Here is a 56,134-nt window from a genome sequence, read left to right as displayed (position 1 = left end):
CTGCAGGCGCACCTCGCACAGGTGACGGTCGCCCAGAACGAGGACATGCGGAAGATCACGGCGTGGGCGGCGGTCATCGCCGTTCCGACCATGGTCTGCGGGGTGTACGGCATGAACTTCGAGCACATGCCGGAGCTCCACTGGCGGTTCGGTTACGGCCTGGTCATGGGCGTGATGTCCCTCGCCTGCCTGGCGCTGTACCGCGGCTTCCGGCGCAACGGCTGGCTCTGACGGGACCCCGCCCGGGCGGAAGGACGGGGACCGGGACAGGACGAGGGACAGGGGCAGCGAGCAGGGAGCAAGGGGCACGGCCGTGGGGCGGGGAAGTCAGGAGCGATCAGGGCTCATGGCGTAGACGTTCTCGGCCCAGGACGCGATCTGATCCTCCGTCAGGTGTCGGGCGAGGTCGGCCTCGCTGATCATGCCGACCAGACGCTTGTTCTCGATGACGGGGAGCCGTCGGATCTGGTGCTCCTGCATCTCGCGGAGCACGTCGCCGACGTCGGCGGTCGCTTCGATCCAGCGCGGGGTGCCTTTGGCCATCTCGCCCGCGGTGACGCGGGCCGGGTCGTGGCCCATGGCCACGCAGCCGACGACGATGTCACGGTCGGTGAGGATGCCGCAGAGCCGTTCGTCCTGATCGCTGATGGGCAGGGCTCCGACGTTCAGTTCGCGCATGAGCTGGGCGGCGCGGTCCAGGGTCTCGTGGGCGGGGATCCACTGGGCACCACGGTGCATGATGTCTCCGGCGGTGGTCATGGTGTACCTCCCGGTGCCGGGCGGCCGACGCGACGCGGGGCGCGCCGCTGGTACCGGCGCCCTACATTCTCGCCGTGCGTCCCGGACCGCGCACCCGGACGACCGCGAGGCCGCCACCCGATCCGCGGCGCGACGGCAGGCTTGGGATCGATCAGCCGTTCCACGCCGGATGGCGCGGATCGTCGGCACGTACGAGGACGTCGGCGGCACCGGCCGGGTCCGTCTCGTTCTCGTAGGCCTCGAACGCGGGAAGTGTCCAGTGCTCGTCCTCGGGAGTACGACGGCGCAGGGCACCGGCTGAGAGGAGGACGTGGACGCTCAGGTCGAAGGGGAACCAGTGACGCAGCAGGAGGGGGCCGTGGAGCAGGAGGAAGCCACTGGGCGGGAGTTCGACATAGGGGCTGCGAGTGGCGCGGTCGGTGACCGGGTCCCACAGGTCGGGCAGGACGCGGCCGTCGCCGCCGGGTTCGAGAGGGCCGAAGACCTCCCGCCACAGCGCCCCGGTGTCGAACCAGCCGTTGTAGTAGGCCTCCATGTCATGGTGGCCGTACTCCAGGCGGAGCGAGGCCGGGCGCAGAAAGCCCTGGGTTCCGACGACGAGCGAGGGGCGGCCGCGTAGGCGCAGGGCCTCCGCGACGCGTTCGGCGAGGTCTCCCGGGCGGGCGGCCGGGGCGCCGTCGAACGCGATGCGGGGCCAGGGGCTGCCGTCGGCCGGCTTCAGGCCGAGCAGTCGCTCGGCCAGGAGGTCGGCGAGCCGGTCCCAGGTGATCGCTTCGAGTCGCACACGGCCCATGATGCGTCAGGACACGGCTCGGCCGCGTTCCGCCCTCGTCAGCTCTCGTTCCGCTCCCGGAAGTCAGTGGCTTCCGGGGCCCACGGGACTCGACCGACGGGCTGCCATCAGCCCGGCGATCCTGACACGGGGCACATGGGCACATGGGCACACCCGCACACCCGCACACCCGCACACCCGCACACCCGCACACCCGCACACCCGCACACCCGCACACCCGCACACGGCGGCAGAATCAAACGGCACCAGCAACGGCAACGGCAGAACCCCGTGGAACAAGCCGCGTCACGGGGAAGGGAGCAGGTATGGCTCCGCTCTCAACTCCCCCACCGCACAGCGGGCTTCTCGTGGTGCAGCCTCTCAGGAGACGGCACTGCGCGGAGTGCGGCGGCGGACCGTTGACGATGCTCGTGCTCGAAAACGGGGCGCCGCGATGTCTGGACTGTGCCGACCTCGGGCACCTCGTGTTCGTGCCGCGAGGCGACACGGCGCTGACGCGGAGGTCGCGGGAGGAAAGCGCGCTGTCGGCAGTGGTGGTGCGGTTCAACCGGCGCCGGAGCAGGTACGAGCGGCAGGGCGTCCTGGTCGAGGAGGCGGGGCTCGCCCGGGCCGAGCAGCGGTGCCTCGAGGACACGGAGGCGCGACGGCGGCGCCGGGTCCGCGACGCTCGGCGGCGGGCAGCCGAGGACGTGCGGTTCACGGACGCGTTCGCGGCGGAGATACGACGCCTCTTCCCCCTCTGCCCGGAGGGCCGGGCGCGGGAGATCGCCGCACACGCCTCGGTGCGGGGCAGCGGGCGGGTGGGCCGGAGTGCGGCGGGGCGGGCGCTGTCCGAGGGGGCGGTGACCTCGGCGGTCGTGGCGTCCGTACGGCATGTGGACACGCCGTACGACGGCCTGCTGATGAGCGGGGTGCCGCGGCACGAGGCACGGCGGCGGATCGCGGCGTCCGTGGAACGGGTGCTGCGGGTATGGCGGCCCACGCCGGCCGGGACGGACAGGGCGACGGGGGCGGAGTGGGACGGGAAGGCCGGGGCGGAGGTCGATGGAAGGGCGGGGGCAGGAACGGTCGGTCGTCGGGCGGCGAGCCGGTGAGGGCGACCGCGCCCTGGACTTTCGCGCATGTCCCCGCGCGGATGGCCCATGGTCGTCGTCCGCGTGCGGGACTTCACTGGTCGTGACGGGTGGTGGTGGCCGGGCGGGGACCTGGCCCGACAAGGGAGTTGGTGCCGGCGTGATCGATGGACCGTACTTCGTACTGACAGTGCTGGGTGTGCTCGGGACCGGACTCGTGGCCGGGGTGTTCTGCGGGTTCTCGACCTTCGTGATGAGGGGGCTGGCCGCGCTGCCGCCGGCGCAGGGGGTCGCCGCGATGAACGCGATCAACGCAGCCGCGGTGCGACCGCCGTTCATGGTCGTGTTCGTCGGGGCGGCGGCGGTGTGCGCGGTGATCGCCGTGGTGACGTTCGTGCTGTGGCCGGACGAGGGAGCGGTGGAGCTGATAGTGGGCAGCGTGTCGTATCTCTTCGGCTCCTTCGCGTTGACCAGGGCAGCGAACGTGCCGCGCAACGACGAGTTGCTCGGGCTGGCTCCCGGTGGCGCGGAGGCGGCCGCGTACTGGCCGACATATGTGCGCGAGTGGACCATGTGGAACCACGTCCGCACCGTGGCCTCGGCGGTCGCGGCGGTGGCGTACGTGCTGGCCCTCACCTGAGCAACCGCTTTCCCTCCCCTGCGAGCCCTCTGGGCCGCAACCCGGGCCAAGCCCGGGACTCGCCTGAGAACGCGTCCGGAGAAACGGCTGTCCCTCACTCTGCGTGGCTGGCCGACGGGACGTATCGTGGCCGAAAGAGTGCCGCCCGATGACGCACGGCCCCGTCGCACGCGGACGCAAGGAACACGGCCATGGCCGATCCCAAGGGATTCATGACCACGCCCCGGCAGGACCGGCCGCGCAGGCCGGTGGAGGAGCGGGTCCGGGACTGGGACGAGGTGTACGTCCCCGGGGCGCTGCTGCCCATCGTCACCGAGCAGGCCGACCGCTGCATGGACTGCGGCATTCCCTTCTGCCACGACGCCTGCCCGCTCGGCAATCTGATCCCCGACTGGAACGACCTCGTCTCGCGGGACGACTGGCGGGCGGCTGCCGACCGGCTGCACGCGACGAACAACTTCCCGGAGTTCACGGGTCGCCTGTGCCCGGCACCGTGCGAGGCGGGGTGTGTTCTGGCCATCAACCAGCCGGCGGTCACCATCAAGAACGTCGAAGTCGCGATCTCGGATCGCGCCTGGGAGCTGGGCTTCGCGGCGCCGCAGCCACCGGACCGGCTGTCCGGGCGGACGGTAGCGGTGATCGGGTCGGGGCCCACCGGTCTGGCCGCGGCACAGCAGCTGACCCGGGCCGGGCACACGGTCGCCGTGTACGAGAAGGACGACCGGCTGGGCGGCCTGATGAGGTACGGCATCCCCGCGTTCAAGATGGAGAAACGGCACCTGGATCGGCGGCTGGAGCAGATGCGGGCCGAGGGGACCAAGTTCCGTACGTCGACGGTCGTCGGGCGGGACGTCGGTGCGGCGGAACTGCGGGCCCGCTACGACTCCGTGGTGATCGCCACCGGGGCGACCGCCTGGCGCGAACTTCCCGTGCCGGGGCGGGAGTTGACCGGAATCCACCAGGCGATGGAGTACCTGCCGCTGGCCAACCGGGTGTGCGAGGGCGACCTGGCGTCGTCTCCGATGTCCGCCGCCGGGAAGCACGTCGTCATCGTCGGCGGCGGCGACACCGGGGCCGACTGCCTGGGCACCGCGGTGCGCGAGGGCCCCGCGTCCGTGACCCAGCTGGACATCTACGCCCAGCCGGACGCCGAGCGTGACGAGGACACCGAGCCCTGGCCGACGTACCCGAAGATCTACCGGCTCTCGCCGGCGCACGAGGAGGCGCGCGACCTGCGCAGCGCGCCGGCGGCCAACGCCGACGCGCGGCTGTTCGCGGCGTCCACGCTCCGCTTCACCGGCGACACCGACGGGCGGGTGCGCTCGCTGCACCTCGTCGAGGTGGACGCGGCGCGCCGCCCCGTGCCGGGCAGCGGGCGGACGCTCCCCGCCGATCTCGTACTGCTCGCCCTCGGCTTCTCCGGGCCCGACCGTGGGGACGGCCTGATCGACCAGTTGGGGCTGGAACTCGACCCGCGCGGCACGATCGCACGCAACGCCGACTTCGCGACCAACGTGCCCGGGGTGTTCGCCGCGGGCGATGCCGCCCGAGGGCAGTCGCTGATCGTGTGGGCGATCGCGGAGGGACGGGCGGTGGCGGCGGCCGTCGACCGCGGGCTGACGGGCAGTTCGCGGTTGCCGGCGCCGATCGGGCCGTACGACCGCCCGATGGCCGTGTAATCCGGCCGCGCGTCGGAGTCGGCCTGGGCCGGGTCGCGACAGTTGGCGTCGGATAAGCGGACGGCGTCCGGTGCATCGCAAGGCGGAGGACGGCCCGCGTTCCGGGCGTACGCGGGTCGTGCGACAACGCGGCGAGGTGCCGTGCCGGGCGTCGCCCGCCCGACGGGAATTCGACGACCCTAGCTAGCGCCGGGAGTCCGTCCCCGCGCGCTTTCCCGTGGACAGCGCCACCCGGTTCCAGGTGTTGATCGTGAAGATCAGGGCCAGGACGTGGGCCAGTTCCTGTTCGTCGAAGTGGGCCGCGGCCTGTGCGTAGACGGCGTCCGGGACGCCGCCGTCGGCGACCAACGTGACCGCTTCGGTGAGGGCCAGGGCCGCCTGTTCCCGCTCGGAGAAGAAGTGCCGGGCCTCACGCCACACGGCGACCATGTGCAGCCGGTCCTCGCTCTCGCCCGCCTTCCGGGCGTCGTTGGTGTGCATGTGGAGGCAGTACGCGCAGTGGTTGAGGTGCGAGGCGCGGATCTGGATCAGTTCGACGAGGGCCGGGTCCAGGCCCTCGCGGGCGGCGGCGTCGAAACCGACGAGGGCGCGGAAGACCTTCGGGGCCGACTTCGCGAAGTCGATGCGACTCGTCCCGGCGTGGCCCTCGTCGACGCGGCCGTTCCGGGCCTCGAACTCGGTCTCGTTCGCGGTCTCATTCGCGGCGGAGGAAACGCTTGTCGTGTTCGTCGTCATGCCCCTAACCTACGTGCCACAAAGACCGCCTGTAGGGTGCATTTTCATGGCGGAATCGTGGGTCAATTCAGCGGAGCGCATCGGCGCTGACCTGCACCTGGAACTGTCCGGACCGGGCGGACGGCGCGCCGCGCTGATCCGGGCGCTGCGCGAGGCCGTACGCGGCGGGCGGCTCGCACCCGGCACCCGGCTGCCGCCGTACCGCTCGCTCGCCGCCGACCTCGGCATCGCCCGCAACACGGTGGCCGACGCGTACGCGGAGCTCGTCGCGGAGGGCTGGCTCACCGCCCGGCAGGGCGCGGGCACCCGGGTCGCCGAGCGCGCCGAGCCCCTGCGGACGACCGCCCGCGGGCCCAGAAAAGCACCCTCACGCGCGCGTGGACCACGGCACGATCTGCGGCAGGGCACCCCGGACGCGTCGTCGTTCCCGCGGGCGGCCTGGCTGGCCTCCTATCGGCGGGCCCTCCAGCGGGCGCCCGACGAGGTGTTCGGGCCCGGTGATCCCGCAGGCCGCGTCGAGCTCAGGGAGGCACTGACGGAGTATCTGGCACGCGCGCGTGGCGTACGGACCGACCCCGCCCGGATCGTGATCTGCACCGGCTTCGGCCACGCCCTGCGGCTGCTCTTCGGCCCCCACAGGAGGTCCGGAGGCGGCGCCCCAGGAGGTGTCGGAGGCGGGTCAGAAGGTGGCGCCCGAGGCAGTGCCGGGGGTAGTGCCCGAGGTAGCGCCCAAGGCGGTGTTCGAGGCGCGAGTGCGGCCGGGTCCGGGACCGGGAACGCCGTGCTGCGTGGTCCGCTCGCCGTGGAGGCGTACGGGCTCGGCTTCCACCGGGACCTGCTCGCGGCGTCCGGCGTGCGGACCGTGCCCCTCCCCCTCGACGAACAGGGGGCGCGAGTAGACCGGTTGGGGCGGGAACGGGCCGTACTGCTCACTCCCGCGCACCAGTTCCCCACCGGCGGTCCGCTGCACGCCGAGCGCCGGGCAGCGGTGATCGACTGGGCACGCGCGCGTGGCGGGGTGGTTCTGGAGGACGACTACGACGGGGAGTTCCGCTACGACCGCAAGCCGGTCGGCGCCGTCCAGGGCCTCGACCCCGAGCGGGTGATCCACATCGGCTCGGTCAGCAAGAGCCTGTCGCCCGCGCTGCGGCTGGGCTGGATGGTGCTGCCCGAGCGGTACGTCGACGACGTGCTCGCGGCCAAGGGCGAGCGGGAGGCGTGGTCGAGCGTTCTCGACCAGCTGAGCCTGGCCGACTTCATCGCCGGCGGGTCGTACGACCGTCATGTGCGGCGGATGCGACAGCGTTACCGCAGCCGCCGGGACCGCCTGGTCGCGGCGCTTGCCGCGCGTGCGCCGCGGGTGGAGGTCACCGGCGTCGCGGCCGGGCTGCACGCGGTGCTGCGGCTGCCGCCGGGCACCGAGCGGGCCACGGTCGAGGCCGCCGTCCGGCAGGGCGTCGCCCTGGACGGACTCGCCGGGTTCCGCCACCCGGAGACGGACATGGCCGCGCCGGACGGCCTGGTGGTGGGCTACGCGACGCCCTCGGAAGCCGCGTACGGGGCGGCGCTCGACGCGCTGTGCGGGGTGCTGCCGACACGCTGAGGCAGCACCCCTGTGCGGCGGCGCCGGCTCGCGGACCCTACGGCTTCCGCCCCACCGCCCCGTACCCGGGAATGATCCCGTCGTCCTGCCCCGGGACCGGCTCCCCCAGCTCGGGGTGCCACAGCTGCGGTACCTCGACGCCGGGCTCGACGAGGTCGAGGGCGTCGAAGAAGCGGGCGAACTCGCGCCGGGAGCGCAGTGCCAGCGTGACGCCGGCGGCCTTGAGTTTCGCGGTGGCCGCCGCCGACTCCTCGGGGGTGAAGTCCGCGGTCGCGTGGCTCATCACCAGGTAGCTGCCGGAGGGCAGTTCGGACAGCAGCCGGCCGACGAGTTCGTGCGCGCCGTCCTCGTCGGAGACGAAGTGCAGCAGCGCGATCAGCGAGAGGGCCACCGGCCGGCTGAAGTCCAGGACCTTCTTCGCACCGGCGAGGACGGCCTCCGGGGCGCGCACGTCGGCCTGCAGGTACTCGGTCGCCCCCTGGTCCGTGCCCCGCAGCAGGGCGGCCGCGTGGGCGAGCACGATCGGGTCGTTGTCGCAGTAGACGACGCGTGCGTCGGCCGCGACCTCCTGGGCGATCTGGTGGAGGTTCGGCTCGGTCGGGATACCGGTGCCGACGTCCAGGAACTGACGTACCCCGTTCCGGGCCAGCCAGCGTGTGGCCCGGTGCATGAACGCGCGGTTGACGCGCGCCATCACCGGCACCCTGGGATCGAGGGTGAGCATCTGCCGGCCCATCGCCTCGTCGACGGGGTAGTTGTCCTTGCCGCCGAGGTACCAGTCGTACATCCGCGCGGGATGGGGTTTGGTCGTGTCGATCCCGGCGGGGGGCTGCGCGGTCATGAGGAACTCCATAAGGTCATGCCATAGAAAGTAATCAACTCAGCGCCACAAGAAACAAAGTGATGGAACGTCAGGTGAGTGGGGGGAGGGTGAGGGGGGTTGGGGTTGAGGGCGAGGTCGGAGACGGAACGGCAAGCAAGTGTCAGGACAACAGGAAGTCGGCCGCACCCGCCTTCGCGCCCTCGATGAAGGCCGTCATCTCGTCGGTGGTGTAGATCAGCGCCGGACCGTCCGGGTCCGTCGACTGACGGACGGCGATCCGGCCGTCGGCCAGCTTCATCGCCTCCACGCAGTTCCCGCCGTTACCGCCGCTCCACGGTTTGTGCCAGCCTTCGCTGCCGAGTTCCCGCGCGGGCATCCCGTTGTAGACGGGCAGACGCGGCTTGATGCGATCCATTCACAACTCCTTGCGGAGATCCCGGAGGATCTCCTTCGTGCGATGTGCAGTAGCGGCCTGCGCCGCCATGCGGTCCATGACCTCGAGATGGGTCGCCACCTCCGGGCGCGCGTCGAGATAGACCGCGCCGGTCAGGTACTCGCTGTAGACCATGTCCGGAAGTTCGGGCACGGCGAATCGGAAGAGCACGAAGGGCCCGTACGTGCCGGGATGCGGCCCGTTCTCGAACGGGGCGACCTGCAGGGTCACGTTGGGCAGCTTCGTTGCCTCGAGCAGTTTGTCGATCTGGGCACGCATCACCTCCGGGCCGCCGACCGGGCGGCGCAGCACGGTCTCGTCCATCACGACCCACAGCCTGGGTGCGTCGCGACGGGTGAGCAGTTCCTGGCGTTGCATGCGCAGCGCCACATGGCGCTCGATGTCCTCGGGGCTGGTCTGGCCGATGGCGCCGGACTCCAGGACGCCACGCGCGTAGTCCTCGGTCTGCATCAGCCCGGGGACGAAGTGCGGCTCGTACTCACGGATCAGGGACGCGGCGCCCTCGAGGCTGACGTACATGGAGAACCAGCCGGGCAGCACGTCGTGGAACCGCTGCCACCACCCGGGACGGTTGGCGTCTTCGGCGAGCTGGACGAAGGCCTCCGCCTCGTCGTCGGAGACGCCGTAGGCCTTCAGGAGGAGCTGAAGGTAGGGGATCTTGAGCGCGACCTCGGCCATCTCCATACGACGGACCGTGGCGGGGGCGACCCGGAGGATACGGGCGGCCTCCTCGCGCTTGAGTCCGGCGCTCTCCCGCAGGTCCAGCAGGCGCCGGCCGAGAACGACTTGGCCGACCGTCGGCGCGGACCGCGGTTCGCTCACGCTGCACCTCCACAAAGTCCCTGACGGAAACGACCAAGGGCGAGCCGGCCGACCGCGAAAAGAATCCTGACAGCCCTACGGCGCCATTCGAAGACCTATTCGAAGATCTGTACGAATCTCCGCTGATCCCAACTGGCGCCGCTCGAGGTGCTGTTGCGAGCAGTGTGCCACGGCCCCTCACCGCGTCACACAGCACTCTGCATTTTTCAGAGTGACACTTGCCAAGTGTTCACGACGGGGCGATAGTGGCAAGCGTGATTCCGTCCGCGCCCTTAGGAACAGACGCCGCCGCAGGCCGCCCCCTCGGTCTCGGTGCCGCCGCGGGAGCAGGCCCCGACAGGGCCGCTGCCGAGCGCCGGTTCCGTTTCGAGCTGGCCGCACACCCGGGTTCTCCCGCGCAGGCCAGACGCCTGACAAGGGCACGGCTGACCGGCTGGTCAGTCTGCGAGGACACCTGCGACACGGCGGCCCTCGTGGTCTCCGAGCTGGTCACCAACGCGATAGTGCACACCGCGAGCAACGTCGTCGTCTGCGAGCTGCACGACGGTGACGACCTGGTGCGCATAGCCGTACGGGATCAGGGCTGTGCGCCGGGTGAGCCTCACCCGTCCCCACAACGCCCCGAGGAGGAACAGGGGAGGGGACTGTTTCTCGTCGACGCCCTGTGCCATGCCTGGGGCGCCCAGGAACACGGCCCGGGCCTGCTGGTCTGGGCGGAGCTGCCGCGCAAGGCGGACGCGCCCCGCGAGGACACCGGGCCGCGCAACGACCTGGGCTGGGGTGCCCGCCCGAAGCCCGGTCCGGCCGACGGCTCGGGCGGCGAGGACGAGGCGCGGGAGCACGGCCCGGCGGCCGTCGAGGTCCACCCGCGCGAGCGGGGCCGAGGCTGGGGCGGCGCGTGAGCCGCGCTTCCGGCGCCCAGGTGCTGGCACTGGACACGCTGGTGCGCCTCCGCCGCGGTCTGCACACCCCGGCGGCGCACACCCTCGGCACTCCCCGGCGACTGCCCGTCCCCGACGGTATGACGGCTCCACTGGGCTGCGACGCGGTGGCGACACCCGCGCGCCTCGGCCCGCTGCTGATGCCCAGGCTGCCGCGGGTCGGATGCGTCTACGCCGACGAGGCGCACTGGTGGTGGATCGTTCCGTCCGACTCCGACTACGCCCTGGAGTGGCCGACGCCCGCCCGGTACCTCACCGGAGCGGTCGTCCCCGATGCCCCCGCGGTCCCGCCTCTGATCCACAAACCGGACGGCACGCTTCCCTATACGCCGCCGATACCGCTCTATCTGGCCCTCTGCCGCCTGACGGGCACGACGCCGACCTGGTCGCGGCCGGTCAGCGCGTAGGCCTTGTGCCGACCTGACCGCGGCCGGTCGGCGCGCAGGTCGTATCCCACCGTGTCGCGGCCGGTCAGCGCCTGGTCGTATCGCGCGCGGAACGCACCACGGAGCCCACACCGCGCACCGCGGAGCCCACACCGCGCCGCACCCCGCACCCTCCGCACAGGCGCCCGGCGCGCCCCGGCCCACAGCCGCACCCCGTCGGCCCCATCCGGTCGCCCCACCCCCTTCACCAGGGCGCACGCCCGCGTGCTGTCGTCTCTCCCGCATGCGCTCTGCCCCGGGTCGGCCCGCTCCCGCGATAGTGGCCGTTCGTCCACGATCGGGGGAGGTCGGCGGTGGGGAAGAGTCGCGCCGGGGGAAAGGACGGGGTCACGGCCGGGGTCTCCGAGTCGGAGCGGCTGCTCTTCGGCGGCCCGTTGCGTTACGAGACGGGCTGGAACTCGCACGCGGACGCGTTCCTCGAGCTCAGTTTCCGGGCCATGGTGACCCGGCTGCCCGCCCTGCTGGCGTCCAGCTTCCGGCTGGCCTGGCAGGCCGACCGGGGTGCCGCGCGGACCGTGCTGGCGGCCGAGGCGGGCCGGGGCGCGACCCAGGCGGTGAGTCTGCTCGCGGTCAACAACGTGCTCGGCCGGCTGATCGGCGACGGCGCGATCGAGGATCGGCTGCGCGGTGCGGTTCCCGCGCTGGTCACGATGGCCGCCGTGATGCTGGTCGGCGCGCTGCTGCGGGCCGCGTCGACCTACGCGACCGGGCGCCTGGAACCCAAGGTGGAGCGGGTGGCCACCGAGCTGTATCTGGAGCGGGCCGCGGAGGTCGAACTGGCCGCGATCGAGGACCACGCCTTCCACAAACTGCTGGACACCGCGCAATACGGCGCCTCCTCCGCCCGCCGGATGATCTCGTGCGCCACCCGCGTGGTGAACGCGGCGATCTCCCTGATCGCGGCCGCGGGCGTGCTGACCGTCCTGCACCCGGCGCTGCTCCCGCTGCTGGCGACGATGACCCTGCCCAGCGGCTGGAGCGCGCTGACCATCGCCCGCCGCCGCTACGAGTCCTTCCACGCCTGGGTGCAGCACGCGCGCGCGGGGCGGTTGCTCGGGGCGCTGCTCATCGAGCCGGCGGCGGCACCGGAGATCCGGGTCCACGGCGTGGGCCCGTTCCTGCTGCGGCACTTCCGCTCGATGTCCGAGACGGCGGAGGCCGAGCAGACGCGGCTGGCCCGGCTCGCCGCCCGCACCGGGCTCATCGCGGCGACCTGGACGGGCCTGGCGACGGCGGCGACCTACGCGACGCTGGGCGGACTGCTGCTGACGGGCGCGATGGCACTGTCGGTGGCGGGTACGGCCGTGATCGCCATCCGTACGGGATCCCAGAGCCTCGACACGCTGGTCGTGGAGGTCAACGCGCTGCACGAGGAGGCGCTGTTCGTCGGCGATCTGCAACGGCTGTACGTCGAGGCGGCCGAACGGGCCATTCCGGTGGGCGGCGCCACGCTGCCCGAGGAGCCGAGCGCGATCCGGTTCGAGCACGTCACCTTCAGCTATCCGGGTGACGTGACCCGCCCCGCGCTCGACGACGTGACGCTCGACGTGCCGCTCGGCAAGATCGTCGCGCTGGTCGGCGAGAACGGCTCCGGGAAGACCACGCTGGTGAAACTGCTGGCGGGGCTGTACGCGCCCGACAGCGGCCGCATCCTGTGGGACGGCGTGGACGCGGCGACCGCCGACCGGCGGCGGCTCGCCGAACGGGTCGCGATGGTGGCCCAGGACTTCAAGCGCTGGCCGTTCACGGCACGCGTCAACGTCGCGGTCGGCCGCTCCTCGGCGCCACTGACCGACGAGCGGGTGGGCGACGCGGTCGCGGAGGCGGGGGCCGAGGAGGTGCTCGCCGATCTGCCGCGCGGCCTGGACACCCTGCTGGCCCGCGACTTCAGCGGCGGGCACGAGCTGTCGGGCGGTCAGTGGCAGCGGCTCGGCATCGCCCGGGCCGCGTACCGGCGCGGCCGCGTCCTGATCGTGGACGAGCCGACGGCGGCTCTGGACGCGCGGGCCGAGCTGGAGGTCTTCGAGAAGATCCGGGCCCTGTCGGGTACCGGGCAGACGGTCATCCTCATCACCCACCGGCTGGCGTCGGTGCGCCACGCGGACCTGGTGCACGTGCTCGAACAGGGCCGGCTGGTGGAGTCCGGGACGCCCGACGAGCTGCTCGCCACCGGCGGCGTCTACGCGGAGCTGTACTCACTGCAGGCGGATCAGTTCACGACGAAGGTGCCGGCCCCGAAGGCGGGCTGACACCGGCGTTCCCGCGTCCCGCGCTCATGCGGAGGCGTCGGCCGCCTCCCCGCCGCGGACGATCACCAGGAACATATCCGTCGCCAGGTCCATGACGACCTCGGCGGACAGGCCCTCCAGACGCCGAGACTGCGCGAACTCCTCCGCCGGCCACGAACCACGCGGCCCGCCGGCGGGAAAGCGCTCAAGCACCGTTCGCCCGTTCACCCTGTCACCTCCATGTAGCGCTGCACTCAAGCAGTTAAACGCCAACCATGGCGTGAACGGCTCGGGAAGTGACGGTACTGAGACGTAGTTGACACTCGTTCACCGCAGAGTGTGAGGAGTCTCTCCACTTTCGAGCGTTGACTGTCACCTTCCGTATCAGTCCTCGTACTCGTCGTGATAGCGAATCCGCTCGCTTCCCGCAGGCGCCCCGAGAGCCGACGCGCGCCCCACGGGTCGCTCCCACTCCTCCTGCCGTCCCAGCGCGGTCAGGTCCAGGAGGGTCGTGGTCGAGCCCAGTCCGTCGAGGCCGCGCTCGTACGTGGAGTAGGTGTGGAAGACCTGGTCACGGTCGCGCAGGAAGCAGCTGACGCCCGGCCGCTCGACGAGTTCCCCGTCCCGCTCCAGGGTCGCCTCGAAGTCACGGTTGAAGTCACTGCCGTACGACGAGTACCAGGGCAGCGTCCAACCCATCCGCGCCTTGAACGGCAGAAGCCTCGTATACGGCGCCCGGGAGACCGCGGCGAACGACGTGCCGCGCGCCGCCAAATGCGCCAAATGCCCGATCTGGTCAAGGAACGCGGAGCAGCTGCGGCACCCGGCGGCCCATTCCGGCGCGAACATGAAGTGGTATACGACCAGTTGTCCGCGTCCCTCGAACAGGTCGAGCAGCACGGCCTTCCCGTCGCCGCCCTCGAACACGTACTCCTCGTCGACCTCGACCATGGGCAGCCCGCGCCGCTCGGCGTTGAGGGCGTCCCGCGCGCGCGTGGCCGCCTTCTCCCTGAGCAGCAGTTCCTCGCGTGCCGTACGCCACTGTGCGCGCGAGACGATCTCCGGAAGCGACATGAGGGCCCTCCTGTGCAACGGTCCGTTCGTGGTGGTGACCGGCCGGAGGAACGGAACTCATCGCTGTGCCGGCACATTTCTCCGGCCCGGGTCGCCGGCGGCTCAGGCGTCGTACTAGTGGTCCGCGAAGCAGGTGACCCCGCCGCGGATCATCTCGGCGCAGGCCAGCCGCGCCCCCAACTCGACGTCCTTCTCGGTGAGGTTGGACTCGACGGGCCAGACGACGTCGTTGAACCACTCCTCGGTGGGCAGGTCCTCGGCGAGGCCGCGCAGCGCGACCATCGGCGCGTGCGTGTGACAGTTGATCAGACCGGGCAGGGCGACCTGACCGCGGGCGTCGACGCGTTCGACGGCGGCCCGGTGCCGGACCGCGGCGGCGGTCGTCACCGACTCGACGACTCCCTCCCGTACGACGATCGCGGCATCCTCCTCGAACCCGATCCGCTCTTGATCGTCGTGCACGAGGACGGTGCACCCGGTGATGACGAGATCGGCGGGAGACACGGCGGAGGCGTCGGCCGGGGAGGTGGCGGGAGAGTCCGTCATCACGCCAACGTACGGCGGGGTCGTCGGGTCGGGTGACCCGAACCGCGCATCCCGCCGCGGCCCTGTCGCGGCGGTCGGCCGACGGGCACGCTGAGCCCACCACCGCCCGCACCGCCCGCTGCCCGACGGCTTCCGGAAGGAGCCCGGCATGCTTCTCGGCACCTGGAACCTGGAGAACCTCTACCTTCCCGGCGGCCCGTCCGGCCCCGCGGACAAGGCCGCCTACGAGACGAAACTCGCCGCCCTGGCCGCCGTGATCACGGAACTCGACCCGGCGCTGCTCGGCGTGCAGGAGGTCGGGGACCCCGAGGCGCTGCGGGACCTGGCCCAGGCGGTGGGCGGCACCTGGCACATCGCCCTGTCCGAGCAAGCGGACAGCCGGGGCATCCGGGTCGGCTTCCTCGGCCGCGCCCCGATGGAGGTACTGCACGACACCTCGGCGTTCCCGGCGAAGCTGCGCCCGGTCCAGGCGGACGACGCCGGCCTGGAGACGGCTCGGACAGGCCGCGGATTGCTGGCCGTGCTGACCGAGACGGAGGCGGGGCCACTGCGGGTGGCCGTGGCTCATCTCAAGTCGAAGCTGCTGTCGTACCCGAACGGGCGGTTCCAGCCGCGCGACGAGGGCGAGCGGGCCCGGTACGGCGCCTACGCCCTCTACCGGCGGGCGGCCGAGGCGACGGCACTGCGCGCGCTCGCCGACGAACTCCTGGCGGGGAAGGGCAAGGAGCGGGACGTGGCGGTCCTCGGCGACCTGAACGACGAGGTGCAGGCCGCGACCACACAGATCCTGCTCGGCCCGCCCGGCTCCGAGATCGGCACGTCCGGATACGAGCACCCCGACCGGGGTGACGCGATGCGCCTGTGGGACGTGGCCCCGCTCATCCCGGCCGAGCGGCGCTACTCGCGGATCAACTCCGGGCGCCGCGAGCTGATCGACCACATCCTGGCGAGCCATCACCTGGTCCACCGGGTGACGGCGGCGGGAACGGGCCTGCCGGACGACGAGACGCCGCGACTGCCGTCCGTGGGGACCGACCCGGCGGAGCGGCAGGGGGCACCCGGGTCGGACCACGCGCCGGTGTGGGTGCGGGTGGGGTGACGGGGACCGACTCCCACGGGCTCGCCGCCCGCCGCCCGCCGCCCGCCGCCCACCGCCCACCGCCCACCGCAAGGGGTGCCCCACCCGGTGACCAGGTCGCCACCCGGTCCTTGGTCGCCGTTCGGCGACCGGGCCCGTCTCAGCCCGCGAGGGGGATCTCCGGCCTCCGCAGTCCCACCCGCTCCCGGTGACCGGCGAGTTCGGCGAGGAGCGCGGCGAGGCGGCCGGCGTCCTCGGGGGTGAGCCGTCCCGTGTCGTCGAGGTGTACGGCGCAGGCGGTGGTGGTGTCGACGAGCCGTTCGAGGACGGCGGCGACCTCGTCCGCGCCCTCGGCCTGCCGGGCCAGGGCGGGGAGTTCGGCGGCGTTGAGGGAGATGGCGGTACGGGCCTCGGCGAGCGTGCGATAGGCCTCACGGCGGAGGGTCCAGCGGACCGCGCGGTCCTCGGGCCTCCGTACGACCCGGGCGTCGGACTCGCGCAGGACGTGCTCCAGGTACGCCTGCGCCGCGTCCCCGGCCGCGGCCAGCCGGGCGCGCACACCGCCGCCCCGCTGCCCGGGCATCGGCAGATGTCCCACGATCAGCACGATCGCGCAGGCCAGCAGCGTCTCGCCGATCCGGCCCGCCGACGCCTGCGGCTCCCCGCCCACCATCACCAGGGCGAGCACGAGGACGGTGACGACGGCGGTCTGCGCGGCGAAGTGCCGGGTGGCGACGGGAATGAGGGCGCCGCTGACGGCGACGAGTGCGATGAGCCCCTCGGGCCGGGGCAGCACGACGGCGAACCCGGCGAAGACAAGCGCCCCCAGTACGGTCCCCGCGGCCCGGCACAGGACGCGCGAGGCGAGTGGCCCGAGGTCGGGCTTGACGAGGAAGACGGCGGTGGCGGGCAGCCAGTACCAGTGCTCGTGCTGCCCGTACCAGCGGGCGTGGTGCAGGGCCTGGGCGACGGCCGCGCTGGCCCCGAAGCAGAGGGCGACCCGTAGGCCGTACTCCCGTCCGCCGGCCCCGAAGACGGTGCGCAGCAGTGCCCCGGCCGTACGCCTGCGGGTGTGCAGATCGCTGCCCTTGGCGTGGTCGAAGGCCTCGGCGGCGTGCAGCAGGGCGTCGTCCAGGGCGCGCAGGGCGGGTGCGGAGCGGTGGGGTGCGGGCAGTGGTCCGGTGTGCGTGCTGCCGCGCACCGCGGCGGCGAGCCGGCGTGGCCCTTCGGACGCCCGCCCGGTGACCGCCTCCCCTGCCCACGCGAGCGCGGTCGCGGCCTCGGCGAGCGGCAGCGCGGCGGCGTACTGCGCGTGCAGCCGCCGCTCGGCCGCGGAACTCGCGTACCGCCGCAACCGCGGCCCGGCCAGGGCGTCCTGCGCATGGTCGAGCGCGGCGGTGAGTCCGGCGCGGCGCGCGGTCGCCGCCTGCGACCCGGCGGCGTCGAGAAGCTCCGCGACGGCGTCGTACACGGCGGCTACGGCGTCCCGCTCCCCGTCGAACCGGTAGTCGCCGCCGGCCATGGCCCCGGGGGTGGGCAGCAGCAGCCGCAACGCGAGCAGCCACCCGGCCCCGGCGAGGAACGCCAGGGCCCGTTGCCATCCGGGCTCCGGCAACGGCATCCCGGCCCCGATCGCGGAGGCGACGAGCAGCTGGGTACCCGCCCCGGAGGCGACGGTCCCGACCGCGCTGAGACTTCCCGCGACCAGCCCCACGAGGGTGAACAGCACGGTCAGCATCACGGCGTCGGCATGCTGACCGGCATACGTCCCCAGGAGCAGTCCGCCCGCCCCCGCGAGCGCGGGGACACCCAGCCGCTGGACGGAGACCCGCCGGCTGCCGGGCCGGTCGTTGATCCCGGCGAGCATGGCGGCGATCGCGGACACGACGCCGAGTGAGGTCCGGCCGACGAGCACGGCGACGAGAAGCAGCGGCCCGGCGGCCAACGCCCCCCGCAGCACCGCACTCCACGGCACGGGCCCCCGCTGGGCACGAAGCGTGTGGGCGAGCCAGGGCGGAAGCGTCGGAACGTGGCGCGACACGGGACTCCTGTCGTCTCGACGAGGGCGGAAATGAGCCTTCGGGCGACGGCGGCCGGGCTGCGGACTGTGGTGTCCACGGTAGATCGCGTTCCTGGAGGAGATGGGACGGTTGTATTTCGGGGAGGTGACGGTTGCCGGGAGGACCGCGTTCTTTATGAACGCAATGACCGGTCGCGGGGCGGACGAGTGCCAGTTGGCAAGCCATGCACGCTGTCCGCGGCACGGGGCGGTGCCCTCACGCATCAGCTCCACCCTGTCGAACGGCTTCGGGGACCGAGGGCGAACGACCGGGCTGGCGGAGGGGGTACGACGGTGAATTCGGATGCGATCTTCGCGGAGCCCCCGCATGATCGGCGAGATGCTCGGCGCCCACCCAAGGAGACTTCGTGATCCAGCGCGCTACCGCTGCCGCCCTGTTCCCACCGCCCTCCTACTCGCACGCCTCCGTGGTCGAGGCAGGCACGAGACTGGCCTTCCTGGCAGGAGCCGTGCCCCTCGACGCGGACGGCCGGTTGGTCGGTGAAGGCGATCCGGTGCTGCAGGCACAGCAGGTGATCGCCAACCTGCGAGTACAACTACAGACGGTGGGAAGCGACTTGGCGCATGTCGCGGCGACCGACGTGTACGTCGTCAGCAGCGATCCCGCGGTGCTGTCCACCGTCTGGGAAGTCGTCGAGGCCTCGGAGCTCATCGCCGGGCCACATGCGTCGACGCTGGTCGGGGTGGCCTGTCTCGGATATACGGGGCAGTTGGTGGAGATCACCGCGATCGCTGTCGTTCCCGAGGAGGTGGCAGCGTGAGCAGGCCGGCGGCCGTTGTGCTGCGTCGGGCCGGTGCCGCCGACGCCGCCGACGCGGCCGATGTGTGGTTGCGGTCGTTCGACGCCGCGTTGCCGACGGTCGTCAGGCCGCGGTCCGACGACGAGGTGCGGGCCTACTTCCGCGATGTGGTGGTGCCGTCGCGCGAGACGTGGGTGGCCGAGGCGGTGGACGGGGGCCGGGTCGTGGGGCTGATGGTGCTCAACGGCGATCTGCTGTCCCAGCTGTACCTCGCCCCCGAGTGGCGGGGGCGAGGTATCGGTGACCGGTTCGTCGGGCTGGCCAAGGAGCGCAGTCCGCGGGGGCTGAGTCTGTGGACCTTCCAGGTCAACGAGCCCGCCCACCGCTTCTACGAGCGACACGGTTTCGTCGCCGTCGAGCGGACCGACGGCCGCACGAACGAGGAGCGGGAACCGGACGTGCGGTACGTCTGGCAGCCGTAGGACGTGCGGTACGTCTGGCAGCCGTAGGACGGGCTTACGACGGGCGTATGCCGTGGACTCGGCCTGGTGCGATGACCGGCGACGGGCGCACGCCGTGGACTCGGCCTGGTGCGACGACCGGTGAAGGGCGCACGCCGTTAACTCGGCCTGGTGCGGTGACCCGCGGGGGACGCATGTCCTGACCCGGCCCCGATGCGGCTGAGCGGCGACGGGCGGCGCATGGCCTGACTGGGCCCCGATGCGGCTGACCGGCGACGGCGGCGCGGGGTGGTGTCAGTCCGGTCGTGGGCGGCTCCACACCCGCCTCTTCGGCAACGGTTTCGCCAGGCTGCCCGCCCGGCTGGTCGTCAGGCCGAGTGCCACGAGGGACTCCGCCAGCTTCACCGCCGCCGCGACCCCGTCGACGACCGGAAGCCCCAGCTTCTCCCCCACGGTGCGCTGCAGGCCGGTCATTCCGGCGCAGCCGAGCACCAGTACCTCCGCGCCCGCCCGGCAGGCCCGTTCGGCGGCGGCGAGGAACGCCGCCTCGGTGCGGTCCCGGTTCCCCTCGCCGTCCCCGAGGTCGAGGACGCTCAGGCCCGTCCCGACGACGGCGGCGCAGTTGCGGCCCACGCCCGCCGTTTCGAGGCTGTCCTCGATCTGCCCGCACGAGCGTTCCAGCGTGGTGACGACCCCGTACCGCCGCCCCAGCAGGCAGGCGAGGTGTGCCGCGGCCTCCGTGATGTCGACGACCGGCACGTCCACCAGTTCCCGTACACCTTCGCGCCCGTGCTCTCCGAAGCCGGCCATGACGACGGCGTCGTACGACGGTCCGTCGTACGTGCGCAGGGTGTCGAGGACGGCGGCGGCCGACAGGTAGCTGTCGAGCCAGCCCTCCGCGGACTCCGGTCCCCAGCCGGGGGTCAGTCCGGTCACGGTGGTGCCCGGGCCTGCCGCGGCCCGGGCACCTCGTACGATCTCCTCGGTCATCTCCTGCGTGGTGTTGCAGTTGGTGACGACGATCCGCACGTTGCTCAGACCTCCACGGGCTGCTCGGAGACGACCGGCGCGGCGGTCCGCTCGGCGCGGCACAGTGCCGCGTAGGCACCGGCCGCCAGCGCGGTGCCGATGAACCACGAGTACGGCGCCACGTCACTGAACGTCTTCACCAGCGCGAGCACCGCCGCGACCGCCGCCGAGGGCAGGAACGCCCACAGCGCCTTGGGGTTGACGCCGTTGCGGTAGCGGTAGCGGGCACCTGGCCGCGCGTCGAAGAGCTCGTCGACGTCGACGTCACCACGCTTGACCCAGTAGTAGTCGACCATGATCACGCCGAACAGCGGGCCGAGGAAGGCACCGAGGCCGCCGAGGAAGTAGTTCACGACGGTCGGGTTGGAGAACAGGTTCCACGGGGTCACCACCAGCGCGGCCACCGTGCTGATCATGCCGCCGATCCTGAAGGTGATCTTCTGCGGCCAGACGTTGGCCAGGTCGTACGCCGGCGAGACGAAGTTGGCGACGATGTTGACGCCCATGGTGGCCACCGCGAAGGTGAACGCGCCCACCACCAGCACCCACTTGTTGCCGATCTCGGCGACGAGGTAGGCGGGGTCGGTGATCTGCTTGCCGAACACCTCGTAGGCGCCCGCGGTGACGATCACCGACACGATCACGAAGGCCGTCGAGTTGACCGGCAGACCCCAGAAGTTGCCGCGCCGGACGGTCTTGTAGTCGGGTGCGAAGCGGGAGAAGTCGCAGAAGTTGAGCATCAGCGTGCCGTAGGTGGCGAGGATCAGACCTACCGCGCCGAACCACTGCCGCCACTGTTCGCCGACGGAGACCGGGTGCGGGGTCGAGGTCAGCGCGATGGTCCAGTCGGCCTTGGCGAGGATCCAGACGGCGAGCGCGATCATCACGACCCAGATGGCGGGGCCGCAGAAGTCCTGGAACTTCCGGACCGACTCCATGCCCTGACTGATGATCAGCGCCTGGACCAGCCAGAGCGCGACGAAGGACACCCAGCCGAGCGCGTCGAGGCCCAGGAAGGAGCTGTGCGTCCAGGACTCCAGGCCCGGCCAGGCGGCCAGCAGCATCACGTTGACCGCGACGGAGGCGAGGTAGGTCTGGATGCCGTACCACATGATGGCGATGACGGCCCTGATCAGCGCGGGGATGTTGGCGCCCCAGATGCCGAAGGCGATCCGGCTGACGACCGGGAAGGGGACTCCGGTGCGCTGCCCGATGCGGCCCATCATGTTCATCCCGGCATAGATGATCACGAAGCCGACGAGCAGTGAGGTGAAGATCTGCCAGACGTTCATGCCGAGGAAGAGCAGGCCCGCGGCGAAGGTGTAGTTGCCGAGGTTGTGGACGTCGGACATCCACATGGCGAAGAGGTCGAACACCTTCCAGTTGCGCTTGCCCGCGGGCGCGAGGTCTTCGTTGGTGAGGCGGGGGTCGGGGACGAACGCTGCGGTGCCGGTGGCTTCGGCACGGTCGGCGAGGGACACGGGGCCTCCCTGGACGAGGGGACGGAGGAGACTGCTTTCGGGGGCCGTTTGGTATACCAAACTTCCGTCATGGTCCTCCCGTCAACCGTTTCGACCGATGTCACCCCTGTTAACGCTCCGTAAAAGCCGCTCCGAGTCGGCGAAGATGGCCTCATGACGAAGATCGAACCCCTCGGCGCGGTACGCGAACGCGTCCTGGCGGATCTGCGGCGGGAGATCATCGCGGGCCGCCTGCGTCCGGGCGACCGACTCGTCGAGCGGGAGCTCGCCGAGCGCTTCGGGGTCTCCCGGGTCCCGGTCCGCGAGGCGATCCGGGCACTGGTCGCCGAGGGCTTCGTCCACTTCGAGACACCGCGCCGCACGGTCGTACGCCGGCTGACACCCGCCGACGTCAAGGAACTCTTCGAGCTGCGCGAGGCGTTGGAGGTGTACGCGACCGGCCTCGCGGCATCCCGCGCGACCCCGCGGACGCTGGCCGAGCTGCGCGAGCTGCTGGACAGCGCGGCGAGCGCCACCGAGGCCGGGGACGCCGAGGCGATCACGGACGTCAACACCCGCTTCCACGACCGCATCCTGGCCATGGCCGGCAACAGCCTGCTGATCTCGGTCATGGAACCCGTCGACGGCCGCCTGCGCTGGCTCACCCGGCAGAACGAGGAGTGGCCTCAACTCCTCACGGAGCACCAGGAGTTGTACGAGGCGATCGCCTCCGGCGACCCGGACCGCGCCCGCACCCACGCCCTCCGCCACGTACAGGCCAACTACCGGTCGACGGTACGGCACCTGTTCGGGGCAGCGGACCCGGAAGGGAAAGGGGCGGGGGACGGGGACGGAGGGGAATCCGGGGCAGCCGAAGTGCCCTAGCCGCGCCGGGCGTACTTGTCGGTCGCCGCCACCAGCGCCTCGGCCACGCCCGGCGCCCCCGCGTTGTGCCCGGCCTCGTCGATCACCACCAACTCGCTGCCCGGCCAGGCGTGATGGAGCCGCCAGACGACACCGAGGAGGTTGCCGAGGTCGAGACCGCCCTGGACGAGTGTGCCGGGGATGTCCTTCAGCAACGGCGCGTCGCGCAGCACGACACCCCCACGGTCGACACCCCCGTTGTCGCCCTCGCTTCCGCCCTCACTCTCGCCCAGGAAGTGGTCGTTGCCCCAGTAGTGCGTGACGGTGCGGGCGAAGCCCATCCGGAACACCGGGTCCTCATAGCGCGCCACCGACCGCGGCGGGGCCGGCATCATGGCCGTCTCCCAGTCGGTCCAGGCCCGCGCGGCCCGTTCGCGCACCTGGCGATCGGGCGACTCGAGCAGCCGGTTGTAGGCGGCCGCGAGGTTTCCGTCCCGCTCGCCCTCCGGCAGCTCGCCGACGAACCGCTCGAACGCCTCCGGAAAGATCCTCCCCAACCCCCTCGTCAGCAGGGCGACTTCGGCATCCGAGCCGGTCGCGATCCCGGTCAGGACCAGCTCGGAGACGGCCGCGGGATGCGTCTGCGCGTACCGCAGCCCCAGCACCGATCCCCAGGACACTCCCCACACCAGCCACCGTTCGACGTCCAGGTGCCGGCGCAGCAGTTCCAGGTCGGCGATGAGGTGAGCGGTCGTGTTGACGCTCATGTCGGTGTCGTACGCGCTCGCCGGCGGCGTGGAACGACCGGCCCCGCGCTGGTCGAGCAGCACGATCCGGTACGCGGCCGGGTCGAAGAGGCGCGGGAAGTAGGCGTTGGCTCCGGAGCCCGGCCCGCCGTGCAGCACCACCGCGGGCTTGCCGCGCGGATTGCCGCACGTCTCCCAGTACACCTGGTTGCCGTCACCGACGTCGAGCATGCCGTGGTCGTACGGTTCGATCTCCGGATACAAGGTCATCAGCGCACCGTAACGTCCCTACGGCGGTCCGGTCGCCCCGGTTTTCGGCCCGGGCAGTCCCGCCGCTTCCGCCGCCGTACGCAGGACGTCGCGCAGCATCGCGGGCGTGAGCCGGCCGGTGAAGGTGTTGCGCTGGCTTACGTGGAAGCAGCCGAAGAGCTGGAGCCCGTCGAGGGGGACGCGGGCGCCGTGGGCGAAGGCCGGCCGCGGGCGTGGCACTGTCCAGCCCGCCTCGGCGAAGGCGGGCAGGGCCGCCTGCCAGCCGAAGGCGCCGAGCACGACCACCGCCCGCAGTGTGGGCCGCAGCAGCCTCAGCTCCTGCAGGAGCCAGGGCCGGCAGGTGTCCCGCTCCTCGGGGGTGGGCTTGTTGGCGGGCGGGGCGCAGTGCACGGGCGAGGTGACCCGCACGCCGTACAGTTCCAGGCCGTCGCCGGCGCGCACCGAGGTCGGCTGCGAGGCGAGCCCGATGTCGTACAGCGCCTCGTACAGCACGTCTCCGGAGCGGTCGCCGGTGAACATACGGCCCGTGCGGTTGCCGCCGTGGGCGGCGGGGGCGAGGCCGACGATCAGCAGCCTGGCGTCCGACGGGCCGAAGCCCGGCACCGGGCGCCCCCAGTACGTCTCGTCGGCGAAGGCCGCGCGCTTGGTACGGGCCACCTCCTCCCGCCACTCCACGAGCCGGGGGCAGGCGGTGCAACCGCAGAGACGGGCGTCCAGATCCTCCAGGCTGTGCATGCCTCCACCGTAAAGCCGTGCCGGACCTGCCCAGGTCGGCCAAGGCCTGTCCAGGCTGCTCCCAGGACACCTCTCCAGGGGCCGCGAGAAAACCCAGCCGACCCTCACCGCTCCGGGGACTAAAGTCGACGGCATGGCTTCTGAGCACCCGGACCACGACCACGCCGAGGCCGACGGCACGGCCACGGACGCCGAGGCCGACGGCAACGCCACCGGCAGCACCGGCACCGGCACCGGCAAAGCCACGGACGCCGACGGCGGCGACGGCGTGGACGCCAAGGCCGCCGCCGCGGTGGCCGCCGCCGAGGCGGCCGGTCCGCAGCACGGCGAGAGCGTGCGCATCGACAGCTGGGTCTGGTCGGTCCGACTGGTGAAGACCCGCTCCATGGGAGCCACCGCCTGCCGGGGCGGGCATGTGCGCGTGAACGGCGAACGGGTCAAGCCCGCCTACTCCGTGCGCGTCGGCGACGAGGTACGCGTCCGGCAGGAGGGCTGGGAGCGGGTCGTCGTCGTCAAGCGCCTGATCCGCAAGCGGGTCGGCGCTCCGGTGGCCGTGCAGTGCTACGTCGACAACAGTCCCCCGCCCCCGCCGCGCGACGCCGTGGCCCCGGCCGGTATCCGCGACCGCGGCACCGGCCGCCCGACCAAGCGGGACCGCCGCGACATGGAACGCCTCCGAGGGTCAGCGGTACCACCGGGAATGACGGCAGGCCCGGGAACGTCGGGAGGCCCGGGAGCGGCAGGTGGTCCGGGCACACCGGGTAAACCGGGTACGTCCGGCTCGCCAGGTGTCCGGGGAGGCCGCCCCCGGCGCGGAGGCCGATGACCTCCAGGGCACGCGACGAGATACACACGGCGCCGGCGTCCGGCCCGGGCCCTCGGCCCACCGGACGCCACCGTCCTGCGCATCTCGTCACCCCCGCCCTCTCCCCCCTCCCCCCACCCCTCCACCCATCGGCATCGGCACCGGCACCGGCACCAGCACCCGAACAACATCGCTGTCGACGCCACCCTCACCGCGGCCCCCGCCGTGCGGTTTCGCCGGCCGTCCCCACAGGGCACGTGTCACGCCCGGCGCCGTACCAGCCGCAGCAGGTCCTCGTTGTGTCCACGCCGTGCCCAGGCGATGAGGGCGAGCGGCACGATCAGGATGAGCGGGGTCGCCGCGTTCTCCCCGTGGAAGACGGTGAGCTGGACGACGAACGCGCCGACCATCAGCGCGCTCAGCGCCACCGCCGCCACGGACTGCAGCACCGGGACCAACAGGGCGATGGCTCCGGCCAGTTCGAGTGCGCCGATGGTGTACATTCCCGCGCTGCCCCAGCCCATCTCGTCGAAGGCGTCGGCGGCCGAGGGATGCGCGATCAGCTTGGGCAGGGCGCTCGCGATGGCGTAGAAGAGGGCGAGCACCACCTGCAGGCCACGCAGGGCGATGCGGGCCCGTCGACCGCGAGGGGTCGCGGACTCGGCGACGACTGTGCCGGAGCCGCCGCCGGGCAGTGCGGATGCGACGGACGGGACGGGAACGGTGGTCTCGGACATGAGGGTCTCCTGTGTGAAGCGGTCCGTTGTGCTGTCACAGAGATAGACCGGCCCTCGTCACGAAACTCATCGCCGTCCGACGCACCCAGGCACGTCATCCTTCCTCCCTCAGTCCTCCTCCTGGGTTGCGGGAGCCTCGGCCACCGTGGCTGCCGCCCGTACCCATATCCCGTCCTCGGTCAGGTACTTGTCGACTCTCAGGCCCGCCTCCGCCAGCGCGTCCTCGAACTGCTGCCGCGTCAGCGGCCGTACCCGGAACGTCTGCGTCCAGGTCGCGTCCGGGAACACGTACTCCGCGAAAACCGAGTTGACCCCGTCTGCCACCAGCTCGGACGACGCGATGCGCACGATGTAGCCGGAAGGATCGACGCGCTCGCGCGGCAGGTTGGTGTGGTAGTCCGCGCCCTCTCGCTGGATCAGCACCCGGCCGCCGTCCGCGAGGTGTCGCGTGCAGGTGCGCAGCATGCCTCGCCGGACCTCGATGTCGGCGGTGTGCACGAGGAAGGACGCGAGCAGCACGACGTCGAACGTCTCGCCCAGGTCGAGGTCCTCGATCGACGCGTGTACCGTGCGCGCGCCGCGGACGCGCTCCAGCATCTCGGCGGACTCGTCCACCGCGGTGACCGTGAACCCGCGCTCCAGTAACGGGTGGGTCATGCGGCCCACGCCGCAGCCCAGTTCCAGAATGCTCGCTCCCGGCGGGACGGCCGCCGCGATGATGTCGGGCTCCGCCCCGAGGGACAGCCGTGAGTACAGCTCGACCGCGCAGCCGTCCGGTGTGATGGGGCCCGGACCGGTCCCCTGATGTCCCGCTCGCATTTTCAGTTCCATGTCCGTCGAACGGACGGCGTCCGCACGGCCGTTCCCCTTCCGGGCCTGTTCACCCGTTCGATGGACACCGACCCCGGACCGACCGGGCAGCGAGTCGGGCAGGTCCGCGACCCACGCGGTCCGGCAGCTCACCGGTCCCGCAGCTCACCGGTCCCGCGACTCGTGCCGGCCCGCGACGCGTGCGGGCCGGCGGGCCTCACAGCGGAAACCAGCCGTGCCCGATGTACCAGTGGCCCCCGGCCCGCAGGTGGTCCCCCACGGCCCGTTCCACGGTGGTGCGCCGGGGCAGGTCCGGCACGGGCAGCTCCGGGTCGCCGAAGACGTACTGCACCGGTTCGGTGTCGGAAGGCTCCGAGTCCTCGCGGATCACCCGGAACCGTTCCTGGAAGCGGACGATGTTGGTGTGCGCCGGCAGGTACTGCTTGAGCTGCGGGTCGAGCAGCCAGGAGTGGCACACCACGGCCTGGTAGCGCTCCTCCGGATAGTGCAGGGCGAAGAACTCCCGGGCCAGCGCCAGGGAGCGGTCGCAGGCGGCCGGGGACAGCGGGCCGAGGAAGTCGGGGATGTGCACGTTCAGACACGGGTCGCCCGGCTCCACGTCCAGCCCGGCCGCCGTGAGCACGTGGGCCGTCGGCCGGCCGACACGCGAGCGCTCGAACTGCAGCCGCCCCAGCTGGTACAGCTCGCCGCGGAAGTGGTGGGTCAGCCACCACGGGGCCTGCACACCGCCCCGTCCGTGTCGTCTGCGGTGCACGGCGATGTTCCGGCCCAGGTCGGCGAGGGTGCGCCGGGAGACGTCGGCGGGGATGCCGCGCTCCTGGTGGTGGGCGCGGGTGTGCGGCAGCGCCGCGACGAACACGTACACCATGAAGAAGCGCTGCAGCGCGCCTGTCGGCCAGTCGAGCTCGGGCAGGTCGTCCCTGTCCGAGATCTTCCCCATCCCGGCGACGAGCTCGGCGACGGAGTGTTCGAGGAAGCGCCGCAGCTCGGGGTCGTCCCGGACCCGTCGGCTCATACGGACGAGTTCGTCGATGTCCTCGTGCGGTACTCCGAGGTCGAGCAGGACCTCGGCCAGTTCGTCGGCTTCCGGCAGCACGCGGTGATCCCCTCTTCGGACGGCCTGGGCAACGCTTGGAGAACGTCCGCAGCGAAGAGTACGTTGCAGAGAGGAGTGATGACCGCTATGCGTACGGGCAGTGAGCCGAGGACAGCGCGCAGTGCGCTGCGCGCGCGGTTCTGGCTGAGCCTGTGGGGCCTGGTCTGGGCGCTCGCGGGAACCGTGGCCTTCGCCCTCGCAGGACGCCCCGGGTGGGCCGCCGTCTGCGGGCTGCTGTGGCTGGTCGTCACCGTCGACACGGCCGTGATCCTCCGGCACATCCGCCAGGGTCCGCACTACCAGCCGGGCCGCGACATCCCACCGTACGAGCCGGCGGACCGGCGTCCTCCGGTGCGCCGTCCCCCGGAGCACCCGGGTTCCTGACCGGCGCGTGCGCACGGACGACGGCTCACGAGTCGAAGCGTGCGGCCTTCAGGTACTCCGGGTTCGGGTCCAGCGCGGCCGCCAGGCGGAAGTGGCGCACGGCCTGCTCCGGCCGCCCCTGGCGCTCGTAGGTCCGGGCGAGGGCGAAGTGCGCGAACGCGTTGTCCGGCTCCCGCTCCAGGACGATGGTGAACTCCAGCTCGGCCGGACGCAGTTGCGCGCCGGCGAAGAAGGCACGCGCGCGCAGCAGGCGGGCCGCGGTGTTCTCGGGGTGCGCGGCGATGACCGTGTCGAGCAGCTTCACCGCGCCCCGCGGGTCCCGTGCGGCCAGGAGTTGTTCGGCGGCACGGAAGTCGATGACATGCGTCTCCGGAGTACGTCCGGTCGATCCGCTGGTCTCGGGCACGGCACAGTCCTTCCCTCTCTGGGCGGGTTCAACGCCCGGAAGGGCGGCGGCTATTCCTGGGACGGATGAGGCGCGTCCCGGCCGGCGTGGGCTCTGCGGACGAGTTGGGCCCATACGTCCGTCACCCGGCGCTGCAGCTCCGCCAGGGGTACGTCGTTGTCGATGACGACGTCCGCGATCTCCAGGCGCTTCTCGCGCGTCGCCTGGGCGGCCATCCGCGCGCGTGCGTCCTCCTCGGTCATGCCGCGCAGCCGCACCAGCCGGTCGAGCTGGGTCTCGGGGCTCGCGTCGACGACGACCACGAGGTCGTACAGCGGGCCGAGGCTGTTCTCCGCGAGGAGCGGGACGTCGTGGACGACGACCGCGTCCCGGTCGGCGGCCGATTCGAGCTCGCGCGAGCGGGCGCCGACGAGGGGGTGCACGATCGCGTTGAGGGCGGCGAGTTTCTCCGGGTCGGCGAAGACGATCGACCCCAGTCTGGGGCGGTCCAGGCTCCCGTCGACGGCGAGCACCTCCTGCCCGAAGGTCTCGACGACGGCGGCCAGGCCGCCGGTCCCCGGCGCGACGACCTCGCGCGCGATGCGGTCCGCGTCGATCAGTACGGCCCCGTGCTCGACGAGCAGCCGTGACACCTCGCTCTTGCCGGCGCCGATCCCGCCGGTCAGGCCCACCTTCAGCATGAGCGGAAGCCTAGGGCCTGGGTCGCGGGAGTCAGTTGTCGCCCTCGCGTTCCGCGAGGAAACGCTCGAACTCGAGGCCGATCTCGTCGGCGGACGGGATGTCGGCGGGTTCGGCGAGCATGTTGCCCCGGGTGTCGGCTCCCGCGGCTGCGTCGTACTGGTGCTCCAGGCCCTGGACGAGGGCCACGAGTTCCTCGTCGCCCTCCTGGACCTGCCGGTCGATCTCCGTCTGGGTGCGGTGGGCGTCCGTGCGCAGGGCGTGCGCGATGCCGGGCAGGACCAGGCCGGTCGCCGCGGTGATGGACTCCAGGACGGTGAGGGCCGCGTCCGGGTACGGGGAGCGGGCGATGTAGTGCGGTACGTGCGCGGCGACACCGAGGACGTCGTGTCCGGCTTCCATGAGCCGGTACTCGACCAGCGACTCGGCGCTGCCGGGGACCTGCGCCTCGTCGAAGGGGCTGCGGTGGCCGGGGACCAGGTCGGTGCGGTTGCCGTGCGGGGTGAGGCCCACGGGGCGGGTGTGCGGGACGCCCATGGGAATGCCGTGGAAGTTCACGGACAGGCGCACGCCGAGGCGCTCCACGACCTGCTGGACGGCCGCGGCGAAGCGCTCCCACTCCACGTCCGGCTCGGGGCCGGACAGCAGCAGGAAGGGCGCTCCGGTGGCGTCCTGGACGAGCCGTACGTCGAGGGTGGGCTCCTCGTAGTCGGTCCAGCGGTCACGCTTGAAGGTCAGCAGCGGACGGCGGGCCCGGTAGTCCACGAGCCGGTCGTGGTCGAAGCGGGCCACGACCTGGTGGGGCAGCGAGTCGAGGACCCGGTCGACGATCTGGTCGCCGGTTTCGCCCGCGTCGATGTATCCGTCGAAGTGGTAGAGCATGACAAGACCGGCCGACTCCTGGGCGAGCGCCACGTCGACGACTGCCAGGCCCTTCGGCTCCCATGCGTACAAACCCTGCGGATCAAGCACAGTGACCGCTCCTCCTCGTGTTCGTACTGCACAACGCGGTGCGGGGCGTGAGCATTCCCGCTCGCGCCTCTGATCAGGCGCCTCTTACCGGCTTTTCACGCGTGACCGCGTCGCGTGAGGGGGCCTGGCACCGGCCCCGCCGAGGTCGTGCCCGGCTCTCCTTCCCCTCTCCCACCTGCTGATCACGAAGGACCGGGGAAGCCTCCCAACGGTTCGTTACGGCACGTCAGTTACTCGTGTATCCCGTACGTTTCCCGCGCTCTCGCGGCCCGTTGACCCCTGGGACAGGGGGCACGCCCCCGCACACGGCTGAGGGACCGCACCTCGAAAGGTACGGTCCCTCAGTTACCTGCTGGGCCTCAGCGGCCTGCGATCAGCTCTGGCCGCCGGCCAGCTTCTCGCGCAGCGCGGCAAGCGCCTCGTCCGAGGCCAGCGCGCCGGAGGTGTCGGCACCCTCGGAGGAGTACGAGCCACCGCCACCGCCGCCGCCACCGGACGCGGCCGGAGCCGCACCCGCCGCGTCGCCGCCCTCGGCAGCGGCCTTCTCGTCCGCCTCACGGGACTTGATGACCTGCGCCTGGTGCTGCTCGAAGCGCGTCTGCGCCTCGGCGTACTGGTTCTCCCACACCTCACGCTGGGACTCGTAACCCTCGAGCCAGTCGTTGGTCTCGGGGTCGAAGCCCTCGGGGTAGATGTAGTTGCCCTGGTCGTCGTACGACGCGGCCATGCCGTACAGCGTCGGGTCGAACTCGACCGAGGCCGGGTCGGAACCGAAGGACTCGTTGGCCTGCTTCAGCGAGAGGCTGATGCGACGGCGCTCGAGGTCGATGTCGATGACCTTGACGAAGATCTCGTCGTTGACCTGGACGACCTGCTCCGGGATCTCCACGTGGCGCTCGGCCAGCTCGGAGATGTGCACCAGGCCCTCGATGCCCTCGTCCACGCGGACGAACGCACCGAACGGAACCAGCTTCGTGACCTTGCCGGGCACGACCTGGCCGATCTGGTGGGTGCGGGCGAACTGCTGCCACGGGTCTTCCTGGGTCGCCTTCAGCGACAGGGAGACACGCTCGCGGTCCATGTCCACGTCGAGGACCTCGACGGTGACCTCCTGGCCGACCTCGACAACCTCGGAGGGGTGGTCGATGTGCTTCCAGGACAGCTCCGAGACGTGCACGAGACCGTCCACGCCACCCAGGTCCACGAAGGCACCGAAGTTGACGATCGAGGAGACGACGCCGGAACGGACCTGACCCTTCTGCAGGGTGGTGAGGAACGTCTGGCGAACCTCGGACTGGGTCTGCTCCAGCCAGGCACGGCGGGACAGGACCACGTTGTTGCGGTTCTTGTCCAGCTCGATGATCTTGGCCTCGAGCTCCTTGCCCACGTAGGGCTGGAGGTCGCGGACACGACGCATCTCGACGAGGGAAGCCGGCAGGAAGCCACGGAGGCCGATGTCGAGGATGAGACCACCCTTGACCACCTCGATGACGGTGCCGGTGACGATGCCGTCCTCTTCCTTGATCTTCTCGATGGTGCCCCAGGCGCGCTCGTACTGGGCGCGCTTCTTCGAGAGGATCAGGCGGCCTTCCTTGTCCTCCTTCTGGAGAACAAGGGCTTCGATCTCGTCACCGACGGCGACGACCTCGTTGGGGTCGACGTCGTGCTTGATCGAAAGCTCGCGGCTCGGGATGACACCTTCGGTCTTGTAACCGATGTCGAGCAGGACCTCGTCCCGGTCGACCTTCACGATGACGCCGTCGACGATGTCGCCGTCGTTGAAGTACTTGATCGTCTCGTCGATCGCGGCGAGGAAAGCTTCCTCGTTACCGATGTCGTTGACCGCTACCTGCGGAGTGGTAGAGGTGGTCTCGGTGCTGCTCGTCATGTGGGAAAGGGCTCCGGTACGGACAGTGAGTCGTAGGTACTGCTACGCCGGGAGCCCGTGATCGCTCTGAAGAAGCCGGACAGCCAAAGAAACGCCCCACCAGTTACTGGTGATGGCGCCTCGAGAACCGAGGGGACATGCAACAGATGCGAGCGCAGCCTGCTACGTCTGAGGTGCGCAGGCCCGCAGCGCAACTTGTAGCATACGGGGGCAGCCGGACAGGGTCAATGCGCGAAGGCGCACACCCGGGGCGGATCACCGCAAACCCGGCACAAATCATGTCTCACGAGGCCACGCGGGCCCGACGGCGTCCCATTCGTGACGGCCACCGGACCGGTCGGACCGAAGAGCCCGCAGACTAATACGAGGGAGCCGATCATCCAAGAGTCCGAAGCGTCCGAACCGGAAGCCACCCGACGTGACGCGGGCGTCACGGAAAGCTCCCGGGCCAACCGGGGCTGGTGGGACCGCAACGCGGACGAGTACCAGGTCGAGCACGGCACCTTTCTCGGCGACGACCGGTTCGTCTGGGGGCCCGAGGGTCTCGACGAGGTGGAGGCCGAGCTGCTCGGCCCGGCGGAGGAGCTGGCCGGCCGGGACGTCCTGGAGATCGGCGCCGGTGCGGCCCAGTGCTCGCGCTGGCTGGTCGCCCACGGCGCGCGACCCGTCGCTCTCGACCTCTCCCACCGCCAGCTCCAGCACGCCCTGCGCATCGGCGGCGGCTTTCCCCTGGTCCAGGCGGACGCGGGCGCCCTGCCCTTCGCGGACGGCTCCTTCGACCTGGCCTGCTCGGCGTACGGGGCGCTGCCCTTCGTCGCCGACCCGGTACTGGTGCTGCGTGAGGTGCGCCGGGTGCTGCGACCGGGCGGCCGCTTCGTCTTCTCCGTCACGCACCCGATCCGCTGGGCGTTCCCGGACGAGCCGGGACCGGAGGGGCTGACGGTCTCCGGCTCCTACTTCGACCGCACGCCGTACGTCGAGCAGGACGAGGACGGTCGCGCGGTGTACGTCGAGCACCACAGGACGATCGGCGACCGTGTCCGGGACGTCGTCGCGGCCGGCTTCCGCCTGGTGGACCTGGTCGAGCCGCAGTGGCCGGTCTGGAACACCTCGGAGTGGGGCGGCTGGTCGCCGCTGCGGGGAAACCTGATCCCGGGCTCGGCCATCTTCGTGTGCGTGCGGGACTGAGACGGGACTGAGGACGTGATCCGTCACGACGCCCTTCGGGCCCTGCCGGTCCGAGACGCCCTGCCCGCCCTGGGCGGCGCTCTGGAGGACCACGGCACCGCCGTCCTGGTGGCGCCGCCCGGCACGGGCAAGACCACGCTGGTGCCACTGGCGCTGTCCGGACTGCTCGGTGACGGGCCGGCGCGGCGGGTGCTGGTGGCCGAGCCGCGGCGGATCGCGGCCCGGGCGGCGGCGCGGCGGATGGCGTGGCTGCTGGGCGAGAAGCCGGGCGACAGCGTCGGTCACACCGTGCGCGGGGAGCGGGTCGTGGGGCCGCGCACGCGCGTGGAGGTCGTCACGACCGGCGTGCTGCTGCAACGGCTCCAGCGGGACCAGGAGCTCGCGGGCGTCGACGTGGTGGTGCTGGACGAGTGCCACGAGCGGCATCTGGACGCGGACACGGCGGCCGCCTTCCTGTGGGACGTACGCGAGACGCTGCGGCCGGAGCTGCGGCTGGTGGCCGCGTCGGCGACGACCGACGCGGCCGGGTGGGCGCGGCTGCTGGGCGGTGCGCCGGTGGTCGAGGCGCGGGGTGCCTCGTACGACGTCGAGGTGGTCTGGGCGCCGCCGGCCCGCCCGGTACGGCCGCCGCACGGCATGCGGGTCGACCCGGCGCTGCTGACGCATGTGGCGTCGGTGGTGCGGCGGGCCCTGGCCGAGCACGACGGGGACGTGCTGTGTTTCCTGCCGGGCGTGGGTGAGATCGCCCGGGTCGCCGGGCAGCTCGGGAAGCTCGGCGACGTCGACGTGCTTCAGGTGCACGGGCGGGCGCCGGCCGCCGTGCAGGACGCGGTGCTGGCTTCGGCGGAGCGGCGGCGGGTGGTCCTCGCGACCTCCGTCGCCGAGTCCTCACTGACGGTGCCGGGGGTGCGGGTCGTCGTCGACTCGGGGCTGGCGCGGGAGCCGCGGGTCGACCACGCGCGCGGGCTGAGTGCGCTGGCGACGGTACGGGCCTCGCAGGCGGCGGGACGGCAGCGGGCCGGGCGCGCCGGACGTGAGGCGCCGGGCGTGGTGTACCGGTGCTGGGCGGAGGCGGAGGACGTCCGGCTGCCGCGTTTCCCATCCCCGGAGATCAAGGTGGCCGATCTGACGGCGTTCGCCCTGCAGACGGCGTGCTGGGGCGATCCGGAGGCGTCCGGGCTGGCCCTGCTGGATCCGCCGCCTGCCGGGGCGATGGCGGCGGCGCGCACCGTGCTGTCGGCGATCGGCGCGGTCGACTCCGCGGGCAGGGCCACCGCCCGCGGTGTGCGGCTGGCGCGGCTGGGGCTGCATCCGCGGCTGGGGCGGGCGCTGGTGGACTCGGCGCCGCTGGTCGGCGCCGAGCGGGCCGCCGAGGTCGTCGCGCTGCTCAGCGAGGAGGCGCCGCGGGAGTACGGGGACGACCTCGCGGCCGCCCTGCGGGCCGCGCGGCGCGATGGTGACGCCTACGCGGGACGGTGGCGGGCGGAGGTACGGCGCCTGCGCGCCCTCGCGCCGAGGCCGGCGCCCGGTGCCGACGCCTCCCCTGTGAACGCCGGGTCCGCGCGCGCGGGCAGGTGGGCGGACGCCGGGGAGGACCGGCTCGTCGGGCTGGTGGCGGCGCTGGCCTTTCCGGAGCGGCTGGCCAGGGCCGACGGCGGTTCCCCGCTCATGGTCTCCGGGACCCGAGCCGAGGTCCGCGAGGGTTCCGGCCTGCACGGCGCGTCCTGGATCGCGGTCGCCGTCGCCGACCGGCCCGTCGGCAAGGAGCACGCGCGCGTACAGCTCGGGGCCGTCGTCGACGAGGACGTCGCCCGGTTCGCGGCCGGCGCGCTGGTCGAGGAGCGGGACGAGGTGCACTGGGGCGGCGGGGACGTCGTCGCACGGCGGGTCGAGCGGCTGGGGGCGGTGGAACTGGCGGTACGGCCGATGGCCGACGCCGACGCCGGTCTCGTACGCGAGGCGCTGCTCGACGGGCTGCGGCGCGAGGGGTTGGGGCTGCTGAGGTGGTCGGCCGAGGCGGACGTCCTGCGGCAGCGGCTCGCGTTCCTGCGCCTGCACCTCGGCGATCCGTGGCCGGACGTCTCGGACGACGCGCTGCACGCGCGCGTGGACGAGTGGCTGGAGCCCGAGCTGAGCCGGGCGCGGCGGCGCTCCGGCCTCGCGCGGATCGACGCCGGGAAGGGGCTCACCCGGCTGCTGCCCTGGGCCTCCGGCGAGGCCGCGCGGCTCGACGAACTGGCGCCCGAGCGGATCACCGTGCCCAGCGGGTCGGGCATCAGGATCGATTACACGCGTCCCGAACAACCCGTCCTCGCGGTGAAGCTCCAGGAGATGTTCGGTCTTCAGGAGTCGCCCGCGGTCGCGGGCGTGCCCCTCCTCGTCCACCTGCTCTCCCCCGCCGGCCGGCCCGCCGCCGTCACCGCCGACCTCGCCTCCTTCTGGAAGGACGGCTACAAGGGCGTACGCGCGGAGCTGCGCGGCCGGTATCCGAAGCATCCGTGGCCCGAGGACCCGGCCACGGCCGAGCCGACGCGGCACACCAACGCCCGGCTCAGGCGGTGACCGGTTCCGGTTCGGTGTCCTCGGCGGGGGCCGGACCGGCCGGGCGCCGGCTGCGCGCCTCCAGCCACAGGGAGAGGGACAGCAGCAGGACGCCGAGGACCAGGAAGCCCCACGGCAGGTACGACGTCATCAGCAGGACCAGTGTGCGGCTCGACCTGACCAGGTCGACGGTGTGCTCGATGTAGTCCTCGCGCATCTTCACGTGGCCGGCGAACGCGGTCACCTTCTCGCGGCCGCCGAGCAGTGTGCCGCCGCGCAGTTCCTCCTTGTGGATCTCCTCGCCGTAGACCGGGGCGCCGGTCAGCGGTTCGACCCAGAACCTGCGGACGGTGGTGTACCAGATGGTCGTGCCGGTCTTGGCGACGGACTCGGGGGTGATGCCCGCGACGGGCATGGTCTTGGGGAACCTGACCTGGGTCCAGGGGACGGTCTGCTCGAAGTAGTAGACCCCGATGCCCCGGAAGTTCCTGGTGCCCTCGTAGTGGATCGGGGACGTCGTCCGGGTCTGCATGTCGAAGTACTGGTAGTCCCGCTTCTCCGTCAGGAACGGCCACTTGAACTCGATGCCCTGGCGTTTCACCGGGTCGCCGTCGACCATCTCGCCCGTGGCGTGAACGGGTTCCTGGGAGTGCGCGTCGAAGATGTAGCGCTCGGGGATCTTGGAGACCATCTTGCCGTCGGGGCCCTGGACATAGGACAGGCCGTCCCAGACGACGACGTCCCGGTGCGCGCTCCGCTCGATGGCCTCCGAGGCCTCCACGTTGCCCTTGAGGGTCTGCACGATGGTGACTTTGGAGACCTTCCTGGCCTTCATCGAGTTGTAGTCGAGGAGGGTCGCGCCCTTCGCCTCCAGCACCACGTCCTGGTAGCGGTTCGCCGGGACCTTGGCGAAGCGCGGGAAGGCGTACCAGCGCAGCAGCGGGGACAGGGCCGTGAAGAACACGGCGAGGGCGAGCAGAACCAGGGCGGTCTTGCGACGCATCGCAACCTCCTTACCGGGCGGTCCGGACAACCGGGCGGACGGTTCACGGGTGCGACGGCACCGTTGTCAGCAGGGGCTTCGGAGACGTCGTGCCGGTCGGCGCGCCCAGGGCGGTGAGCGTGAGGACCAGGGCGAACGCGAGGGCGACACCGGTCGCGGCGGCGATCAGGGCGCGCATACGGGCCTCCCGGCGAACACAACTGATAGGTCGTCAGATCGGGCACGGTAGCAACGGGCGGGTGAGATGAGAACACGTCGTACGCACAACGGCGGCGCCCCTCGCCGGAGGGGCGCCGCCGTTGTGCGTACCGGTGCTGCCGCGAGCTACGCGGAGGGGCTCGGTGACGTGCTGGGCGTCGTGCTGGGCGATGTGCTGGGGGTCGTGTCGGCCGGTGGCGTCTCGGCCGCCGCCACCGTCAGTTCGACCGTCAGCGTGGCGCCGCCCGCGGTGGTGACGCGCAGCAGGAACGTGCCGGTGGTGTCGTCGGCGTACAGCTTCGGCAGCTTCAGCAGACCGTTCTCGTCCGTGACCAGGCCCGTCAGGGTGCGGACGGTCTTGCCGTCCGCGTCCTTGAAGTAGGGGCCCTTCTCGATCACGGTCGCTTCGTCCGCCGACGTGACCAGCGTGGCCGTGGCCGCGACCTTGTCGGCGACGGCGCCCTTGTAGGTGGCCTTCACCTCGACCTGGTCCGCGAACTCGCCGCTCGGGGTGGCGGTCTGCGCCGTGTCGGTGGTGCGGGCGAGGGCGTCGGCGACCCGCTCGGTGACGGTCGCCGTGTAGAGGACAGGGCTGACGGTACGGCCGACGACGGCGGCACGGACGGTGACGTCACCCGTCTTCTCACCGGCCTGCAGCGCGGGTGCGACGGCCACACCGGAGCTGTTGGTGGCGATGGTGGCGACGCTCTCGCCGCCCTCGAAGGTCGTGTCGGTGTCACCGGTGATCGTGAACCGGACCCGGACCTTGGCGACGGTCTTGCCGGCCTTCGTCTCGGCCCTGGTGCTGATCTTCTGGGTGAACGCCTCGCCCGCCGTCGCCGTGAGCTTCGCGGTCCCCGCGTCCTCCAGGTGGTCCACCGTGTCGGTCGGCGTGGGCGGCGTGCTCGGCTGATCCGGGGTGCTGGGCGGAGGTGTCGGCTTGGGGCTCGTGCCACCGCCGGGCTTGCCGGGCCTGCTGGGCCCGCGGTCCGGCGTGTGCGGGGCCGGGGGCGTCGTTTCGGGGCTCGTCCCGGTGTCGCCGTCGCTGCGGCCGGAGGGGATGGTGCCGGTGCCGTCCGGGATCTCGTGGGTGCCCTTGCGGTAGTACTCCAGCCACGACAGGACCGTGTTCAGGTACTCCGTCGAGTTGTTGTAGCTGAGGATCGCGCGGTCGAGGTCGCCCTGCGAGGACAGGTCCCAGTCGTAGCGGCACAGGTAGTGCCCTGCGGCGAGCGCGGCGTCGTAGACGTTGTTGGGGTCCTTCTTGCCGTCGTCGTTGCCGTCGCGGCCCGCCCACTCCCAGGTGGACGGAATGAACTGCATGGGGCCCACGGCCTGGTCGTAGCTGCTGTTGCCGTCGTAGGCACCGTTGTCGGTGTCCTGGATGAGCGCGAATCCGTTGCCGTCGAGCTGGGGACCGAGGATCCTGGAGATCGTGGTGCCGTCCGCGTCGACGCGTCCGCCGCGGGCCTGGCCCGACTCGACGTTGCCGATGGCCGCGAGCAGTTGCCAGGGCAGGTTGCAGTCGGGCTTCGCCTCGCGCAGCGCCGCCTCGGCCTTCTTGTAGGCGTCGAGGACGGTAGCGGGTATGCCCGCCTCGGCCTCGGTCTGCGAGGCGGGGCTGCCGATGGTCGGCGCCGGGCTCGGGCTCTTGAGCGGCGGAAGGTCGGTGTAGTACGGCGAGTTGCCGGTCGCGCCGCCGTCGGCGGAGCTCGCGTCGGCCGCGGGCTGGGCGCCGGTGGTCTGTCTGCCACTGTCGTCGACCGTCACCCCCGGAGCCTGGGACGCGGACAGGGCCGCGACCGCGGCCGCGGCCACGGCGGTGGTCGCCGCTCCCTTGCGCAGCCTGCTGCCGAAATACGCCGCCATAAACGGAACCCTCCCGTTGGACGCCCGAGCGCCCGTCTCTGTCTGTCGTGTCTGTCCGTCGTGCTTCGCGTGCCCTGTGCGCACTGTGCGCACTGTGCTCGGTGCGCCGTGTCGTGTTCTCTTGTGCTCGGTTTCTCTTGTGCTCGTTCTGTTGTGACGATCGACCCGTGGTGCTGGTTGCCCTGGCGGCGCTTTTGCGTGCTTTTATTCATCGCCTCGACGTCTCCCCCCAGCACCGGGGCCCAGGCGACCCTACGACAACTTGCTTTGCACGGGCACCCGTTCGCGCCCGGTTTTCACCAGTTGGCCACGCCGCGTTGTACCAGGGCGCCGTCGCCCATACTGGACCGACGCGATCACCCGGCCGAGCGCTCGGCCAACGTCCGCCACGAGGAGCTCCGTTGCCGTTCACACTGAGCCACGCGGCGGCCGTACTGCCCGCCGTACGCGCCGACGGGACCGGCCGGGGCCCACTGGTGCCGGCCGTGCTCGTGGCCGGTTCCTTCGCACCCGACATGCCCTACTTCGCGGCGAGTGTCGTGTCCGGCACGATGGAGTTCGGGAGCGTCACGCACTCCTTCACGGGCGTCTTCACCGTGGACGTGCTCATCGCCTGGACGCTGGTGGGGCTGTGGCTGCTGGTGCGCGAACCGCTGGTGGCGCTGCTGCCACGCTCCCGCCAGGGCCGGCCGGCCGCGCTGCTGCACTGCGGGGCGCCCCGCACGCGCGTACGGCCGTCCTCGGTGGCGTGGTGGTACGTGTCCGCGGCGCTCGGCGCGCTGACCCACGTCGTGTGGGACGCCTTCACCCACCTCGACCGTTGGGGGATGCGGCTGTTGCCCGTCCTGGGCCGGGAGCTGGCGGGCTCCCCCCTGTACTGGTACCTCCAGTACGGCAGTTCCGCCGTCGCCGCCGTCGTCGTCATCGTGTTCCTGGTGCACGCGCTGCGGCAGGCACCGGCGGCCGCCGAGCCGACCGGCCTCGCGGTCCTGTCGGCCCGGGACCGGTACTGGGCCGGTGCCGTGGTCGGCGGCTGCGCGCTACTGGGAGCGGTACAGCGGGTGACGCGGTGGTGGGACCACTGGGGAGCCACGGCCAGGCCCTGGGAGGTGGTCCCGACACTGTGCTTCGGGGTGGGCGCGGGACTGGTCCTGGGTGTGCTGCTGTACGCCGCGGGCGTCAGGACGTGGCGTCCGGCCCGGGTCCCGGACGCTTCGGGCGAGGCCGGCCGGGAGCCGAGCCGTCCGAGTCCCCGCTGAGGGGGTCGGCGGCGGGGGCGTCGGTGCCGGGTGCGACGAACACGGTGACGCCGGCTGCCGGACGTGGCCGCGAGAGCGGGGCGAGCCGTGCGAGCCGGGCCAGGGCCAGGGTCAGACAGCCGCGCCCCAGCTCGGCCCACAGGCGCCAGTCGACTGCCGCGTGCAGGCGGACGGCGTCCCGTGCGGGCGCGAGCCGGTCGCGGAGGGCCGTGGCCGCCTGACGCGGCGCGGTCAGGGGGCCGGCGGGAACGCGGGCGGTGCTTGCGTCGGCCGCGAAGACCGGGACCGGTGGGCGGGGCATGGACGGGGTCGCGTCGGCGTTCGCCTGTGCGTGCGTCCGTGCCTGGGCCGTCCGGCGGTGGAGCATGCGTATACCCATGGCGGCATCCTCGCGGCGGGAGACGCCGGGAGGCTCCTTCGCGGGGGCCAGCGGAGTGACGGCCGCGGGGTGGCCCTGATCGGGGGCGGCCCTGCCCGGGGGTAGCCCTGACTGGGGGCAGCCCTGACCTGCTGGGCCGCCCTGCCCTGTGCTCCCGTCTGCGGGTGCGTGGGGGCTGGGCGCGCAGTTCCCCGCGCCCCTTTGGGGCATTGCCGGGCCGCACGGGACTACGCCTGGCCTGCTGGGCCGCCCTCCCCGTACCCCGCCCGCGCGTGCGTGGGGGCTGGGCGCGCAGTTCCCCGCGCCCCTTTGGGGCACTGCCCGACCGTGCGGGACTACGCCTGGCCTGCTGGGCCGCCCTCCCCGTACCCCGCCCGCGCGTGCGTGGGGGCTGGGCGCGCAGTTCCCCGCGCCCCTTTTGGGGCGCTGCCGGGCCGTACGTTGCGTCGGCGGTCCGGGCGACCCGGCTAGTGTGCTGCGGACTCCCAGTCGGGGCCCACCCCTACCGACACGTCGAGTGGGGCTCGGAGCTGTACCGCGCCCGCCATCTCGCGGCGGACCAGTTCCTCCACGGCCGTGCGCTCGCCGGGGGCGATCTCCAGGACGATTTCGTCGTGCACCTGGAGGAGCATGCGGGACCTGAGGTCCGCTTCCGTGAGTGCCCGGTCGACATCGAGCATGGCGATCTTGACGATGTCCGCCGCCGTGCCCTGGATGGGCGCGTTGAGCGCCATGCGCTCGGCCATCTCGCGACGCTGACGGTTGTCGCTGTTCAGGTCGGGCAGGTAGCGGCGGCGGCCGAAGAGGGTCTCGGTGTAGCCGGTCGCCCTGGCCGCGTCCACGGCCAGCCGCAGGTAGTCCCGTACTCCGCCGAAGCGCTCGAAGTAGGCGTCCATGAGGGCGCGTGCTTCGGCCGCCTCGATGTTCAGCTGCTGGGAGAGGCCGAAGGCCGACAGCCCGTACGCCAGCCCGTACGACATCGCCTTGATCTTGCGGCGCATCTCCGCGTCCACCGCGGAGCGCTCGACGCCGAACACCTGCGAGGCCGCCGTGGTGTGCAGGTCCTCGCCGGAGGTGAACGCCTCGATCAGACCCGCGTCCTCGGAGAGGTGGGCCATCACACGCAGTTCGATCTGGCTGTAGTCGGCCGTCATCAGGGACTCGAAGCCCTCGCCGACGACGAACCCGCGGCGGATCGCCCGGCCCTCGTCGGTACGGACCGGGATGTTCTGCAGGTTCGGGTCCGTCGAGGACAGCCGGCCGGTCGCGGCCACCGTCTGGTTGAAGGTCGTGTGGATACGGCCGTCCGCCGCGACCGTCTTGATCAGGCCCTCGACCGTGACGCGGAGCTTGGCCTGCTCGCGGTGGCGGAGCATGACGACGGGCAGTTCGTTGTCGGTCTGGGCGGCCAGCCAGGCCAGGGCGTCGGCGTCGGTGGTGTAGCCCGTCTTCGTCTTCTTCGTCCTGGGCAGGCCCAGCTCGCCGAACAGAACCTCCTGGAGCTGCTTGGGCGAGCCCAGGTTGAACTCGTGCCCGGCCGCCGCGTGCGCCTCCTTCACGGCCTGCTGCACGGCGCCGGCGAACATCTGCTCCATGGCCTCCAGATGGGCCTTGTCGGCGGCGATGCCGTGCCGCTCCAGCCGGGCCAGGAGGGCGGAGGTGGGGAGTTCCACGTCGCGCAGGAGGTCGGCCGCGCCGACCTCCTCTAGGCGGTTGGTGAAGGCCTCCCCGAGGTCGAGGACGGCACGGGCCTGCACCATCAGCGCCTCGGCCTCCGCGCCGTCGTCGGCGCCGAAGGCGAGCTGGCCGTCGGCTGTGGCGGCGGGCGCCAGCTCCCGGCCCAGGTACTCCAGGGACAGCGCGTCCAGGTCGAAGGAGCGGCGACCGGGCTTGACCAGGTAGGCGGCGAGCGCGGTGTCCATGGTGACGCCGGCGACGCTCCAGCCGTGCTCGGCGAAGACCCGCATCACGCCCTTGGCGTTGTGCAGGACCTTGGGCCGGCCGTCGTCGGCCAGCCAGGCCGCGAACGCGCTCTCGTCGCTCTCGTCCAGCTGGGAGGGGTCGAACCAGGCCGCCGCGCCCCCGGCCGCGGCGAGCGCGACCTCCGCGACCGAGCCCGTGCCGAGGGCCCAGGTGTCGACCGTGGCGAGGCCGAGGACCTCCGTGGCGTGTTCGGCGAGCCAGGGTGCCACCTCGCCGGTGCCGAGCACGCTGGCGTCCAGCTCCACGCCCGCGAGAACCACGGGGGTTTCCTCGGCCTCCTCGGCGCCCGGGTCGACGGCCAGCAGCCGCTCGCGCAGCGAGGGGTTCCTGATCTCCAGGGTGTCGAGGACCATCGCGACGCCCTTGCGGTCGTACGGAGCGCGCTCGAGGTCGGTGACCGTCCCGGGCAGTTCGACGGTCCGCACCATCTCGGTGAGCCGCCGGTTGAGCTTGACGGCCTCGAGGTGGTCGCGCAGGTTCTGCCCGGCCTTGCCCTTGACCTCCTCGACGCGCTCGACGAGGTCCGCGAACGAGCCGAACTGGTTGATCCACTTCGCCGCCGTCTTCTCGCCCACACCGGGGATGCCCGGAAGGTTGTCGGACGGGTCGCCCCGCAGGGCCGCGAAGTCGGGGTACTGGGCGGGGGTCAACCCGTACTTCTCGAAAACCTTCTCCGGGGTGAACCGGGTCAGTTCGGAGACGCCCTTCGTGGGATACAGCACCGTGGTGTGCTCGGACACCAGCTGGAAGGAGTCCCGGTCGCCGGTGACGATCAGCACGTCGAAGCCCTCGGCCTCGGCCTGGGTGGCGAGCGTGGCGATGACGTCGTCCGCCTCGAAGCCGTCGATCGCGAACCGGGAGACGTGCATCGCGTCGAGGAGCTCACCGATCAGCTCGACCTGGCCCTTGAACTCGTCCGGCGTCTTGGAGCGGTTGGCCTTGTACTCCGTGAACTCCTCGGAACGCCAGGTCTTGCGGGACACGTCGAAGGCCACCGCGAAGTGCGTGGGCGACTCGTCACGCAGCGTGTTGGCCAGCATCGACGCGAAGCCGTAGATCGCGTTCGTCGGCTGACCCGTCGCGGTGGTGAAGTTCTCCGCGGGCAGCGCGAAGAACGCGCGGTAGGCCAGCGAGTGCCCGTCCATGAGCATGAGCCGCGGGCGGCCCTCGCCGGAGGTCTTGTCCGTCTTCTTCGATGCTGTCTCTGCCACGCCCCCGATCCTGCCACGCCCCACTGACAGTCGGACCCGGCCCCGCCCACGACGAGCGGCCCGCACCCGCCCCTCGCGCCCCCGAAGCCCCGCGACCATTGCTCGCGTCCCGCGCCCGCCCGGCCGCGATCGATGTCGGTCTCACGTGCGAGGATCGAAGAGGTGCGGTTCCGGGGATCTCGCCCCCGGGACGCAGTGCACGCGCCGGCGAATGCGAAGGAGAGCGCCGCCATGGCAACGAAGCCGCCCAAGGGTGATCCGGTCCAGGACGCGCCGCAGGTCGCCGGGCCCAAGCACGCGGCGGCGGGACTCCCTGCCATCGGTCACACCCTGCGCATCGCCCAGCAGCAGATGGGAGTGAAGCGCACCGCGCTGACCCTGCTGCGCGTCAACCAGAAGGACGGCTTCGACTGCCCGGGCTGCGCCTGGCCGGAACCGGAACACCGGCATGCGGCGGAGTTCTGCGAGAACGGCGCGAAGGCGGTCGCCGAGGAGGCCACCCTGCGCCGGGTCACCCCGGAGTTCTTCGCCGCGCACCCCGTCGCCGACCTCGCCGGCCGCAGCGGCTACTGGCTGGGCCAACAGGGGCGCCTGACGCACCCCATGTATCTGCCCGAGGGGGGCGAGCACTACGAACCGGTGACCTGGGAGCGTGCCTTCGACATCGTCGCCGAGGAGATCACCGCCCTCGGCTCCCCCGACGAGGCGCTCTTCTACACCTCCGGACGCACCAGCAACGAGGCCGCCTTCCTCTACCAGCTGTTCGCGCGCGAGCTCGGCACCAACAACCTGCCCGACTGCTCGAACATGTGCCACGAGTCGTCCGGCTCCGCCCTGTCGGAGACCATCGGCATCGGCAAGGGCAGCGTCCTGCTGGAGGACCTCTACAAGGCCGACCTGATCATCGTGGCCGGCCAGAACCCCGGCACGAACCACCCGCGCATGCTCTCCGCCCTGGAGAAGGCGAAGGCGAACGGCGCGAAGATCATCAGCGTCAACCCGTTGCCCGAGGCGGGCCTGGAGCGCTTCAAGAACCCGCAGACCCCGCAGGGCATGATCAAGGGCGCCGCCCTCACCGACCTGTTCCTGCAGATCCGTATCGGCGGCGACCAGGCCCTGTTCCGGCTCCTCAACAAGCTGATCCTCGAAGCCGGGGGCGCGGTCGACGAGGCGTTCGTGCGCGAACACACCCACGGCTTCGAGGAGTTCGCCGCGGCCGCCCGCGACGCCGACTGGGACCAGACACTCACCGCGACCGGCCTCTCGCGCGCGGAGATCGAGAAAACCCTGCGCATGGTCCTCGCCTCCCAGCGCACGATCGTGTGCTGGGCGATGGGCCTCACCCAGCACAAGCACTCCGTGCCGACCATCCGTGAGGTGGTCAACTTCCTTCTGCTGCGCGGCAACATCGGCCGTCCGGGCGCGGGCGTGTGCCCGGTCCGCGGCCACTCCAACGTGCAGGGCGACCGCACGATGGGCATCTTCGAACGCCCCGCGCCCGCCTTCCTGGACGCCCTGGAGAAGGAGTTCGGCTTCGCCCCGCCGCGCGAGCACGGCTACGACGTCGTCCGCGCGATCCGCGCCCTGCGTGACGGCGAGGCGAAGGTCTTCTTCGCCATGGGCGGCAACTTCGTCTCCGCCTCCCCCGACACGGAGGTCACCGAGGCGGCCATGCGGCGCGCGCGGCTCACCGTCCACGTGTCGACCAAGCTCAACCGTTCCCACGTCGTCACGGGCGCGCGGGCCCTGATCCTGCCCACCCTGGGCCGCACCGAGCGCGACCTGCAGGGCGGCGGCGAGCAGTTCGTGACCGTCGAGGACTCGATGGGCATGGTGCACGCCTCCCGCGGCCGCCTGGAGCCCGCGAGCGCCCACCTGCTGTCCGAGCCGGCCATCGTGTGCCGTCTGGCGCGCCGGGTGCTCGGCACCGGCAGCAAGGTCGCGTGGGAGGACTTCGAGAAGGACTACGCCACGATCCGCGACCGCATCGCGCGGGTCGTCCCCGGATTCGAGAACTTCAACGCGCGCGTGGCCGATCCGGGCGGCTTCGCCCTGCCGCACGCCCCGCGCGACGAGCGCCGCTTCCCGACCGCCACCGGCAAGGCCAACTTCACCGCTGCCCCGGTCGAGTACCCCGCACTGCCCGAGGGACGGCTGCTGCTGCAGACCCTGCGCTCGCACGACCAGTACAACACCACGATCTACGGCCTCGACGACCGCTACCGGGGCATCAAGAACGGCCGCCGGGTGGTCCTGGTGAACCCGGAGGACGCCCGCACGCTGAAGCTGGCCGAGGGCTCGTACGTCGACCTGGTCAGCGAGTGGAAGGACGGGGTCGAGCGACGGGCCCCCGGCTTCCGCGTCGTGCACTACCCCACCGCCCGTGGCTGCGCCGCCGCGTACTACCCCGAGACCAACGTGCTGGTCCCGCTGGACGCCACCGCCGACACCAGCAACACCCCGGCCAGCAAGTCCGTGGTGGTGCGTCTGGAACAATCGGCAACCGACTGAGCGTTTGCTCAGCCGACGAGCAGCCGTACTGGTCACGAGGAAACGGAGCCCGGTCCATGGGCGAGCAGCATCACGTGAAGTTCCCGCAAGAGGTCGTCGACGAGTACGCCGCGCTCGGCGTCGACCTGCCGGCCCTGTTCTCCGCGGGGCACCTCGGGACGCGCATGGGCGTGCAGATCCTGGAGGCCTCCGCCGACCGCGTCGTCGGCACGATGCCGGTCGAGGGCAACACCCAGCCGTACGGACTGCTGCACGGCGGCGCCTCCGCGGTGCTGGCCGAGACCCTCGGCTCGGTCGGCTCGATGCTGCACGGCGGCAGCTCCAAGCTCGCCGTCGGCGTCGACCTGAACTGCACCCACCACCGCGGGGCCCGCTCCGGCCTGGTCACCGGAGTGGCCACGCCCGTGCACCGGGGGCGGTCGACGGCGACGTACGAGATCGTGATCAGCGACGACGAGGGGCGTCGGGTGTGCACCGCGCGGCTCACCTGCATGCTGCGGGACGTGAACTCCGGCGACGCGCAGCGGGTGCGCGCGGCCGGCTGACGACGCTCCCGCACCGGGCCGGCGGCGCACCACCCCACCCCGGCCACTGGCCCGATCCGCCGGACAGGCCATAGCGTCAGGGCATGGAAACGGGAGGAGCCCGCCGACCGGGGGCCGCGCTCGGGTTCGCCCTGTCCTCGGCGCTGATGACGGGCGCGCTGCTCTCCGCATGCGGAGAGTCCGGCTCCACAGCCACCACCGAGCCCGCGACCGTCACGACCGCCGACAGCGCCGGCCCGGCATCCGCGTCCGCGGCGGCCACGCCGCCCGCGGACCTGTGCACCCGGATCGTCGCCCACTGGTCGCGCGAGGCGCTGACCGAGAACACCTACGGGGACTACCAGTCGATGGGCCTGTCGAACGGTCAGTACGCGATCCTGCGCAGCGTCGTGGACGCCGCCCGCGCCGTGAAGAAGCGTCAGGGCGCCGAAGCGGCGGACCGGTTGATCGACCGCAGGGCGCGCGAGGACTGCGAGGAGCGGTACCGCGCCGGCGGTCCGAGCGACGGGCCGTGGCAGTGAGCGGCGTCGGTCCCGTCGAGTCGGGCGAGGGCACGCACGCGTGGGACACGACCGCACCCGACTCCCCTCCCCCCGCCCGCCGTTCACGCGGCCGTCTCGCCAACTGGTACGCCGGGCACCGCCGCGCCGCGCTCGCCGCGGCGACGGCCGCCGCACTTCTCGCCGGCGGCGGCTACCTCTACGGGTCCCGGCCGCAGAAGCCGCCGCCGCCCGAGGCCCCGTATCCCGCCCAAGTGGTCGACGTCACCTACCTCGACGACGTGGCCACGCCGAAAGGGGTGCGGCCGGGGAGCTTCAGCTTCGCGGTTCTGCTGAGCGTGGAGTCCGGTCCGCCGGTCACCGTGACCCGTGTGTCGCAGCCCTACGCCGGTATCTCCCTGACCTCGGCCCCCCGGGCACCGTTCCGGACGAAGGCGGGCGCCGGCCGGAAGATCGTCGTCACCATGCACGTGATGGACTGTCGCAAGGCCCCGAAGGGCGCCGGACTGCCTTTCCTTGACGTAACTCTACGTAATACGCGTGCAATACAAGTGCAGAGTTACATCCTGGGCACGCGCTATGCGCATGACCTTTCCGAAGCCGTACAAGTCGCCTGCAGCAACGATTTAGGTAATCACCAAAACAGCTGAGTCGCCTGAACGCACGCGCGTTCGTCCTGCACGTTCTCACCATGCGGACAGGGCGAATCGGCCTGAATTCCGCCGTTCCACCCACCGAGTACCGCTCTGCATTACCTCGTGTCATAACAAGAGCGTCACAGCATGGGTCAGACCCTCCTCCCCGTCAGCTTCACCCGCTTAGAGTCACGCCCAGTCACCGCGCAGCTGGAATACCCCTTCGGTTCAGCGCTCGACTCGGCCTCTTCCAGGGGGGAGGGCCGCCCAGGGAAAGGACTGGAACGTGCGTCAACGTTCGCTCATCGCCATTACCGCCGCGCTGTCTGCGGGAGCACTCACCCTCACCGCCTGCGGCTCGCGTGACAGCGACGACAAGGGCTCCGACTCCGGCGACGGCACCACCGTCACCATCGGCGTCGACGCCCCGCTGACCGGCGACCTGTCCGCGCTGGGCCTCGGTATCAAGAACTCCGTCGACCTCGCCGCCAAGACGGCCAACAAGCAGAAGTACGTCGACGGCGTCACCTTCAAGATCGTCGCCAAGGACGACCAGGCGCAGCCCTCCGCGGGCCAGCAGAACGCCACCGCCCTGGTCGCCGACAAGAGCGTCCTCGGCGTGGTCGGTCCGCTGAACTCCTCCGTCGCCGAGTCGATGCAGAAGGTCTTCGACGACGCCAAGCTGGTCGAGGTCTCCCCGGCCAACACCAACCCGGCGCTCACCCAGGGCACCGACTGGGCGACCGCGAAGAAGCGCACCTACTCGTCGTACTTCCGTACCGCGACCACGGACGCCATCCAGGGCCCGTTCGCCGCCCAGTACGTCTTCAACGACGCCAAGAAGAAGAAGGTCTTCGTCATCGACGACAAGAAGACCTACGGCGCCGGCCTCGCCGGCACCTTCACCGCGGAGTTCAAGAAGCTCGGCGGCAAGATCGCCGGCACCCAGCACATCAACCCGGACAGCAAGGACTTCTCCGCCGTCGCCACCCAGGTGAAGAACTCCGGCGCCGACGTCGTCTACTACGGCGGCGAATACCCGCAGGCCGGCCCCCTCAGCAAGCAGATCAAGGCCGCCGGCGCCAAGATCCCCGTCGTCGGCGGCGACGGCATCTACGCCGAGGACTACATCAAGCTGGCCGGCTCCTCCGCCACCGGCGACCTCGCCACCTCCGTCGGCGCCCCCGTCGAAACCCTCGCCTCCGCCAAGGAGTTCGTCGCCAACTACAAGGCCGGCGGCTACAAGGAGGAGTACGGCGCCTACGGCGGCTACTCCTACGACTCCGCCTGGTCGATCATCGAGGCCGTCAAGAAGGTCGTCGACGACAACGACGGCAAGCTCCCCGACGACGCCCGCGCGAAGATCACCGCCGCCGTCCAGAACGTCTCCTTCGACGGCGTGACCGGCAAGGTCTCCTTCGACGAGTACGGCGACGCCACCAACAAGCAGCTCACCGTCTACGCCATCGAGAACGGTGCCTGGAAGGCCGTCAAGTCCGGTACCTACACCGGCTGACACCCACACCCGCACCACAGCTGAGCCGCGCGGGGCGCTGTTCCACAAGCGCCCCGCGCGGACTCGCATCCGGCCCCCCGTCGAACATCCGAACCGTCTCGGAGGACATGCGGTGAACGAACTGCCGCAGCAGCTGGTCAACGGCCTGCTACTGGGATCCATGTACGGCCTTGTCGCCATCGGCTACACAATGGTCTATGGCATTGTCCAGCTCATCAACTTCGCCCACGGCGAGATCTTCATGACCGGAGCGTTCGGCGCTCTCACGGTCTACGCGTACGTACTGCCCGACGGCACATCCATGGCGATAGCCCTGCCACTGATGCTCGTCGGAGCCGTGATGGTCTCCGTGACCGTCGCCGTGGGAGCGGAACGTTTCGCCTACCGTCCCCTCCGCAACGCACCCCGCCTCGCCCCGCTCATCACCGCCATCGGCCTCTCCCTCGCCCTCCAGCAGGCCGTCTGGGCCTGGTACCCCGAGGCCAAGTCCGCCCGCGTCTTCCCGCAGATCGACGGCGGCCCCTTCGAGTTCGGCAACGTCACCATCCAGACCGGCGACGTCTTCCTCCTCATCGCCGCCCCCATCAGCATGGCCATCCTCGGCTACTTCGTCATGAAGACCCGCACCGGACGCGGCATGCAGGCCACCGCCCAGGACCCCGACACCGCCAAGCTCATGGGCGTCAACACCGACCGCATCATCGTGATCGCCTTCGCCCTCGGCGCCACCTTCGCCGCCATCGGAGGCGTCGCCTACGGCCTCAAGTACGGCCAGATCTCCTTCACGATGGGCTTCCTGCTCGGCCTCAAGGCCTTCACCGCCGCCGTCCTCGGCGGCATCGGCAACATCTACGGAGCCATGATCGGCGGCGTCGTCCTCGGCATCGCCGAAACCCTGGCCACCGCCTACATCGCCGACATCCCCGGCATGGGCCAGTTCGGCAGCAACGCCTGGGCCGACGTCTGGGCCTTCGTACTCCTCATCCTCGTGCTCCTGCTGCGGCCCCAAGGTCTGCTGGGCGAGCGCGTCGCCGACAGGGCGTGACACCGATGACGACACAGACCACCGCACCCGAAGCGCCGCTCGACAACACCGCTTCCACACCGGCCGGCCTCATCGGCATCCCGGCGCACATCGGCCGCGCCCTCGTCACCGGCGGCGGCATCCTCACCATCATCTCCGCCTTCCTCGCCTGGACCTGGACGTCCGCCTTCCCCGGCGACCTCACCGTCTACGGCTACCCCGGCGGCCTCCAGGTCCTCGCCCTCATCGGCGGCGCCCTCACCACTCTCTTCGCCCTCGCCTCCTACGGCATCAAGGGCCTCGGCTGGCTCATCCCCGCCGGCGCCGACGGCGCCATCAAGTTCGCCGCCCTCGCTACCTTCGCCACCAGCTGGTACACGGTCATCGCGATCAGCAACGACCTCGGCGGCGTCGTCAACCTCGAACTCGGCGGCTACCTCGTCGCCCTGGGCAGCCTCACCGCCCTCCTCGGCTCCCTCGCCCTGCCCTTCGAGCACCCCGCCGCCGACCCGATCGACCCCGACGACACCTCGTGGGAGCACCGCAAGCACAAGGCCGCCCACCAGTGGGAGACCATCAAGGCCGCCTTCGCCGCCGGCCCCGCCCGGCCCGTCGGCAAGCTCCCCTCCTACGCCGAGATCCTGATCATCGTCGCGGTCCTCGCCCTCGGCCTCACCGTCTTCACCTACGGCATCGGCACCGAGTACGACGAACTGTTCGTCGGCTTCCTCATCACCGCCGGCCTCGGCTTCGCCGCCCTCAACAAGTCCGGCCTCGTCGCCCAGGCCAGCCAGATCACCGCCCGCCACCAGAACATCACCACCTGCGGCGCCTTCATCGCCGCCGCGATGTTCCCCTTCACCCAGACCGACGACCAGTACGCGACCGTGGGCGTCTACATCCTCATCTTCGCCACCGTCGCCCTCGGCCTGAACATCGTCGTCGGCCTCGCCGGCCTCCTCGACCTCGGCTACGTCGCCTTCCTCGGCGTCGGCGCCTACGCCGCCTCACTCGTCTCCGGCTCCCCCAGCTCCCCCTTCGGCGTCCACTTCCCGTTCTGGGCCGCCGCCCTGGTCGGCACCGCCGCCTCACTCGTCTTCGGCGTCCTCATCGGCGCCCCCACCCTGCGACTGCGCGGCGACTACCTCGCCATCGTCACCCTCGGCTTCGGAGAAATCTTCCGCATCACCGCCAACAACCTCGACGGCACCTCCGGCCCCGACATCACCAACGGCTCCAACGGCATCTCCTCCATCCCGAACCTCGACATCCTCGGATTCGACTTCGGAGCCGTCCACGACATCGCCGGCTTCTCCATCGGCCGATTCGCCAACTACTTCTTCCTGATGCTGATCATCACCGCCATCGTCGTGACCGTGTTCCGACGCAGCGGCGACTCCCGCATCGGCCGCGCCTGGGTCGCCATCCGCGAGGACGAGACCGCCGCCCTCGCCATGGGCATCAACGGCTTCCGCGTCAAACTCATCGCCTTCGCCGTCGGCGCCTCCCTCGCCGGCCTCGCCGGCACCGTACAAGCCCACGTCACCTACACCGTGACCCCCGAGCAGTACGTGTTCGCCGGCCCCATCCCGCCCAACTCCGCCTTCCTGCTCGCCGCCGTCGTCCTCGGCGGCATGGGCACCATCAGCGGACCCCTCATCGGCGCCTCCCTGCTCTTCCTCATCCCCAACAAGCTCCAGTTCCTCGGCGACTACCAACTCTTCGCCTTCGGCCTCGCCCTGATCCTCCTGATGCGCTTCCGCCCAGAAGGCCTCATCCCCAACCGGCGCCGCCAACTCGAATTCCACGAAGACGCCGAAGCACCCACAGTCCTGAGCAAGACGGGGGCCTGACACCGATGACCACCGACACCACCACCAAGGACGCCACCCCGGGCGCAAACGCCCCCGGCGAAACCGTCCTCGACGCACGCGGCGTCACCATGCGCTTCGGCGGCCTCACCGCCGTACGCAACGTCAACCTCACCGTCAACAGCGGCGAGATCGTCGGCCTCATCGGCCCCAACGGCGCCGGCAAGACCACCTTCTTCAACTGCCTCACTGGCCTCTACATCCCCACCGAGGGAGAGGTCCGCTTCAAGGGCAACGTCCTGCCGCCCAAATCCTTCAAGGTCACCGCCGCAGGCATCGCCCGCACCTTCCAGAACATCCGCCTGTTCGCCAACATGACGGTCCTGGAAAACGTCCTCGTCGGCCGCCACACCCGCACCAAAGAAGGCTTCTGGTCGGCCATCCTCCGCCTCCCCAGCTTCCACCGGGCAGAAAGCGCCTCCCGCGAACGCGCCATGGAACTCCTCGAGTTCGTCGGCCTCGCGAGCAAAGCCGAACACCTCTCCCGCAACCTCCCCTACGGCGAACAACGCAAGCTGGAAATCGCCCGCGCCCTCGCCAGCGACCCCGGCCTCCTCCTGCTCGACGAACCCACCGCCGGCATGAACCCGCAGGAAACCCGCGCCACCGAGGAACTCGTCTTCGCCATCCGCGACAAGGGCATCGCCGTCCTCGTCATCGAGCACGACATGCGGTTCATCTTCAACCTCTGCGACCGCGTCGCCGTCCTCGTCCAAGGCGAAAAACTCATCGAAGGCGACAGCGCCACCGTCCAGGGCGACGAACGCGTCATCGCCGCCTACCTCGGCGAACCCTTCGAAGACGCCCCCGGCCACGAGGAAATCCGCGAAGTCGAAGCCGCCGAGGCCAACGCCGACACCACGACGGACGCCGCGCCCGGCAAGGAGAACGACCGATGACCGCACTCCTCGAGGTCGAGGACCTCCGCGTCGCCTACGGCAAGATCGAAGCCGTCAAGGGCATCTCCTTCAAGGTCGAAGCCGGCGAAGTCGTCACCCTCATCGGCACCAACGGCGCCGGCAAAACCACCACCCTGCGCACCCTCTCCGGCCTCCTCAAGCCCGTCGGCGGCCAGATCAAGTTCAACGGCAAGTCCCTCAAGAAGACCCCCGCCCACCAGATCGTCTCCCTCGGACTCGCCCACTCCCCCGAGGGGCGGCACATCTTCCCCCGCATGACCATCGAGGACAACCTCCGCCTCGGCGCCTTCCTCCGCAACGACAGAGCAGGCATCGAGAAGGACATCCAGCGCGCCTACGACCTCTTCCCCATCCTGGGAGAACGCCGCAAGCAGGCCGCCGGCACCCTCTCCGGCGGAGAACAGCAGATGCTCGCCATGGGCCGCGCACTCATGTCCCAGCCCAAACTCCTCATGCTCGACGAGCCCTCCATGGGCCTCTCCCCGATCATGATGCAGAAGATCATGGCGACCATCTCCGAACTCAAGGCCCAGGGCACCACCATCCTGCTCGTCGAACAGAACGCCCAGGCAGCCCTCTCCCTCGCCAACCACGGCCACGTCATGGAGGTCGGCAACATCGTCCTGTCCGGCAGCGGACAGGACCTCCTCCACGACGAATCCGTACGCAAGGCGTACCTCGGCGAGGACTGACCCCACCACGGCACACGACGAGGCCCGCGCCCCTGATCCCAGGGGCGCGGGCCTCGTTCGTCACGTAGGCGGGGCTGCGATCAGCCCTTGGACGCCTTCTTCTCGTCGGCGTCCTGGATGACCGCCTCGGCGACCTGCTGCATCGACATACGACGATCCATCGACGTCTTCTGGATCCACCGGAACGCGGCCGGCTCCGTCAGCCCGTACTCCGTCTGCAGAATCGACTTCGCCCGGTCCACCAGCTTGCGCGTCTCCAGCCGCAGGGTGAGGTCCGCGACCTCGTTCTCCAGCTCCCGCAGCTCCGTGAACCGCGAGACGGCCATCTCGATCGCCGGCACGACATCACTCTTGCTGAACGGCTTCACCAGATACGCCATCGCACCGGCGTCCCTCGCCCGCTCGACCAGGTCGCGCTGCGAGAAGGCGGTCAGCATCAGCACCGGGGCGATACGCTCCTCGGCGATCTTCTCGGCCGCCGAGATGCCGTCCAGCTTCGGCATCTTCACGTCGAGGATCACCAGGTCGGGCTTGTGCTCACGGGCCAGCTCGACGGCCGCTTCACCGTCACCGGCCTCGCCGACGACGCTGTAGCCCTCCTCCTCCAGCATCTCTTTGAGGTCGAGCCGGATCAGGGCCTCGTCCTCGGCGATGACGACACGGGTCGTCAGCGGAGGCACGTGCGACTTGTCGTCGTCGGGCGCGTCTACGGGCTGGGGCGACTCGGGGGCGGTCACGGGGGCTCCTCGTTCAGGGGCGGGTACTGCTGACAAGAGCCTACCTAGCTGCACCTCGACATGGTCACCCGGTACACTCCTCTCGGGTTGGCCAGCCGGGTTGGCGCAACTGGTTGACGCGGAGGTCTCAAACACCTCTGTCCGAAAGGACGTGTGGGTTCGAATCCCATACCCGGCACATTTTTTGAAGCGGAGGGGCACGTTCTCGTGAACCTCCGCTTTTCACTGCACTCGGTTACATACAGTGACGCAGAGTGGTCGCATGAACTTCCATGGCACTCAAGTACGACAAAGGGCACTCGCTCTTCTCCGGGACGGCGCCAAGAACGCGGACGTGGCCCGAAGCCTCAACGTCCCTCTCGGAACGATCGGCTATTGGAAGCATCTGGACCGGGCGAGGCGGAACGAGTGCCCGGGTAGGCACGAGGCCAAATGCCCCCGATGCGATGGCCGAAAGCTCGACGAGTCGGCCTACAGCTACCTCTTTGGCCTCTATCTGGGCGATGGCCACGTCAGCCACTACTCCGAGCACCGCGTACCCAACCTCATGATCACGTGCACCGAGTCATGGACCGGCCTCATGGACGACTGCGAAAAAGCCATGCGTACGGTTTTTCCGGACAATTCCGTGTGCCGCGTCCGCAGAACCGGCTGCAGCAACGTGAAGGTCTACTCGAAGCACCTGCTCTGCATGTTTCCCCAGCACGGTCCTGGCAAGAAGCACGAGCGCCCGATCATCCTGGAATCCTGGCAGCAGGAGATCGTCGACGCTCACCCCTGGGAATTCATCCGCGGTCTCATCCACTCTGACGGCTGCCGCATCATCAACTGGACGACTCGCCTCGTCGCCGGGGAGCGCAAGCGCTACGAATACCCTCGGTACTTCTTCGCCAACAAGTCAGACGACATCCGGAAGCTCTTCACGGACACTCTCGACAAGGTCGGCGTCGAGTGGACCACTCTCGCTCGCGGCAGCGACCCGTTCAACGTCTCAATCGCCCGCAAAGCCTCCGTCGCCCTGCTCGACGCCCACGTAGGCCCCAAGTACTGATTACTTGGGGCTGTCGTCCTCGCCCACGTGGTGGACGCGGACCAGGTTCGTCGAGCCCGAGACTCCGGGGGGTGAGCCGGCCGTGATGACGACGATGTCGCCCCGCTCGCAGCGGCCGTACTTCAGCAGCAGCTCGTCCACCTGGTCGACCATCGCGTCCGTGGAGTCCACGTGCGGGCCGAGGAAGGTCTCCACTCCCCAGGTGAGGCTGAGCTGGGAGCGGGTGGCCTGGACGGGGGTGAAGGCGAGGAGGGGGATCGGGGAGCGGTAGCGGGAGAGGCGGCGGACGGTGTCGCCGGACTGGGTGAAGGCGACGAGGAATCTGGCGCCGAGGAAGTCGCCCAGTTCGGCTGCGGCGCGGGCGATGGCGCCGCCCTGGGTGCGGGGTTTGTTGCTTTCCGTCAGGTCGGGGAGGCCTTTGGCGAGGATGTCCTCCTCCGCGGCTTCCACGATCTTCGCCATGGTGAGGACGGTCTGGACGGCGTATTTGCCCACGCTCGTCTCGCCGGAGAGCATGACCGCGTCGGTGCCGTCGATGACCGCGTTGGCGACGTCGCTGGCCTCTGCCCTGGTGGGGCGGGAGTTCTCGATCATCGAGTCGAGCATCTGGGTGGCGACGATGACG

General features: G+C 71.1%; 54 protein-coding genes, 1 tRNA gene and 1 pseudogene (2 of these 56 cut by a window edge). 28 read left to right on the top strand and 28 right to left on the bottom strand.

All coding sequences use genetic code 11. The annotated features are described in order from the left end of the window. Positions 1 to 231: the end of a magnesium and cobalt transport protein CorA gene (locus tag OG985_RS34235; RefSeq protein ID WP_371672228.1), read on the top strand. The gene continues 897 nt to the left of window position 1, outside the view; 231 of the gene's 1,128 nt are visible here — the last part of the coding sequence; its start codon lies off the left edge, out of view; the stop codon is at positions 229 to 231. 96 nt (positions 232 to 327) lie between these two features. Here OG985_RS34235 and OG985_RS34230 read toward each other — a convergent pair whose 3' ends face one another. Together OG985_RS34230 and OG985_RS34225 are read right to left on the bottom strand one after the other, a co-directional pair. Then, on the bottom strand, positions 328 to 759 hold the full coding sequence (locus OG985_RS34230; protein WP_371672227.1) for a CBS domain-containing protein: 432 nt from the start codon (positions 757 to 759) through the stop codon (positions 328 to 330). A 151-nt stretch (positions 760 to 910) separates the two neighbouring features. Next, positions 911 to 1,552, bottom strand: coding sequence for a uridine kinase (locus tag OG985_RS34225; protein ID WP_371672226.1), 642 nt, complete (start codon positions 1,550 to 1,552; stop codon positions 911 to 913). A gap of 305 nt (positions 1,553 to 1,857) precedes the next feature. Between OG985_RS34225 and OG985_RS34220 the strand changes: the two genes are divergently transcribed. The 3 genes from OG985_RS34220 to OG985_RS34210 all read left to right on the top strand — a co-directional run bounded on the left by OG985_RS34220 (position 1,858) and on the right by OG985_RS34210 (position 4,944). Beyond that, positions 1,858 to 2,646 (top strand): DUF2293 domain-containing protein, encoded by a 789-nt coding sequence (locus OG985_RS34220; RefSeq protein WP_371672225.1) that lies wholly within the window; start codon positions 1,858 to 1,860, stop codon positions 2,644 to 2,646. Positions 2,647 to 2,785: 139 nt separating this feature from the next. Next, complete coding sequence (locus OG985_RS34215) at positions 2,786 to 3,265, top strand: DUF1772 domain-containing protein (protein WP_371672224.1); 480 nt, start codon at positions 2,786 to 2,788, stop codon at positions 3,263 to 3,265. Positions 3,266 to 3,456: 191 nt separating this feature from the next. Then, entirely contained in the window at positions 3,457 to 4,944 is a 1,488-nt protein-coding gene (locus OG985_RS34210; protein ID WP_371672223.1) for a glutamate synthase subunit beta, read from the top strand. A 183-nt stretch (positions 4,945 to 5,127) separates the two neighbouring features. Here the strand turns inward: OG985_RS34210 and OG985_RS34205 are convergent, their stop codons facing one another. After that, a complete protein-coding gene (locus OG985_RS34205; RefSeq protein ID WP_371672222.1) occupies positions 5,128 to 5,679 on the bottom strand; it encodes a carboxymuconolactone decarboxylase family protein in 552 nt (183 codons plus the stop codon). A gap of 46 nt (positions 5,680 to 5,725) precedes the next feature. Here OG985_RS34205 and OG985_RS34200 point away from each other — a divergent pair, with 46 nt between their 5' ends. Then, positions 5,726 to 7,282 (top strand): PLP-dependent aminotransferase family protein, encoded by a 1,557-nt coding sequence (locus OG985_RS34200; protein ID WP_371672221.1) that lies wholly within the window; start codon positions 5,726 to 5,728, stop codon positions 7,280 to 7,282. A 37-nt stretch (positions 7,283 to 7,319) separates the two neighbouring features. On the opposite strand, the gene OG985_RS34195 is transcribed toward OG985_RS34200, so the two are convergent. The 3 genes from OG985_RS34195 to OG985_RS34185 form a co-directional block, all read right to left on the bottom strand. Further along, positions 7,320 to 8,123 (bottom strand): SAM-dependent methyltransferase, encoded by an 804-nt coding sequence (locus OG985_RS34195; RefSeq protein WP_371672220.1) that lies wholly within the window; start codon positions 8,121 to 8,123, stop codon positions 7,320 to 7,322. 142 nt (positions 8,124 to 8,265) lie between these two features. After that, positions 8,266 to 8,520, bottom strand: a complete 255-nt coding sequence (locus tag OG985_RS34190) for a DUF397 domain-containing protein (RefSeq protein ID WP_356047235.1) — start codon at positions 8,518 to 8,520, stop codon at positions 8,266 to 8,268. Further along, complete coding sequence (locus OG985_RS34185; RefSeq protein ID WP_371672219.1) at positions 8,521 to 9,381, bottom strand: helix-turn-helix transcriptional regulator; 861 nt, start codon at positions 9,379 to 9,381, stop codon at positions 8,521 to 8,523. Between the two features lie 245 nt (positions 9,382 to 9,626). Here OG985_RS34185 and OG985_RS34180 point away from each other — a divergent pair, with 245 nt between their 5' ends. From OG985_RS34180 to OG985_RS34170, 3 genes are all read left to right on the top strand, one after another. Continuing rightward, the gene (locus tag OG985_RS34180; protein ID WP_371672218.1) at positions 9,627 to 10,283 is read left to right on the top strand and encodes an ATP-binding protein; all 657 of its coding nucleotides are present in this window, start codon (positions 9,627 to 9,629) and stop codon (positions 10,281 to 10,283) included. Further along, positions 10,280 to 10,729 carry a hypothetical protein gene (locus OG985_RS34175; protein ID WP_371672217.1) on the top strand — a complete coding sequence of 150 codons (450 nt, stop codon included), beginning with the start codon at positions 10,280 to 10,282 and terminating at the stop codon, positions 10,727 to 10,729. The genes OG985_RS34180 and OG985_RS34175 overlap by 4 nt, the downstream gene beginning before the upstream one ends. 476 nt (positions 10,730 to 11,205) lie before the next feature. After that, the gene (locus tag OG985_RS34170) at positions 11,206 to 13,017 is read left to right on the top strand and encodes an ABC transporter ATP-binding protein (RefSeq protein WP_371674582.1); all 1,812 of its coding nucleotides are present in this window, start codon (positions 11,206 to 11,208) and stop codon (positions 13,015 to 13,017) included. 24 nt (positions 13,018 to 13,041) lie between these two features. Here the strand turns inward: OG985_RS34170 and OG985_RS34165 are convergent, their stop codons facing one another. From OG985_RS34165 to OG985_RS34155, 3 genes and pseudogenes are all read right to left on the bottom strand, one after another. Beyond that, positions 13,042 to 13,224: a hypothetical protein gene (locus OG985_RS34165; protein ID WP_371672216.1), complete on the bottom strand. Its 183-nt coding sequence runs from the start codon at positions 13,222 to 13,224 to the stop codon at positions 13,042 to 13,044. Positions 13,225 to 13,380: 156 nt separating this feature from the next. Then, positions 13,381 to 14,070, bottom strand: a complete 690-nt coding sequence (locus tag OG985_RS34160; protein WP_371672215.1) for a DUF899 domain-containing protein — start codon at positions 14,068 to 14,070, stop codon at positions 13,381 to 13,383. A gap of 117 nt (positions 14,071 to 14,187) precedes the next feature. Next, a pseudogene (locus OG985_RS34155) lies at positions 14,188 to 14,616 on the bottom strand (amidohydrolase family protein); the annotation flags it as partial. Between the two features lie 148 nt (positions 14,617 to 14,764). Here OG985_RS34155 and OG985_RS34150 point away from each other — a divergent pair. Next, the gene (locus OG985_RS34150; protein WP_371672214.1) at positions 14,765 to 15,715 is read left to right on the top strand and encodes an endonuclease/exonuclease/phosphatase family protein; all 951 of its coding nucleotides are present in this window, start codon (positions 14,765 to 14,767) and stop codon (positions 15,713 to 15,715) included. A gap of 139 nt (positions 15,716 to 15,854) precedes the next feature. Here the strand turns inward: OG985_RS34150 and OG985_RS34145 are convergent, their stop codons facing one another. Then, positions 15,855 to 17,735 carry an FUSC family protein gene (locus OG985_RS34145; RefSeq protein WP_371672213.1) on the bottom strand — a complete coding sequence of 627 codons (1,881 nt, stop codon included), beginning with the start codon at positions 17,733 to 17,735 and terminating at the stop codon, positions 15,855 to 15,857. A gap of 386 nt (positions 17,736 to 18,121) precedes the next feature. Between OG985_RS34145 and OG985_RS34140 the strand changes: the two genes are divergently transcribed. Then, on the top strand, positions 18,122 to 18,535 hold the full coding sequence (locus OG985_RS34140) for a RidA family protein (protein WP_371672212.1): 414 nt from the start codon (positions 18,122 to 18,124) through the stop codon (positions 18,533 to 18,535). Then, positions 18,532 to 18,996, top strand: a complete 465-nt coding sequence (locus OG985_RS34135; RefSeq protein ID WP_371672211.1) for an N-acetyltransferase family protein — start codon at positions 18,532 to 18,534, stop codon at positions 18,994 to 18,996. Before OG985_RS34140 ends, OG985_RS34135 begins: the two co-directional genes overlap by 4 nt. 273 nt (positions 18,997 to 19,269) lie before the next feature. Here the strand turns inward: OG985_RS34135 and OG985_RS34130 are convergent, their stop codons facing one another. After that, positions 19,270 to 20,004 (bottom strand): aspartate/glutamate racemase family protein, encoded by a 735-nt coding sequence (locus tag OG985_RS34130; RefSeq protein WP_371672210.1) that lies wholly within the window; start codon positions 20,002 to 20,004, stop codon positions 19,270 to 19,272. A 5-nt stretch (positions 20,005 to 20,009) separates the two neighbouring features. Continuing rightward, the gene (locus OG985_RS34125; RefSeq protein WP_371672209.1) at positions 20,010 to 21,485 is read right to left on the bottom strand and encodes an NCS1 family nucleobase:cation symporter-1; all 1,476 of its coding nucleotides are present in this window, start codon (positions 21,483 to 21,485) and stop codon (positions 20,010 to 20,012) included. Positions 21,486 to 21,638: 153 nt separating this feature from the next. On the opposite strand from OG985_RS34125, the gene OG985_RS34120 reads away from it, so the two are divergent. Beyond that, positions 21,639 to 22,349, top strand: coding sequence for a GntR family transcriptional regulator (locus OG985_RS34120; protein WP_371672208.1), 711 nt, complete (start codon positions 21,639 to 21,641; stop codon positions 22,347 to 22,349). Here OG985_RS34120 and pip read toward each other — a convergent pair. Continuing rightward, the gene (gene pip, locus OG985_RS34115; RefSeq protein ID WP_371672207.1) at positions 22,346 to 23,344 is read right to left on the bottom strand and encodes a prolyl aminopeptidase; all 999 of its coding nucleotides are present in this window, start codon (positions 23,342 to 23,344) and stop codon (positions 22,346 to 22,348) included. The genes OG985_RS34120 and pip overlap by 4 nt on opposite strands. Before the next feature lie 18 nt (positions 23,345 to 23,362). Further along, positions 23,363 to 24,079, bottom strand: coding sequence for a uracil-DNA glycosylase (locus OG985_RS34110; protein WP_371672206.1), 717 nt, complete (start codon positions 24,077 to 24,079; stop codon positions 23,363 to 23,365). 133 nt (positions 24,080 to 24,212) lie between these two features. Between OG985_RS34110 and OG985_RS34105 the strand changes: the two genes are divergently transcribed. Next, positions 24,213 to 24,905, top strand: coding sequence for an RNA-binding S4 domain-containing protein (locus OG985_RS34105; RefSeq protein WP_371672205.1), 693 nt, complete (start codon positions 24,213 to 24,215; stop codon positions 24,903 to 24,905). A 239-nt stretch (positions 24,906 to 25,144) separates the two neighbouring features. Here OG985_RS34105 and OG985_RS34100 read toward each other — a convergent pair whose 3' ends face one another. The 3 genes from OG985_RS34100 to OG985_RS34090 all read right to left on the bottom strand — a co-directional run bounded on the left by OG985_RS34100 (position 25,145) and on the right by OG985_RS34090 (position 27,548). Then, positions 25,145 to 25,621, bottom strand: coding sequence for a DoxX family protein (locus OG985_RS34100; RefSeq protein WP_371672204.1), 477 nt, complete (start codon positions 25,619 to 25,621; stop codon positions 25,145 to 25,147). A 108-nt stretch (positions 25,622 to 25,729) separates the two neighbouring features. After that, positions 25,730 to 26,440, bottom strand: coding sequence for a class I SAM-dependent methyltransferase (locus OG985_RS34095; protein ID WP_371672203.1), 711 nt, complete (start codon positions 26,438 to 26,440; stop codon positions 25,730 to 25,732). Positions 26,441 to 26,648: 208 nt separating this feature from the next. Beyond that, on the bottom strand, positions 26,649 to 27,548 hold the full coding sequence (locus OG985_RS34090) for an acyltransferase domain-containing protein (RefSeq protein WP_371672202.1): 900 nt from the start codon (positions 27,546 to 27,548) through the stop codon (positions 26,649 to 26,651). Positions 27,549 to 27,635: 87 nt separating this feature from the next. Here OG985_RS34090 and OG985_RS34085 point away from each other — a divergent pair, with 87 nt between their 5' ends. Continuing rightward, the gene (locus OG985_RS34085; protein ID WP_371672201.1) at positions 27,636 to 27,932 is read left to right on the top strand and encodes a DUF6343 family protein; all 297 of its coding nucleotides are present in this window, start codon (positions 27,636 to 27,638) and stop codon (positions 27,930 to 27,932) included. A 25-nt stretch (positions 27,933 to 27,957) separates the two neighbouring features. Here OG985_RS34085 and OG985_RS34080 read toward each other — a convergent pair whose 3' ends face one another. The 4 genes from OG985_RS34080 to rpsA all read right to left on the bottom strand — a co-directional run bounded on the left by OG985_RS34080 (position 27,958) and on the right by rpsA (position 31,876). Beyond that, positions 27,958 to 28,338, bottom strand: a complete 381-nt coding sequence (locus tag OG985_RS34080; protein WP_371672200.1) for a tetratricopeptide repeat protein — start codon at positions 28,336 to 28,338, stop codon at positions 27,958 to 27,960. A gap of 50 nt (positions 28,339 to 28,388) precedes the next feature. Further along, the gene (coaE, locus tag OG985_RS34075; protein ID WP_371672199.1) at positions 28,389 to 29,018 is read right to left on the bottom strand and encodes a dephospho-CoA kinase; all 630 of its coding nucleotides are present in this window, start codon (positions 29,016 to 29,018) and stop codon (positions 28,389 to 28,391) included. Positions 29,019 to 29,049: 31 nt separating this feature from the next. Then, entirely contained in the window at positions 29,050 to 29,988 is a 939-nt protein-coding gene (locus tag OG985_RS34070; RefSeq protein WP_371672198.1) for a PAC2 family protein, read from the bottom strand. A 373-nt stretch (positions 29,989 to 30,361) separates the two neighbouring features. Then, complete coding sequence (gene rpsA, locus OG985_RS34065; protein ID WP_371672197.1) at positions 30,362 to 31,876, bottom strand: 30S ribosomal protein S1; 1,515 nt, start codon at positions 31,874 to 31,876, stop codon at positions 30,362 to 30,364. A gap of 318 nt (positions 31,877 to 32,194) precedes the next feature. Between rpsA and OG985_RS34060 the strand changes: the two genes are divergently transcribed. Together OG985_RS34060 and hrpB are read left to right on the top strand one after the other, a co-directional pair. Next, positions 32,195 to 33,064, top strand: a complete 870-nt coding sequence (locus OG985_RS34060; RefSeq protein ID WP_371672196.1) for a class I SAM-dependent methyltransferase — start codon at positions 32,195 to 32,197, stop codon at positions 33,062 to 33,064. Positions 33,065 to 33,079: 15 nt separating this feature from the next. Beyond that, positions 33,080 to 35,626: an ATP-dependent helicase HrpB gene (gene hrpB / locus OG985_RS34055; RefSeq protein ID WP_371672195.1), complete on the top strand. Its 2,547-nt coding sequence runs from the start codon at positions 33,080 to 33,082 to the stop codon at positions 35,624 to 35,626. On the opposite strand, the gene OG985_RS34050 is transcribed toward hrpB, so the two are convergent. From OG985_RS34050 to OG985_RS34040, 3 genes are all read right to left on the bottom strand, one after another. Then, a complete protein-coding gene (locus OG985_RS34050) occupies positions 35,616 to 36,608 on the bottom strand; it encodes a DUF3068 domain-containing protein (RefSeq protein ID WP_371672194.1) in 993 nt (330 codons plus the stop codon). The two genes, hrpB and OG985_RS34050, sit on opposite strands and share 11 nt — an antisense overlap. Positions 36,609 to 36,651: 43 nt before the next feature. Continuing rightward, positions 36,652 to 36,786: an SPW_0924 family protein gene (locus OG985_RS34045; RefSeq protein WP_371672193.1), complete on the bottom strand. Its 135-nt coding sequence runs from the start codon at positions 36,784 to 36,786 to the stop codon at positions 36,652 to 36,654. Positions 36,787 to 36,932: 146 nt separating this feature from the next. Continuing rightward, positions 36,933 to 38,675 carry a lytic transglycosylase domain-containing protein gene (locus tag OG985_RS34040; protein ID WP_371672192.1) on the bottom strand — a complete coding sequence of 581 codons (1,743 nt, stop codon included), beginning with the start codon at positions 38,673 to 38,675 and terminating at the stop codon, positions 36,933 to 36,935. A gap of 401 nt (positions 38,676 to 39,076) precedes the next feature. Between OG985_RS34040 and OG985_RS34035 the strand changes: the two genes are divergently transcribed. Continuing rightward, entirely contained in the window at positions 39,077 to 39,934 is an 858-nt protein-coding gene (locus tag OG985_RS34035) for a DUF4184 family protein (protein ID WP_371672191.1), read from the top strand. Here the strand turns inward: OG985_RS34035 and OG985_RS34030 are convergent. After that, complete coding sequence (locus OG985_RS34030) at positions 39,855 to 40,313, bottom strand: hypothetical protein (protein WP_371672190.1); 459 nt, start codon at positions 40,311 to 40,313, stop codon at positions 39,855 to 39,857. The genes OG985_RS34035 and OG985_RS34030 overlap by 80 nt on opposite strands. 467 nt (positions 40,314 to 40,780) lie before the next feature. Further along, positions 40,781 to 43,507, bottom strand: a complete 2,727-nt coding sequence (gene polA, locus OG985_RS34025) for a DNA polymerase I (RefSeq protein ID WP_371672189.1) — start codon at positions 43,505 to 43,507, stop codon at positions 40,781 to 40,783. A gap of 231 nt (positions 43,508 to 43,738) precedes the next feature. On the opposite strand from polA, the gene OG985_RS34020 reads away from it, so the two are divergent. The 9 genes from OG985_RS34020 to OG985_RS33980 all read left to right on the top strand — a co-directional run bounded on the left by OG985_RS34020 (position 43,739) and on the right by OG985_RS33980 (position 53,721). Continuing rightward, positions 43,739 to 46,018, top strand: a complete 2,280-nt coding sequence (locus OG985_RS34020; RefSeq protein WP_371672188.1) for an FdhF/YdeP family oxidoreductase — start codon at positions 43,739 to 43,741, stop codon at positions 46,016 to 46,018. A gap of 56 nt (positions 46,019 to 46,074) precedes the next feature. Further along, positions 46,075 to 46,563 (top strand): PaaI family thioesterase, encoded by a 489-nt coding sequence (locus OG985_RS34015; RefSeq protein WP_371672187.1) that lies wholly within the window; start codon positions 46,075 to 46,077, stop codon positions 46,561 to 46,563. Positions 46,564 to 46,646: 83 nt separating this feature from the next. Continuing rightward, positions 46,647 to 47,084: a hypothetical protein gene (locus OG985_RS34010; RefSeq protein WP_371672186.1), complete on the top strand. Its 438-nt coding sequence runs from the start codon at positions 46,647 to 46,649 to the stop codon at positions 47,082 to 47,084. Next, positions 47,081 to 47,713, top strand: coding sequence for a Tat pathway signal sequence domain protein (locus tag OG985_RS34005; RefSeq protein WP_371674581.1), 633 nt, complete (start codon positions 47,081 to 47,083; stop codon positions 47,711 to 47,713). Before OG985_RS34010 ends, OG985_RS34005 begins: the two co-directional genes overlap by 4 nt. Before the next feature lie 271 nt (positions 47,714 to 47,984). Then, on the top strand, positions 47,985 to 49,214 hold the full coding sequence (locus OG985_RS34000) for a branched-chain amino acid ABC transporter substrate-binding protein (RefSeq protein ID WP_371672185.1): 1,230 nt from the start codon (positions 47,985 to 47,987) through the stop codon (positions 49,212 to 49,214). 112 nt (positions 49,215 to 49,326) lie between these two features. Next, on the top strand, positions 49,327 to 50,259 hold the full coding sequence (locus tag OG985_RS33995; RefSeq protein WP_371672184.1) for a branched-chain amino acid ABC transporter permease: 933 nt from the start codon (positions 49,327 to 49,329) through the stop codon (positions 50,257 to 50,259). A gap of 5 nt (positions 50,260 to 50,264) precedes the next feature. Further along, positions 50,265 to 52,091, top strand: a complete 1,827-nt coding sequence (locus OG985_RS33990; protein WP_371672183.1) for a branched-chain amino acid ABC transporter permease — start codon at positions 50,265 to 50,267, stop codon at positions 52,089 to 52,091. A 5-nt stretch (positions 52,092 to 52,096) separates the two neighbouring features. Further along, positions 52,097 to 53,008, top strand: a complete 912-nt coding sequence (locus OG985_RS33985; RefSeq protein ID WP_371672182.1) for an ABC transporter ATP-binding protein — start codon at positions 52,097 to 52,099, stop codon at positions 53,006 to 53,008. Beyond that, positions 53,005 to 53,721 carry an ABC transporter ATP-binding protein gene (locus OG985_RS33980; RefSeq protein WP_371672181.1) on the top strand — a complete coding sequence of 239 codons (717 nt, stop codon included), beginning with the start codon at positions 53,005 to 53,007 and terminating at the stop codon, positions 53,719 to 53,721. The genes OG985_RS33985 and OG985_RS33980 overlap by 4 nt, the downstream gene beginning before the upstream one ends. 80 nt (positions 53,722 to 53,801) lie before the next feature. Here OG985_RS33980 and OG985_RS33975 read toward each other — a convergent pair whose 3' ends face one another. After that, complete coding sequence (locus OG985_RS33975; RefSeq protein WP_371672180.1) at positions 53,802 to 54,458, bottom strand: ANTAR domain-containing response regulator; 657 nt, start codon at positions 54,456 to 54,458, stop codon at positions 53,802 to 53,804. Positions 54,459 to 54,552: 94 nt separating this feature from the next. On the opposite strand from OG985_RS33975, the gene OG985_RS33970 reads away from it, so the two are divergent. Together OG985_RS33970 and OG985_RS33965 are read left to right on the top strand one after the other, a co-directional pair. Beyond that, positions 54,553 to 54,636, top strand: a tRNA-Leu gene (locus OG985_RS33970). Positions 54,637 to 54,720: 84 nt separating this feature from the next. Then, positions 54,721 to 55,509: a helix-turn-helix domain-containing protein gene (locus tag OG985_RS33965; RefSeq protein ID WP_371672179.1), complete on the top strand. Its 789-nt coding sequence runs from the start codon at positions 54,721 to 54,723 to the stop codon at positions 55,507 to 55,509. On the opposite strand, the gene pyk is transcribed toward OG985_RS33965, so the two are convergent. Beyond that, positions 55,510 to 56,134, bottom strand: the 3' end of a protein-coding gene (gene pyk, locus OG985_RS33960; RefSeq protein WP_371672178.1) for a pyruvate kinase. 812 nt of this gene lie beyond the right edge of the window; only the last 625 of its 1,437 coding nucleotides appear in the window; its start codon lies off the right edge, out of view; its stop codon occupies positions 55,510 to 55,512.

The sequence above is a fragment of the Streptomyces sp. NBC_00289 genome, from assembly GCF_041435115.1.
In the GTDB taxonomy this organism is placed as follows: domain Bacteria; phylum Actinomycetota; class Actinomycetes; order Streptomycetales; family Streptomycetaceae; genus Streptomyces.
This window is presented reverse-complemented; position numbering and strand designations above follow the sequence as displayed.

Bases quoted from the DNA above. Each gene is read 5' to 3' on its own strand.
- OG985_RS34230 (WP_371672227.1), bottom strand. From the start codon at position 759: ATGACCACCGCCGGAGACATCATGCACCGTGGTGCCCAGTGGATCCCC.
- OG985_RS34225 (WP_371672226.1), bottom strand. From the start codon at position 1,552: ATGGGCCGTGTGCGACTCGAAGCGATCACCTGGGACCGGCTCGCCGAC.
- OG985_RS34220 (WP_371672225.1), top strand. From the start codon at position 1,858: ATGGCTCCGCTCTCAACTCCCCCACCGCACAGCGGGCTTCTCGTGGTG.
- OG985_RS34210 (WP_371672223.1), top strand. From the start codon at position 3,457: ATGGCCGATCCCAAGGGATTCATGACCACGCCCCGGCAGGACCGGCCG.
- OG985_RS34205 (WP_371672222.1), bottom strand. From the start codon at position 5,679: ATGACGACGAACACGACAAGCGTTTCCTCCGCCGCGAATGAGACCGCG.
- OG985_RS34200 (WP_371672221.1), top strand. From the start codon at position 5,726: ATGGCGGAATCGTGGGTCAATTCAGCGGAGCGCATCGGCGCTGACCTG.
- OG985_RS34195 (WP_371672220.1), bottom strand. From the start codon at position 8,123: ATGACCGCGCAGCCCCCCGCCGGGATCGACACGACCAAACCCCATCCC.
- OG985_RS34190 (WP_356047235.1), bottom strand. From the start codon at position 8,520: ATGGATCGCATCAAGCCGCGTCTGCCCGTCTACAACGGGATGCCCGCG.
- OG985_RS34170 (WP_371674582.1), top strand. From the start codon at position 11,206: ATGGTGACCCGGCTGCCCGCCCTGCTGGCGTCCAGCTTCCGGCTGGCC.
- OG985_RS34160 (WP_371672215.1), bottom strand. From the start codon at position 14,070: ATGTCGCTTCCGGAGATCGTCTCGCGCGCACAGTGGCGTACGGCACGC.
- OG985_RS34150 (WP_371672214.1), top strand. From the start codon at position 14,765: ATGCTTCTCGGCACCTGGAACCTGGAGAACCTCTACCTTCCCGGCGGC.
- OG985_RS34120 (WP_371672208.1), top strand. From the start codon at position 21,639: ATGACGAAGATCGAACCCCTCGGCGCGGTACGCGAACGCGTCCTGGCG.
- pip (WP_371672207.1), bottom strand. From the start codon at position 23,344: ATGACCTTGTATCCGGAGATCGAACCGTACGACCACGGCATGCTCGAC.
- OG985_RS34110 (WP_371672206.1), bottom strand. From the start codon at position 24,079: ATGCACAGCCTGGAGGATCTGGACGCCCGTCTCTGCGGTTGCACCGCC.
- OG985_RS34105 (WP_371672205.1), top strand. From the start codon at position 24,213: ATGGCTTCTGAGCACCCGGACCACGACCACGCCGAGGCCGACGGCACG.
- OG985_RS34100 (WP_371672204.1), bottom strand. From the start codon at position 25,621: ATGTCCGAGACCACCGTTCCCGTCCCGTCCGTCGCATCCGCACTGCCC.
- OG985_RS34095 (WP_371672203.1), bottom strand. From the start codon at position 26,440: ATGCGAGCGGGACATCAGGGGACCGGTCCGGGCCCCATCACACCGGAC.
- OG985_RS34085 (WP_371672201.1), top strand. From the start codon at position 27,636: ATGCGTACGGGCAGTGAGCCGAGGACAGCGCGCAGTGCGCTGCGCGCG.
- coaE (WP_371672199.1), bottom strand. From the start codon at position 29,018: ATGCTGAAGGTGGGCCTGACCGGCGGGATCGGCGCCGGCAAGAGCGAG.
- rpsA (WP_371672197.1), bottom strand. From the start codon at position 31,876: ATGACGAGCAGCACCGAGACCACCTCTACCACTCCGCAGGTAGCGGTC.
- OG985_RS34050 (WP_371672194.1), bottom strand. From the start codon at position 36,608: ATGCGTCGCAAGACCGCCCTGGTTCTGCTCGCCCTCGCCGTGTTCTTC.
- OG985_RS34045 (WP_371672193.1), bottom strand. From the start codon at position 36,786: ATGCGCGCCCTGATCGCCGCCGCGACCGGTGTCGCCCTCGCGTTCGCC.
- OG985_RS34040 (WP_371672192.1), bottom strand. From the start codon at position 38,675: ATGGCGGCGTATTTCGGCAGCAGGCTGCGCAAGGGAGCGGCGACCACC.
- OG985_RS34030 (WP_371672190.1), bottom strand. From the start codon at position 40,313: ATGGGTATACGCATGCTCCACCGCCGGACGGCCCAGGCACGGACGCAC.
- OG985_RS34020 (WP_371672188.1), top strand. From the start codon at position 43,739: ATGGCAACGAAGCCGCCCAAGGGTGATCCGGTCCAGGACGCGCCGCAG.
- OG985_RS34015 (WP_371672187.1), top strand. From the start codon at position 46,075: ATGGGCGAGCAGCATCACGTGAAGTTCCCGCAAGAGGTCGTCGACGAG.
- OG985_RS34010 (WP_371672186.1), top strand. From the start codon at position 46,647: ATGGAAACGGGAGGAGCCCGCCGACCGGGGGCCGCGCTCGGGTTCGCC.
- OG985_RS33990 (WP_371672183.1), top strand. From the start codon at position 50,265: ATGACGACACAGACCACCGCACCCGAAGCGCCGCTCGACAACACCGCT.
- OG985_RS33985 (WP_371672182.1), top strand. From the start codon at position 52,097: ATGACCACCGACACCACCACCAAGGACGCCACCCCGGGCGCAAACGCC.
- OG985_RS33980 (WP_371672181.1), top strand. From the start codon at position 53,005: ATGACCGCACTCCTCGAGGTCGAGGACCTCCGCGTCGCCTACGGCAAG.
- OG985_RS33965 (WP_371672179.1), top strand. From the start codon at position 54,721: ATGAACTTCCATGGCACTCAAGTACGACAAAGGGCACTCGCTCTTCTC.